The organism is Streptomyces sp. NPDC091272 (assembly GCF_044757485.1).
Lineage (GTDB): Bacteria > Actinomycetota > Actinomycetes > Streptomycetales > Streptomycetaceae > Streptomyces.
Map to the genome: position 1 here is coordinate 629,875 of NZ_JBIVVC010000002.1, position 57,111 is coordinate 686,985.

Here is a 57,111-nt window from a genome sequence, read left to right on the forward strand (position 1 = left end):
GCGGGCCGGCATCGCCGCCGCCGAGTACAGCCACGCGAACGAGTTCGTCGAGCTGCCCGAGGACCCGGCCTCCCTGGTGGTCGAGCAGGTCGAGCGGCTGCGGAACTCCACCGGTACGGAGCGCGTCGCCGCGCTGCGCCTGGAGCTCCAGGAGTGCATGGACGCCAACGTGATGGTGTTCCGCACCGAGCAGACGATCAAGACGGCCGTCGAGAAGATCGGCGAGCTGCGCGCCCGCTACAAGAACGTGTCCATCCAGGACAAGGGCAAGCGCTTCAACACGGACCTGCTGGAGGCCGTCGAGCTGGGCAACCTGCTCGACCTGGCCGAGGTCATGGCCGTGTCCGCGCTGGCGCGCAAGGAGTCCCGCGGCGGTCACTACCGCGAGGACTTCCCGACCCGCGACGACGTCAACTTCATGCGCCACACCATGGCGTACCGCGAGGTCGCGGCCGACGGCACCGAGTCGATCCGGCTCGACTACAAGCCGGTCGTCCAGACCCGCTACCAGCCGATGGAGCGTAAGTACTGATGGCTACCCCGATCATGGACAAGGTCGAGAAGGACGGCAAGGGCGCGCCCGAGCCCGGCTTCGCCGACACTCCGTACATCACGGTCACCTTCCGGATCCGCCGCTTCAACCCCGAGGTCTCGGAAGAGGCCGTGTGGCAGGACTTCGAGCTGGAGATCGACCCGAAGGAGCGTGTCCTCGACGCCCTTCACAAGATCAAGTGGGACCAGGACGGCACGCTGACGTTCCGCCGTTCCTGCGCGCACGGCATCTGCGGTTCGGACGCCATGCGGATCAACGGCAAGAACAGGCTCGCCTGCAAGACGCTGATCAAGGACATCAACCCGCAGAAGCCGATCACGGTCGAGGCCATCAAGGGCCTGACGGTCCTCAAGGACCTGATCGTGGACATGGACCCGTTCTTCCAGGCCTACCGCGACGTGATGCCCTTCCTGATCACCAAGGGCAACGAGCCGACCCGCGAGCGCCTGCAGACCGCCGAGGACCGCGAGCGCTTCGACGACACCACCAAGTGCATCCTGTGCGCCGCGTGCACGTCCTCGTGCCCGGTGTTCTGGAACGACGGCCAGTACTTCGGCCCGGCGGCGATCGTCAACGCGCACCGCTTCATCTTCGACAGCCGTGACGAGGGTGGCGAGCAGCGGCTCGAAATCCTCAACGACAAGGACGGTGTGTGGCGCTGCCGCACCACGTTCAACTGCACGGACGCCTGCCCGCGTGGCATCGAGGTCACCAAGGCGATCCAGGAAGTGAAGCGTGCGCTGATCACGCGCCGCTTCTGATCCCGCGCGGTCGCCGCAGCGAAGGAAGGGCCCCACCCCCGGTCTCCCGGGGGCGGGGCCCTTCCCGTGTCCCGTGTGCCTGCCGTGTCGCGTGTCGTGCCGTGCCGTGCCGCTCTACAGCCTGCCCAGCTCCCACAGCCGCCAGATGCCCGTGCCGTCCGAGAGGTACTCCACGCCGCCGACCTCGCCGTTGCTCAGCACGTAGTCCTTGGTCTGCCAGAGCGGTACCAGCGGGACGTCCTTCGCGACGATCTTCTGCAGCGCCTTGAAGTCGTCGACCGTGTTCTCCCGCGCGGAAGTGCTCTGGGTGCGGACGATCAGCTTCTCGATCTCCGGGTTGACGTAGGTGTTCGCGTTGCTGTTGTCCCGGCCGACGAGCGGCTGGCTGTAGTTGTCGGGGTCGGGGAAGTCGGCGACCCAGCCGATGTTGTACGCGTCGAACTGCCCGGCCTTGTAACCCGTCTGGAAGTCCTCCCACTCCTTCTTCTCGACGAGCTTCACCGCGAACAGGCCCGAGCCGTCCAGCTGCTTCTTCAGCTCCTCGGCCTCCGGCTTGGTGGCGCCGCCGGCCGCGTAGCCCAGGGTGAACGTCACCGGAACCTGCACGCCGGCGTTCTCCAGCTCCGCCTTCGCCTTCTCGACGCTGGGCCTGGAGGTGAGGTCGAAGAAGGGGGTGCCGTGGCCGACGATGCCCTTGGGGATGGCGTCGTAGAGCGGCTCGACGGTGTTGAAGTACACGTCGTGCGCCAGCTTCGGGCGGTCCACGAGGTACGAGGCTGCGCGGCGCACGGCGGCGTCGGCGAAGGGGGAGTTCTTGCGGACGTTGAAGACCATGTTGCGGATCTCGGTCGCGTCGACCTCGCTGACCCGTACGTTCTCGTCGCCGGGCTTCAGCTTGGAGAGCATCTCCGGCGGCAGCTGGCGGTGCGCGACGTCGAGCTCCTTGCCCTCCCACGCCTTCTCCAGGTCCTCGGAGGCCTCGTAGTAGTGCACGTCGACGGGCTTGCCGGTCTTCGGCACCGCGCCCTTGTAGGAGGGGTTCGGGGCCAGGCGGGCGAGCTTGCCCTTCTCGTAGGAGGTGATGACGTACGGGCCGGAGCCGTCGACCACCTCGTCCTCGCGCTCGCCCTGCGCCGGGTACTTCGCGCTGTCGACGATCGCGCCGGCGCCCGACGCCACCTTGAACGGGAAGGTGGCGTCACCGGTGTGGAGGTTGAAGGTGACCTGGTTCCCGTCGGCCCGGACCGACTTCAGCGAGGTGAAGAGGGAACGCGGCCCCTCGTCCGGCTTGTTGCGCAGGATGCGGTCGAAGCTGAACTTGACGTCCTGTGCGGTGATCTTCTTCCCGTTGGAGAAGACCAGGTCGTTCCTGAGCTCGCACTGGTAGGTCGTGAGCTTCTGCCCGACGAAGTGGCACTCCTTGGCCGCGTCCGGGGTGGGCTTGGCCGCACCGGTCTTGAGCGTCAGCAGGGACTGGAACACATTGCTGTACAGCGCCCAGGAACCGACGTCGTACGCCCAGGCCGGGTCCAGCGAGGACGCCTTGTCCGTGGTTCCGACGTTGATCGCGGCAACGTTGTCGCCGTCCGAGGGGAGGAGTTGCCACCCTCCGACTGCGGCGGCTGCCACTACTGCCGCCGTGACGACGACACGCAGGCGGATGGATCCCGTCGACCGCATATTGACTTGCTCTCCTCGCACTACCCCACCCAGGGGGCAGCCGGAAGATCCACACGCCCACCCCACGATTCGTTCACCTAATCACACGAATTAGGGCCACGGAAGGGGCAATTCTTTCGCAACGGGCACATGCGGCCCGGGTGGCGTGCACCCCGGACACACCTCGGATCCGGGCCCTCGCGGGCGGCGCCAGGGGCCGTGGCGAGGAACTGCGTTCAGCGCACGGCGAGTTGGACGACGGTGATGTCGGAGGGGGCTCCCACGCGGACCGGAGGGCCCCAGGCGCCAGCGCCGCGCGAGACGTAGAGCTGGGTGTCGCCGTAGCGTTCCAGCCCCGCGACGGTGGGGTTGGCGAGTTCGGCGACGAGGTTGCCCGGCCAGAGCTGGCCGCCGTGGGTGTGCCCGGAGAGCTGGAGACCGACGCCGTGCCGGACCGCTTCGTCGATCTGCACGGGCTGGTGGGCCAGGAGCACCGAGGCACGACTGCGGTCGCGGTCGCCCAGCGCCTTCGCGAAGTCGGGCCCCTGGCCGAACGCCTCGCCGCCGACGTCGTTGACCCCCGCGAGGTCGAAGCCTGCCATCTCGACGCGGGCGTTCTCCAGCGGGTGCAGGCCCAGTTCACGGACATGGGCGAGCCAGGGGGCGGCGCCCGCGTAGTACTCGTGGTTGCCGGTCACGAAGAAGCTGCCGTGCCGGGAGCGGAGGCCTGCCAGTGGCTCGGCGGCCCTGCCGAGGTCTTCGACGCTGCCGTCGACGAGGTCACCGACGACCGCCACCAGGTCGGGCTGGGTGGAGTTGATGGCGTCGACGATGCGCTCGGTGTGGGCGCGGCCGAGGATCGGCCCGAGGTGGATGTCGCTGACCACGGCGATACGGAAGCCCTGGGCCGCGCGGGGAAGCCCGGCCAGCGGCACGGTGACCCGCTTGACGCGCGGCCCGCCGAGCACGCCGTACGCGCCGTACCCCACGGTCGCGGTACCGGCCACGGCCGCGGCGGCGCCGACGGTACGGGAGATGAACAGCCGCCGGGACGGGCTCCCCGAAGGACTGCCCTGCTCGGGCGGGGCCGCCTGGAGCTCGGTGGCGGGCACGGCCCCGGCGCGGGACCCGCCCTCGGCGCCGCGGTCCGGTCCGGCCACGCCCTGCGCGCCGCCGTCCGGTCCCGCCACGCCCTGCGCGCCGCCGTCCGGTCCCGTCGCGTCTCGCGTTCCGGTTCGGCTTCGGCTCCACCGCATGAGCAGCGGGCGTACCGCCTCCCCCACCAGCAGCGCCAGCGTCACGTACAGCAGCAGCGCCAGCCAGAGGAAACCCGGCCAGGCGAGGACCTGTTGCAGCCAGAAGGGGGCGCCGATCCGGCCCGAGGTCGCCGCGCCGACCGACAGCAGCGGCAGGACCACGACGGCCACCGCTCCCGCCCGCCGCAGGCGCCGTCCCCGTACGGACGCCGTCGTGGTGTCGCGGACCAGCCGCACCCACACGTACCTGTGCACCCCGGCGAGCAGCGCGATCACGCACAGGACCACCAGGCCGGTCACCACCGCGGTCACAGTCGTCCCCTACGCCTTCTCGCGGCGCAGCGTCCGCACCGAACGGAACCCGATCACGCCGACAGCCGTCCCCAGGAGAAAGGACGTCACGGCGAGCAGCAGGTGCACCCAGAAGTAGGCGGTCGGGTCGCCGGCGTCGTCGAAGGCGAGCCCGCTTCCGTCCTTGATCAGGTTTTTGACGAAAGTGATCCAGATGAACCAGCTCCACACCCCGAAGGCGAGCAGGAACCAGGACACGGAGCGGTTGAGCTTCATGGGGCCAGTATCGCCGTCGGCCACCCTGCCGGGTCGGCGGGGTGCGGTGCGAGGCGGCGGGGCGGCGGCCCTTGGGCTGTACCGGCGGCTGTTGCGGCGGGTCACCCCCGCTATGGCCGCGAGCACAGACTCGCCCTGTACGTTCACGTCCGTGTCTGCCGTGAACAGGACCGCTCTCGCGGTCGCCTCCGCCGCCCTGCTGGTGCCCTCGATCCTCGTCGTACCGGCGGCCCACGCCGCCGGTCCTGACCCGAAGTCGGACGACAAGCCCAAGCCTCCCGCCGTGATGTCCTCGGTGGGCGGCGAGAAGCTGGGCGAGTCGGGGACGCAGGTGAATCTGCTGCCGGGAGCGCCCGTGCTGCCCAAGGAGCTGTCGGGGCGTTCGTGGATCGTCGCGGACGCGGAGAGCGGCGAGGTGCTGGCCTCGCACAACGCGCACTGGCGGCTCGCCCCCGCGTCCACCCTGAAGATGCTGTTCGCGGACACGGTGCTGCCGCGGCTGCCCAAGGAGCAGGTCTACAAGGTGCGCCCGGCCGACCTGGAGGGTCTGGGCGACGGCAGCAGCCTGGTGGGGGTCAAGGAGGACCTCGAATACAAGGTCCTCGACCTCTGGCGCGGGGTGTTCCTCAAGTCGGGCAACGACGCCGTGCACGTGCTGACGGCGATGAACGGCGGCCTGGGCAAGACCGTCGCCGACATGAACGCGCACGCGCGTGAGCTCCAGGCCGTCGACACCCATGTCGTCTCCCCCGACGGCTACGACTCACCCGGTCAGGTCAGCAGCGCGTACGACCTCACGCTGATCGCCCGCTCCGGCATGCAGAAGAAGGACTTCCGGGAGTACGCGGCGACCGCGCGTGCCAGGTTCCCCGGCGAGCAGCTGCCGGACGGCACGCGCGACACCTTCGAGATCCAGTCCACCAACCGGCTGATGACGGGGGCGGACGGGGTCAGCCCGTACCCGGGGATCGCGGGCGTCAAGAACGGCAACACCACGCATGCGGGGGCCACCTTCACGGGCATCGCGCAGCGCGGCGACAAGGTCCTTCTCGTCACGGTGATGAACCCGCAGTCGGACGAGAGCCAGGCGGTCTACCAGGAGACCGCCCGGCTGCTGGACTGGGGTTTCCTGGCGGCCGGGCGGGTGAAGCCGGTCGGGGAGCTGGTCGCGCCGCGTTCGGCGGACGGCGGGACGTCCAGGGGCGCGCCGCCGGTCGCGAAGGCCTCGAAGTCCGCGGCGGCGGCCCGGCAGGCCGCCGCGGACGACGGGTCCAGCGGGGCCGGTATCGCGCTCGCGGTGGCGGGCGGCCTGCTCGTGCTGCTGGCGGGTGCGGTGTTCCTGGTCAACCGGAAGTGGCCGGTGGCTGTGCTGTCGCGCCGCCGCCCGTAGCCGCGGGCCGGCCCTCGGCCTCCTCGCCGCTGCGGGCCGCCTCCCCGTTCGCGTGCGGCGCCGCGGTCCAGGCGGCGCAGCACAGCAGCAGCTTCGCCGTGAAGTTGATCCACAGCAGCAGGGCGACGGGCACGCCGAACGCCCCGTACATGCTCTTGGACGCGACGCCGCTCATGTAGCCGCCGAGCAGCATCTTGAGCAGTTCGAAGCCGACCGCGCCGATCAGCGCGGCGGTGATCAGCCGGTGCCGTTCGGGGTGCACGCCGGGCAGCAGCGTCAGCACGTACAGCAGGAGCAGGAAGTCGGCGGCGACGGCGACCAGCAGGGCGGCGATCCGCAGCAGGACGCCGCCGGCGCCGCCCTCGGGGATGTCGAGGGCGCGGGCGGTCCAGCCGACCGCCGTGGAGCCGACGGCGGATGCGGCCAGCGAGCCCAGGCCCGCGAGGCCGAGGCCGGCGAGGACGAGGGCGTCCTTGGCCTTGCGCAGGACCGGGTTCTCCTCGTCGGCGTCGTCCAGCTGCCACACGGTGCGCAGGCATTCGCGCATCGAGCCGACCCAGCCGATGCCGGTGAACAGGAGCAGCGCACCCGCGACGAGGCCGACGGTGCCCGCGTTGGCGATGAGCGCGTCGATGTCGAGCTGGTCGGAGATGCCGGGGATCTGCTCGGCGACCTTGTTCTTGATGTCGCCGACCTGCTCGTCGCTGAGCAGGGCCGCGCCGACCGCGGCGGCGACGGTGATCAGCGGGAAGAGCGCCAGGAAGCTGATGAAGGTGATCGCCGCGGCGAGCCTGCTCCACTTCGCCCGGTCGAGCGTCTCGTAGGTGCGCCAGGCGTGGGTGCCCATCAGCCGCACCACGAGCGGTCCGACGACCGGGAGTTTCTTCAGCCAGTCCATGTTCCTTGTGTACCTGCCTGCCCATTCGTACGGGTTCGCCCTGTCGGGCCGAATACCAGCGTGCGTGTACCCCAGAAACGCAGGCAGGTAGCGAGTGCCATGCCGATGACGGAGCCGGAGACGGTGTCGGCGTGCGGGGAGGTCAGGCCGAGGCCGTGGTGCGAGAACGCCAGGCAGAGCAACTGCACCAGTGCACCTGCCGCGTTGACGGCGAAGAAGACCCCGTAACGGCGCAGTCGCGTCAGCTGTGCGGCCTGGGCGGTCTCCGGGTGCGTACAGGTGTTCCGGTAGGTGCCGAGGGCGTTGCCCGCGTAGGCGACCGTGCAACCGGCGAGGAAGGAGACGGCTTTCGCGGTGAGCGGGTCCCAGCCGAGTGCGCCGCGCAGCTGGACGAAGAGGGCCAGGTCGACGAGGTAGGCGCAGCCGCCGACGGCGGCGAACGAGCTGACCTCCGACCAGTTCGGCCTGGCACTCCCGGCGGGCGCGCCGGCCGGGTCGGCGGACCCGCTCAGGGTCTTGGCGGGTGCGTTCACAGGTCGGCGACCGCCAGTCCGTACATCGCCATCCAGACGATCCCGATGAGCGCCAGGCCGCGGTCGCGCAGGACGACGTCCTCGGGGGCCCCGGCGGTGCCGCGGTCGGCGAAGACCGCGTACCGCAGGATTCCCGCGATGAAGGCGACCATGGACAGTTCGCGCCAGGGCAGCAGTCCGCCGTCGGTGGCGGCGCCGTGTTCCATGGCCCACAGGCAGTAGCCGAGTACGGAGACCCCGGCGGCGAGCTGCCAGACGAAGCGCAGGTAGCCGGTGGTGTACTCGCCGAGCAGGGCCCTGGTCCTGCCCTTGAGCGGGCTGTCGGCCAGCTGGACCGCCTCGGAGTAGCGCTTGGCGGAGACCATGAACAGCGCGCCGAAGCCGCTGGTGATCAGGAACCAGCGGGAGAGCGTGATGTCGAGCGCGACCCCGCCGATCATGGCGCGCATCAGGAAGCCGGCGGTGACGACGAGCAGGTCGAGGACCAGTACGTGCTTCAGACGCAGGCAGTACGCCATCTGCAGGACCACGTAGCCGGTGAGCAGGGTGGCCGTCATCGCGTTGCAGAGCAGGGCTGCGGCGGTCGGGGCGAGGACGGCGAGCAGGGCGCCGGTGGCGTACGCGACGGGTACGGGGACCTGTCCCGCGGCGACGGGGCGCAGGCACTTGGTGGGATGGGCCCGGTCGGCCTCGGCGTCGACGGCGTCGTTGATCAGGTAGACGGCCGCCGCTGCGGCGGTGAACAGTACGAACACCAGGGCCAGTTGGAGCGCCGAGCGGGTGGTGAACAGCTGTCCCGCGGCGGCCGGGGCGGCCACCACGAGACTGTTCTTGATCCACTGGCGCGGGCGGGCGGTGCGCAGCAGTCCCAGGGGGAGACCGAGCGGACGCAGGGTGCGGCGCTGCGGGGGCAGCGTGGCGGCGGCCGGGTCGCGCCGGTCCTGCTGCTTGTCCAGGAGCGGGATCACGATGCGGTCAGACACCGGGCGCCTCCCGCCTGCTGGGGGTCCGGGCGTGCGGGCCCTTGCTGCCGGACCCGGTGTGCGGCTCCCTGGCGCCGAGCCGGGCGTCCAGCCACGTGCCGCCGAGTGCCGCGGTGAGGCCGCCGAGCAGGGCCCCGGCGGCGACGTCGCTCGGGTAGTGGACGCCGGCGACGAGCCGGGACACGCACATCGCGGCGGCCAGCGGTGGTACGACCTGCCCGGCGAAGGGGCCGAGCGCGCCGAGGGCGACCGCCGCCGCCGCGGCCGACGTGGCGTGTGAGCTGGGGAAGGAGTGCCGGCCCAGGGTCTTCACCAGCGGCGCGTGCGCGGGCAGTCGCGGGCGCGGGCGGCGCACCACGTGCTTGACGACCGTGCTCGCCAGGTGCGCCGCACCGACCAGTGCCGTGCCGCGTAGCCAGGCGCCGCGTCTGTCGCCGTCGACGGCCGCCCCGAGGAGTCCGGCGGCGAGCCAGAGTGCGCCGTGCTCCCCGCTGAGGGAGAGGGCGCGGGCGGCGGCGGCCACCCGTGGGTCCGTGCCGCAGTCACGCATCGCGGACAGCAGGCGGTGGTCCACTTCTCGCATCCGTCATCCCCTGGGTTCGGCGTGCGTGGCCCGGCGGGGCGCACCTCAGGGGAGACTCTTATCGGTAAAACGCCAATATTCATGACATTTCGATATGACACTCAATCAACCACCCGTTCCGCCGAAACGTTGCTTGCTTGGACATAGCGGGACGCTTTCAGCGATACCGTCGCGCCCATGTCTGCCAACACGCCCGTGCCCGAGCACCCCGCGCTCTCCGCCGACGCCTTCGCCTCCGTGACCGGCTGGGGGCGTACCGCCCCGACGACCGCGCTGGTGGTCCGTCCCCGCACGTACGAGGAGGCGGCGGCGGCGGTACGCGGCTGCGGAGCGCGCGGCGGCATCGCCAGGGGGCTGGGCAGGGCGTACGGCGACGCGGCGCAGAACGCGGGCGGTTCGGTCCTCGACATGACGGGCCTGGACCGCATCCGCAGCATCGACGCGGAGTCCGGGCTCGTGGTGTGCGACGCGGGCGTGAGTCTGCACCGGCTGATGCAGGTGCTGCTGCCGCTTGGCTGGTTCGTGCCGGTGACGCCCGGGACGCGGTACGTCACGGTGGGCGGGGCGATCGGCGCCGACATCCACGGCAAGAACCACCATGTCTCGGGCGGCTTCTCGCGGCACGTCCGCGCGCTGCGGCTGCTGGGCGCCGACGGCGAGGTGCGGACGGTCGAGCCCGGCAGCGCCCTCTTCGACGCGACGGCCGGCGGCATGGGCCTGACCGGGGTGATCCTCTCGGCGACCGTCCAGCTGCTGCCCGTCGAGACCTCCCTGATGTCGGTGGACACGGAGCGGGCCAAGGACCTGGACGACCTGATGGCCCGGCTGACCTGCACCGATCAGCTCTACCGTTACTCCGTCGCCTGGATCGACCTGCTGGCCCGCGGCGCCTCGACGGGGCGCTCCGTGCTCACCCGCGGCGACCACGCCCCGCTGGACGTGCTGCCCGCGCGGGCACGCAGGCAGCCGCTGACGTTCCGTCCGGGACAGCTGCCCGGCGCGCCCTCCTTCGTGCCGGAGGGACTGCTGGGGCGCAGGTCGGTCGGCCTCTTCAACGAGCTCTGGTACCGCCGGGCGCCGCGCGCCCGGGTGGGCGAGCTGCAGAAGATCTCGACCTTCTTCCACCCGCTGGACGGCGTCCCGCACTGGAACCGGATCTACGGCCGCGGCGGCTTCGTCCAGTACCAGTTCGTCGTCCCGTACGGGCAGGAGGAGGCGCTGCGGCGGATCGTGGGCCGCATCTCGCGGCGCGGCTGCCCGTCCTTCCTGGCCGTCCTCAAGCGCTTCGGCGACCGGGATCCCGGCTGGCTCTCGTTCCCGGTGCCCGGCTGGACGCTCGCCCTGGACATCCCGGCGGGCCTGCCGGGCCTGGGCGCCTTCCTCGACGGGCTCGACGAGGAGGTGGCCGGCGCGGGCGGGCGGATCTACCTGGCCAAGGACTCGCGGGTGCGGCCCGAGACGCTCGCCGCGATGTACCCGAAGCTGGCCGACTTCCGCGCGCTGCGGGCCGAGCTCGACCCGCGCGGGGTCTTCACCTCGGACCTGTCCCGCCGCCTCGCACTCTGACCACCCACCTCTTCTCCAGGAGCACAGTCATGAAGGACGCCTTCGGCACCCCGCAGTCCCTGCTCGTCCTCGGCGGCACGTCCGAGATCGGGCTGGCCACCGCACGCCGGCTGGTGGCCCGCCGCACCCGCACGGTGTGGCTGGCCGGCCGCCCTTCGCCCGCCCTGGACGCCGCGGCCGCGCAGCTGCGCGGACTCGGCGCGGAGGTCCGCACGGTCGCCTTCGACGCGCTGGACAGCGCGTCCCACGAGGAGGCGCTCGGCAAGGTCTTCACCGAGGGCGATATCGACATGGTGCTGATGGCCTTCGGAGTGCTCGGCGACCAGTCCCACGACGAGGCCGAACCGATGGCGGCGGTACGGGTCGCCCAGACCAACTACACGGGCTCGGTCTCCGCGGGCCTGGTCTGCGCGAACGCCCTCCAGGGGCAGGGGCACGGCTCCCTGGTGGTCCTCTCCTCGGTCGCCGGCGAACGGGCCCGCCGCGCGAACTTCATCTACGGCTCCAGCAAGGCGGGGCTCGACGCCTTCACCCAGGGCCTGGGCGACGCGCTGCACGGCACGGGCGTGCACGTGATGGTCGTACGGCCCGGCTTCGTCCGGACGAAGATGACACGGGGGCTGGAGGAGGCACCGCTCGCGACGACGCCGCAGGCGGTCGCGGTGGCCATCGAGGCGGGTCTGCGCAGGCGGGCCGAGGTCGTCTGGGTGCCGGGCGCCCTGCGCGCCGTCATGTCGGCCCTGCGGCACGTCCCCCGCCCGCTCTTCCGCAGGCTCCCGGTCTGAGCTGCCCCGCCGCGCGGGGCGCCCGGTCTCCTCAGTGCAGCGCCGGCGCGTCGTGCGGCAGGCCCGGCCGCGGCAGGTCGCCCTCCGTGCCGCCGCCGAAGGCGTAGTCGCACAGCTTGCGCCAGACGCCGTCCGCGCCCTGTTCGTAGAGGGCGAAGGAGACGCAGGACCACTCGGCGGTGTACGTGGCGAGCTCCTCGTACGCCCGGTCCATGCCCTCCTCGGTGATCCCGTGGGCCACGGTCACGTGCGGGTGGTACGGGAACTGGAGCTCCCGCACCAGCGGGCCGGACGCGTCGCGCACCCGCTTCTGGAGCCAGGCGCACGCCGACGCGCCCTCGACGACCTTCACGAAGACGACCGGGGACAGCGGCCGGAAGGTCCCCGTGCCCGACAGCCGCATCGGGAACGGCTGGACCGAGTCGGCGAGCGCCGCCAGGTGGGCCTCCACCGCCGGCAGCGCCGCCGCGTCGATCTCCGTCGGCGGGAGCAGGGTGACGTGCGTAGGAATGCCGTGTGCGGCAGGGTCCCCGAAGGCCGCGCGCCGCTCCTGGAGCAGGCTGCCGTACGGCTCCGGGACCGCGATCGAAACGCCGAGCGTTACGGTCCCCACGTCGTTCTCCTCCGTCGTCGGTGCGGTGCGGTGCGGGTCGGTGAATGAAACTGTCGCAGTGCAGTGTGGCGCGCACAGGGGCCCCGGGGCCAGAGTCCAAGGTCCGCGGCCTGCGGAAGGGGCGTCCGCCCCCGCGCGCGCCGGGTGCCTCAGTGCTTGGCCGGCAGGAAACCGATCCTGTCGTAGGCCTGGGCGAGGGTCTCGGCGGCGACCGCGCGGGCCTTCTCCGCGCCCTTGGCGAGGATCGAGTCCAGCGTCTCGGGGTCGTCCAGGTACTCCTGGGTGCGGGTCCTGAACGGCGTCACGAACTCGACCATCTGCTCGGCGAGGTCCGTCTTCAGCGCGCCGTACATCTTGCCCTCGTAACTCCTCTCCAGCTCGGCGACCGGCGTGCCGGTGAGCGTGGAGGAGATCGACAGGAGGTTGGAGACGCCCGGCTTGCTGACCGGGTCGAAGCGGATGACGGTCTCGGTGTCGGTGACCGCGCTCCTGACCTTCTTCGCGGTGGCCTTCGGCTCGTCCAGGAGGTTGATGAGGCCCTTCGGCGTGGACGCCGACTTGCTCATCTTGATGCTCGGGTCCTGGAGGTCGTAGATCTTCGACGTCTCCTTGAGGATGTACGGCTCGGGGACGGTGAAGGTCTGGCCGAGCCGCGCGTTGAAGCGCTCCGCGAGGTCGCGGGTCAGTTCGATGTGCTGGCGCTGGTCCTCGCCGACCGGGACCTGGTTCGCCTGGTACAGCAGGATGTCGGCGACCTGGAGCACCGGGTAGGTGAAGAGGCCGACGGTGGTGCGGTCCGATCCCTGCTTCGCGGACTTGTCCTTGAACTGCGTCATCCGGGAGGCCTCGCCGAAGCCGGTGAGGCAGTTCATCACCCAGGCGAGCTGGGCGTGCTCGGGCACGTGGCTCTGCACGAAGAGGGTGCAGCGGTCCGGGTCGAGCCCGGCCGCGAGGAGCTGGGCGGCGGCGAGGCGGGTGTTGGCGCGCAGGTCCGCCGGGTCCTGGGGAATCGTGATGGCGTGCAGGTCCACGACCATGTAGAAGGCGTCGTGCGTCTCCTGCAGGTCCACCCACTGGCGCACGGCGCCGAGGTAGTTGCCGAGGTGGAACGAGCCTGCGGTGGGCTGGATGCCGGAGAGCACACGGGGTCGAGAGGCCATGTTCATCATTCTCTCAGGTGGCCGTCGTGTACTCGCCCCCGGTCGGCCCCGGCAGGTCGGCCGCGTCCCGCCGCAAGGTTTCCGGGCGGGCCCGGCTGCCGACGATAGGAAGGAGCACCGTTCGCACCTTTTGCCGGACGGTCCATCTCGTACCCCCCTGACGATCGGAGTTCCCGTGCCGACACCCGACGCCACGAACGCTGCGACCACCTCCGACGCGATCGCCTCCGTGGAGGCACACAGCGCGCACAACTACCACCCGCTGCCCGTCGTCGTCGCCGAGGCGCAGGGTGCCTGGATGACCGACGTCGAGGGGCGCCGCTTCCTCGACATGCTCGCCGGGTACTCGGCGCTCAACTTCGGGCACGGCAACCGCAGGCTGATCGAGGCGGCCAAGGCACAGCTGGACCGGGTGACGCTCACCTCGCGGGCCTTCCACCACGACCGGTTCGCCGCGTTCTGCGAGGAGCTGGCGGCACTGTGCGGCATGGAGATGGTGCTGCCGATGAACACCGGTGCGGAGGCCGTCGAGACGGCCGTGAAGACCGCCAGGAAGTGGGGTTACCGGGTCAAGGGCGTACCGGACGGGAGGGCCAGGATCGTCGTCGCCTCGGACAACTTCCACGGCCGTACCACCACGATCGTCAGCTTCTCCACGGATCCGGAGGCCCGCGCGGACTACGGCCCCTACACGCCGGGCTTCGACATCGTCCCGTACGGCGACCTGGCGGCCCTGGAGCGGGCGCTGAGCGACGACACCGTGGCGGTGCTGCTCGAACCGATCCAGGGCGAGGCGGGGGTGCTGGTGCCGCCGGCCGGGTACCTCGCCGGTGTGCGGGAGCTGACCCGCGCGCGGAACGTGCTGTTCGTCGCGGACGAGATCCAGTCGGGGCTCGGCAGGACGGGGCGGACCTTCGCCTGCGAGCACGAGGGCGTGGTGCCCGACGTGTACGTGCTGGGCAAGGCGCTCGGCGGCGGGGTGGTGCCGGTGTCGGCGGTGGTCTCGTCGGCCGAGGTGCTGGGGGTGTTCCGGCCGGGCGAGCACGGGTCGACGTTCGGCGGCAACCCGCTCGCCTGCGCGGTCGCGCTCGAAGTGATCGCGATGCTGCGCGGCGGCGAGTTCCAGCAGCGGGCCGCCGAGCTCGGCGACCATCTGCACCGCGAGCTGAACCTCCTCGTCGGCGAGGGCGCGGTGCGGGCGGTGCGCGGGCGCGGGCTGTGGGCCGGGGTCGACATCGACCCGGCGCTCGGCACCGGACGGCAGATCTCCGAGCGGCTGATGGAGAAGGGGGTGCTGGTGAAGGACACCCACGGCTCGACCGTCCGGCTCGCCCCGCCGCTGGTGATCAGCAAGGAGGACCTGGACTGGGGCCTCGACCAGCTCCGGGCCGTGCTGGCGGGCTAGCCGCGGTGGACGTCGCCGTGCCGGCGGGCCAGCCGCGGTGGACGTCGCCGTGCCGGCGGGCCGGGCGCGGCAGCCGTCAGAGTATGACGTGCGGCAGGAAGCGGGCGTACTCGTCGGTGACCAGGCCCGCGGACTCCCTGATGCCGAGCCCGGCCGCCTCGTCCTCGACGACCCAGGCACCGAGCACCGTGCGGTTGCCTTCGAAGTCGGGCAGCGGGGCCAACTCCTGGTAGCAGACCGCCTCTTCGGTCGGCGCGGGGGCCGGGGAGCCGGGCCCGTGGACGGTGACCCCGGCGCCCTCGCGGCCCAGCAGGGGCTTGGCGACGTAACCGGGCCCGTCCGGGGCGGCCAGCTCGCGGGGGCCGTCGAGGTAGGCGGCGAGCAGGTTGGGGTGGCCGGGGTAGAGCTCCCAGAGGATGGCGAGGAGCGCCTTGTTGGAGAGGAGCATCTTCCAGGCGGGCTCGATCCAGCAGGTGGTGCCGGTGCCGCCGCCGTTGTCGAGGGTGGACAGCACGTGCGGGCCGAAGCGGTCGGTGGCCAGCCACTCCCACGGGTAGAGCTTGAAGCAGCTGCGGATGAAGCGGAGCTTCTCGTCGACGAAGCGGCGGGAGAGCCGGTCCCAGCCGATCTGCTCGACGGATATCGCCTCGGTGCGGATACCGGCCTGTTCGGCGGTCTCCCGGAGGTAGGCGACCGTCATCAGGTCCTCGCCGAGTTCGTCGCCCTCGGAGTGCGCGAAGTGCAGCGGGCCGGGCGGCAGGAGGCGGGCCTGGCGCTTCCAGGCGTCGACGAGGCGTTCGTGGAGCGAGTTCCACTGGTCGGCGCCGGGAAAGAGCTCCTCCATCCAGAACCACTGCGGGCTGGCCGCCTCCACCAGGGAGGTCGGGGTGTCCGCGTTGTACTCCAGCATCTTGGCGGGGCCCCCGCCGTCGTAACGCAGGTCGAACCGGCCGTACAGGGACGGCAGTTCGGCGCGCCGCCGCCAGGACTCGGCTATCAGCCCCGCCAGCCTGGGGTCGGTGATGCCGAGGTCGGCGAAGCGGTCGTGGACCACGATGTGCTCGGCGGCGGCCAGGCACATGGTGTGCAGTTCCTCGACGACCTCTTCGAGGGCCTCCACCTCGGGCAGCGTGAAGGAGTAGTAGGCGCTCTCGTCCCAGTACGGGCGCAGGGTGTCGTCGGGATAGCGGGTCAGGGGGTAGATGACCCCCTGCTCCTCGACGATCCGCTGCCAGTCGGGGCGGGGCCGGGCCGTGTGGCGCTTCATCTGCTCTCGCTGCTCTCGGTGCCTGCGGTCGGTTCTGGCACCCGGCCGCGGCGCGCGTTCTGGTTCGAGGGGCCGGGCCTGGCCGGGTCTCAGCCGCCGCCGGAGCCCGAGCAGCCGAAGCCGCCGCGGTCCACGGCCTGCTTGTCGAAGCTGCCGCCGCTAACCTTCCGGTTGCTGCTCGTGCCGCCGTAGTAGTAGGCGCCGTGGTGGCCCGCGCTGCTGCCCCCGCCGTCGTCGTCGTCGCACTCGTAGTTGGGCAGCTCTTCCTGGGTGACCGGATCGACACACCGCTTGTCGGGTTCGTCACCGCAGGAGGTGAGGGTGAGGGCGAGCATCCCCATGCCGCCGAGCACCACCGTGCTGGACCTCAATTTGCGCCGTCGCGCTGCCATGCCCGGCCACTCCCCCGTGTCGCTGCACCGATTGCTCTGCCACCTCTGGACCGTCGACACATTAGAGGGACAAGCGGCCCTGAGGAACTTCCTGGCGCCAACTGACGGCAACTGGGGTGATTTGCCCGGTGGGGGAGAACCGAGAGGGATGGTTTATCCTTCATCTATGCGCGGGTGTTCCACCCGCCTCCCAGTACCGCCCCGGCCGGTCTCCCCCGTCCGGCCGGGGCTTCTGCGTCCACCGCCGCGCGGAGCGGTCCCCCCGTCGGAGCGCTGACCGGCCAGGAGCGGGTTGGCGCGGCCGGGTGATCCCCGGCGCCGGGCAGTGCCCGAGGGGATCGGGGCTCGTTGCAGACGGCGTGAACACCACTGCAAGCCCCTCCCACATACTGCCGACCTCGATCCGGTCCGGCCGAGGCGTCGCCGCGCAGCCGCCGCTCCCCGTGGTCGCCGCCTGCCGCACCGAGGGCACGACCCTCCAGATCGCCGTCCAGGGCGAGATCGACCACTTCACGGTCGCCCCGCTGAGCGCGCTGCTCGCCTCCGCCGCCGCCTTCGGCCACACCCGCCTCGTGGTCGACGCCTCCCGGGTCACCTTCTGCGACTCGGGTTTCGTCAACGCGCTGCTGGCCTGGCGGCGCGGCGGCCGTCGGCTGGAGCTGGCCGGCGCGTCCGCCGCGGTGGACCGCCTGCTCGCCGCGAGCCGGAGCGGCGCGCTGCTGGCCGGGACGGCCCGGGAGGTGACCCGCCGGGGCTGACGCGAAGGACATTCGAACAATCTCTTACGGAAGCGCCCTGATCAAGGCCGCCAGCGCGCCCGCCCAGGCGCTGTCGGTCGGGGTCGCGTAGCCCACCATCAGGCCGTCCTTTCCCCGGCCCGGCAGCTGCGGGTGCCGGAATTCCGACAGGCCCTGCACCGCGAGGCCCTGCCAGTGCGCCGCACGCATGACGGACTGCTCGGTGCCGGGCGGCAGCTCCAGGATGGCGTTCAGCCCCGCCGCGATGCCGCTGATCCGCACACCGGGCGCGCCCGCCGCGAGCGCGGCGACCAGCTCGTCGCGCCGCCGCCGGTAACGCAGCCGCATGGAGCGCACATGGCGGTCGTACGCGCCGGAGGCCATGAACTCCGCGAGGGTGAGCTGTTCCAGCGCGCTGGAGGTGTTGTCGTGCGGGGAGAGCTCACCGGTCAGCTCGTCCGGGAGCACCATCCACGAGAGCCGCAGCCCGGGGGCGAGCGCCTTGCTTGCCGTGCCGAGGTAGACGACCCGGTCCGGGTCGAGTCCCTGGAGGGCGCCGACCGGCTGACGGTCGTAGCGGAACTCGCCGTCGTAGTCGTCCTCCAGGATCAGGGCGCGGGTCCCACGCGCCCAGTCGACGGCCGCCGCCCGCCGGTCGGGGTGCAGGGCGGCGCCGGTCGGGAACTGGTGCGCGGCGGTGAGCAGCACCGCCCCGACGCCGCTCATCCCGGCCAACTCCCCGGTACGCGCGCCGAGTTCGTCCACCTCCAGCGGTGGAATGCGCAGCCCCGCTGCGGTGAAGCAGTCGCGGTGGTGGTCCAGCCCGTACGACTCGACGGCCACCGCCTTCACCGCCGGGGTGCGGCGGCGGAGCGCCCCGGCCAGGAAGGTCAGCGCGTTCACGTACCCGGAGCGGATCACGATGCGCTCCGGGTCGGCGTGCACGCCGCGGGCCCGTGCCAGGTACTCGGCGAGGACGGTGCGCAGTTCGATCCTGCCGCGCGGATCGCCGTACCCGAAGGCTTCGTTGGGGGCGGCGGCGAGTGCCTTGCGGGAGGCCTTGAGCCACTCGGTGCGGGGGAAGGTCGAGAGGTCGGGGGCGCCGGGCAGCAGGCTGTGGGCAGGTGCGGCACGGGCCCGGCGGCGGGGTGTCGCAGGCGTGCGGGGCTTTCGCGGGCCGGCCGCGTCCACCCGCTCGGCGACCCGGGTCCCGGAGCCCTGCCGGGCGGTGAGCCACCCCTCGGCCACCAGCTCGGCGTACGCGTCGGCGACGGTGTTGCGCGCCATGCCGAGGTCGGCGGCGAGGGTACGGGAGGACGGCAGCCGGGTGCCCGGGGCGAGCCGGCCGGTGCGGGCGGCCTCGCGCAGTGCGTCGCGCAGTCCTGCGCGCAGACTCGTTCCGCCGAGGTCCAGATGCAGGTCGCTGCCGGCCCCGGCGCTGATTCCCGCACTGATCCCCGCACTGATCCCCGCGCTGATCCCCGCGCTGATCTCCGCCTGGAAAGTGGCCCATGAATCTGTCACGGTAATGGACCATACCGGTGGGCCGCCGGGTGCGTAGCGTGGTGCACATGACGACGAACGAGAACAACACGGCCACCACCCCCTACGTCCCCGAGCACACCCCCCGTACCAACTGGTCCGAGCACGCTCCCGAGGTCTTCAAGGCCATGCTCCAGCTGGACAAGGCCGCCAGGAAGCACCTCGACCCGGTGATCGGGGAACTGGTGAAGATCCGCTCCTCGCAGATCAACCACTGCGCGTTCTGCCTGGACATGCACACCAAGGACGCCCTCGCGGCGGGCGAGAGCGTCGAGCGGATCGTCCAGCTCTCCGCGTGGGAGGAGTCGCAGCACTTCTACACGGCGAAGGAGATCGCCGCGATCGAGCTGACCGAGGCGATCACGGTCCTCACCGACGGATTCGTCCCGGACGAGGTGTTCGAGAAGGCGGCGAAGCACTTCGACGAGGTGGAGCTGGCGCACCTGATCGCGGCGATCAACACGATCAACGTGTGGAACAGGTTCGCCGTCTCGACCCGGATGGTGCCGGGGCACTACGTGGCGGGATCGCACTGACCCTTCCCGTCGGGGGCAGGCCGCGTCCCGGCGCTGCCCCCTCGGGCGGTCCCCTCACGGGAGCCAGCGCACCGGTGTCACCTCCCGGACGTGGATGAGCAGGTCGAACGCGTCGGCCGCGGAGGCGACGGCCAGATGGTGGTCGGCGTCGTGGGCGGGGTCGTAGACACCGCTGATGACACGGGCCCTGACCGGCCCGTCCCAGTTGTCGCGCACCTCGTCCTGCCGCAGGTCGAGCCAGTGGGCGGCCCGCGCCTGCTCCCCGTGCTCCGGCGCCTCGGCGAGCCGCGCGTCGAGCTGGCCCGCGGCCGGCTCGGGGACGCGGACGATGCCGAGGTCGCCGTGGTGGAAACCGATCGCCACGGACAGGTACCCGGCCTCGCCGTACGCCCGACGCAGCTCGCTGCCGACGGTGGGCGCGGGGGCCTGGCCGGGCAGGGTGCTGAAGGTGATCGGGGCGGCCGACGTGTGGGCGATGCCGTCCCAGTAGGCGATCCGCAGGCCGGTCTCGCGCTGGTGGGCGGCCACCACCTCCGCGGTGGCCGTTACGTCGCTGGAGAAGCTTCCGCTGCCGGCGACGCTGCGTTCGTGGAAGTCGACGATCAGCCGCATCCGCGCCAGCGCCCCGCCGTCCTTTCGCCCGCCGGGCAGCGCGCGGACCAGCGCGAGGGCGTCACGGGCGTGCTCGGCGAACGGACGGCCGGGGTGGGTGCCGTGCGCACGCTGCACGTGTTCGTCGGTGCGGTGGGCGGTCTTGATCGGTTCGAGGTGGGCGGCCACCTCCGCGAGCCTCTCCGGGGCCACCTCGCGGACCCGTTCCAGGACGGCGTCGTAGTCCGCGGTGGTGGCCTTCACGGGCTGTACGCCGAAGATCCGTACGGGGTCGCCGGGGTGCTCCTCGTTGTAGCCGCGCAGCCATTCCAGTGCGGCGACCGTCTCGGCGGAACGCCAGGGCTGCCAGGCGTCGGCGAGCGCGGACACGGCGTCGCCCTCGCCGAGCCGCACGTACCGGTCGAGCCGTTCGGCGACGCCGGCGCCGTCCTGCCAGGCGAGCGCCCGGAACCCGTGCCGCCGCACGAGCCGGCGGAAGATCTGGTCCCGGATCCCGAAGGTCTCGCGGGAGAACCGGGTGGACTCGCCGATCCCGACGACGGTCGCACCGCCGAGGCTGTCGGCGATCTGGTCGAGGGCGGAGTCGGGGAGCGGGAGCGACCCGGACGGCGCGGACGCGGAAGGGGCGGGCGCGGCGGGGGCAGGCGCGGCGGGGCCAGGTGTTGAAGGGGCGGACGCGGAAGGGGCAGGCGTGGAAGGGGCGGACGCGGAAGGGGCAGGGGTCGTGGTGGTGGAGCGCTGCTGTGTCATGCCGTTCACCCTGATACCCCAACTCCACTTGAGGTCAAGGCCCCGCGGCCCCGGAACGAGCCCGCGCCGGGGGCGGCGGACATCGTCCGTCGCCCCCGGCGCGTGGTGGGGAAGCCGTGTGCCGCCTACTTCGGCAACCACGCCTTCCACGTCGCCTCGTTGTCCGCGACCCACTTCTCCGCCGCCGCCTCCGGCGACATCTTCTGGTCCGCGATCATCAGCGACACCGCGTTCTGCTGCTCCGCGTTCCACTTGAAGTTCTTGAGGAACTGGGCCGCCTTGCCGCCCTTCTTCGCGAAGTCGGCGTTCATGTACTTCGCGAGGGGGGTGGTCGGGTACTCGCAGTCGATGGCCTCCGGGGCCTTCGCCGCGCACTCGTCGCTGTACTTGGGGAGCTTGACCTCGACCATCGGGACCTGCTCGAACAGCCACTGCGGCTTGTACCAGTAGGTGAGGAAGGGCTTCTTCTCCTTGGCGAACCGCTGGATCTGGGTGATCTGTGCGGCCTCGGAGCCCGAGAAGACCACCTGGTAGTTGAGCTTGAGGTTGTCGACCAGGGCCTTGTCGTTGGTGACGTACGACGGGGAGCCGTCCAGGAGCTGGCCCTTGCCGCCGCTCTCCGGGGTCTTGAACTGGTCCGCGTACTTGTTGAGGTTGCGCCAGTCGGTGACGTCCGGGTGCTTGTCCGCGAAGTACTTCGGGACCCACCAGCCGATGTGGCCGATCACGCCGACCTCGCCCGCCGGGACGATCGTCTTCTTGTCCTTGACGTAGCGGGCCTCCTGCTCGGGGTGGCCCCAGTCCTCCATGATCATGTCGACGCGGCCCTGGCTGAGCGCGTCCCAGGCGGGGACCTCGTCGACCTGGACGGTGTCGACGCGGTAGCCGAGCTCGCGTTCCAGGACGAGCTTGGCGACGGCGACGTCCGCCTGCGCGCCGACCCACGACTGGACGGAGAGCGTCACCGTCTTCGCGCCCTGGGCGTTGGCGTACGGGGACGCCTGCTGGGTCATGTCGGCGGCGCCGCAGCCGGTGAGGACGAGTGCGGACAGGCCGAGGGCCGCCGCCTTGAGTGTCGTACGGCGGTTCATCACACGTCCTCCTTGCGGGCGGCCCGCGAGGGCTGTGTCACCCGGTCGAGCATCAGGCCCAGGCACACGATCGCCGCGCCCGCCTTGAGGCCGGTGGCCAGGTCGCCCTGGGCGAGGCCGAAGACGACGTCGTAACCGAGTGCGCCACCGCCGACCAGGCCGCCGATGATGACGACGGCGAGGACCAGAACGACGCCCTGGTTGACGGCGAGCAGCAGCGAGGGCCTGGCGAGCGGCAGCTGGACCTGGCGGAGCTGCTGGCCGCTGGTGGCGCCGAGCGAGCGCGCCGATTCGAGCGCGGCCGGGCTGACCTGCTGGAGGCCCTGGGTGGTGATGCGTACGACGGCGGGCAGCGCGTAGACCACCGCTGCCGCTGCCGCCGGGGCGCGGCCGACGCCGAACAGGGCGACGACCGGGATCAGGTAGACGAACTGCGGCATCGTCTGCATCACGTCCAGCACCGGGCGCAGGATCCGCTCCAGGCGGCCCGAGCGGGAGGCGGCGATGCCGACGGCGAAACCGATGACCAGGGTCACGGCGACGGCCGCGAGGACCTGCGAGAGCGTGTCCATGGACGGCTTCCAGACGCCCAGGACACCGATCGCGGCCATGGCGAGCGTGGCGGTCAGGGCGGACTTCCAGGTGCCGATCACCCAGGCGAGGGCGGCGACCAGGAGCAGCACCGCGTACCAGGGCAGGGAGGTCAGGCCCGAGCGCACCGGGTCGAGGATCCACGAGGTGAAGTGGCCCGCCCAGTCGGCGGTGCCACCGACGACAGGCACCCCGGAGTACAGGTGGTCGGTCATCCAGCCGACGGCCTTGTTGACGGCGGGGGCGATCTCGACCGACCAGGAGGCGGGCCACAGGAGCGCGTCGGTGAGGCGGGTGACGACCGCCACCACGGCCACGACGGCCAGGCCGACGAGCGCCGGAACCCAGGAGCGGCCGTGTTCGCGGTCGCCCGATCCGGCGGCGGCGGTCACCCGGTCGAGCACGATCGCCATCAGGACGATGGGAAGGCCTGCGGCCAGTGCCTGGCCCACGTCGACCGAGGCCAGTGCCTGGTAGACGCGGTCGCCGAGGCCGGCGGCGCCGATGACGGACGCGATGACGGCCATGGACAGCGCCATCATGATCGTCTGGTTCAGGCCGAGCAGGAGCTGCTTCCTGGCCAGCGGGAGCCTGGCCGTGAGCAGGCGCTGGCGGGCGGTGGCGCCCAGGGACTCCACCGCTTCGAGCACCCCCTTGTCGGCGCCGCGCAGGCCGAGCGCGGTGAGCCTGGCCATCGGCGGGGCCGCGTACACGACGGTCGCCAGGACGGCGGCCGGGACACCGATGCCGAAGATCAGGACGACCGGGAGCAGGTACGCGAAAGCCGGGAGCACCTGCATCGTGTCCAGGACGGGGCGCAGGAACCGGAAGGTGCGGTCCGAGAGGCCGGCGGCGAGACCGAGCAGCCCGCCGAGCACCACGGACGCGGCGACGGCCACCGCCATCAACGCGAGCGTCTGCATGGTCGGCACCCACATGCCCAGCAGCCCGCAGGTGGCGAGCGCGGCGAGGGTGCCGACGGCGAGCTTCACGCCCGCCGCGCGCCAGGCGACCAGCGCGGCGAGGACGGTGGTGCCGGCCCAGCCGAGGGCGAGCAGGACCAGGTAGACGGCCCGGACGGACAGGACGACGGCGTTGGAGATGTGGCCGAAGAAGTACAGGAAGAGCGGGTGGCCGTCGCGGTTGTCGATGATCCAGTCGCTGACCTTGCCCAGGGGCTCGGTCACGTCGACGGTCAGCGCGCCCGGCCAGCTGCCGGACGCCCAGCGCGCGTGCGCGAGCGGTACGAGGATCACGGCGGCGACGAGGAGGGCGGCGAGCTTGAGGAGGGCGGGGCGGCGGGTGAGGGTGGCTCGCCAACCGCCCTCCTTTTCCAAGGAATTGGGCGCGACGGAGGTGGCGGTCATGCGGTCACCTCGCAGGCCGGGCAGGGGTGGGCCGGGGCCGGGGAGCGGAGCTCCGCGTGGGGGGCCGCCCCCTTGCCCGCCCGTTCCGCCCCCGGGGGGCGGCCCCGCCGCCCAAGGCGGCTCGGGCGGCGGGCCTCCAGGGGCGCGGGGAACTGCGCGTCCAGCCACGATGAACCCGCGGGATGTCGGAAGGTCGTACTCGCACACCTCATCAGACGCTCACCGCCACGGCCGGAGCTCCCGCTACCACGCCCAGCAGGCACGCCCGGTCGACCATGCCCAGCAGGCGACCGTCAGTCATCACGCGGGCGGTGGGCTCCCCGGTGCGGACCAGGGCCTCGATCGCTTCGGAGACAGGTGCTCCGGGCGCGATCGCCGGACCACCGGACTCCGCGTCGCCCGGCTCAGGGGCCCGCATCGCGGTGGCCACAGTGAGGACCTGCTCGCGCGGGACGTCACGGACGAAGTCACGCACGTAGTCGTCGGCCGGGGAGCCGACGATCTCCTCCGGGGTGCCGAGCTGGACGATCTCACCGTCGCGCATCAGCGCGATGCGGTCACCCAGGCGCAGCGCCTCGTTGAGGTCGTGCGTGATGAAGACCATCGTGCGGCCCTCCTCCTGGTGGAGGCGGATGACCTCTTCCTGCATGTCGCGCCGGATCAGCGGGTCGAGTGCGCTGAACGGCTCGTCGAAGAGCAGTACCTCGGGGTCGACGGCGAGTGCGCGGGCCAGGCCGACGCGCTGTTGCTGGCCGCCGGAGAGCTGGCCGGGGCGGCGGTCCTCCAGTCCGTCGAGGCCGACCTTGGCGACGACCTCGGCGGCCTTCGCGCGGCGCTCGGCCTTGCTCATGCCCTGCACCTCAAGGCCGTACGCGACGTTGTCGAGCACGGTGCGGTGCGGCAGCAGCCCGAAGTGCTGGAAGACCATGGCGGCGCGGTGCCGGCGCAGTTGGCGCAGGCGTGCCTTGTCCATGGAGAGGACGTCCTCGCCGTCGATGGCGAGGCTGCCCGAGGTCGGCTCGATGAGCCGGGTCAGGCAGCGCACCAGGGTCGACTTGCCGGACCCGGAAAGGCCCATGACGACGAAGACCTCGCCCTTGCGGACGTCGAAGGACACGTCGCGCACGGCGGCGGTGCAGCCGGTACGGGCACGCAGTTCGGCGACGGAAAGACCGGCGAGGTCCTTGTCCCCCGGGATCTTCTCCGCCTTGGGGCCGAAGACCTTCCAGAGGTTCCGCACGGAGAAGACGGGCTCGGAGCCGCCCGTGCCCTCGGGGCTCTCGGCGCTGTCCGTGCTTGCAGTGGTCGTCGTACTCATTACGCGGCACCTCCGGAATTGGTGGGTTTCTTCTGGAGCAGCTCTGCGCACTTCTCGCCGACCATCAGGACCCCGATCATCGGGTTGACGGCGGGCATGGTCGGGAAGACCGAGGCGTCCGCGATGCGGATTCCGTCGAGTCCCTTGATCCTCAAGTCAGGCGTGACGACGGACAGTTGGTCGTCGGCGGCACCCATCTTGCACGTACCCGCAGGGTGGTACACCGTGTGCGCGACCTTGCGTGCGTACTCGCTGATGTCCTCGTCGGACGTGACCTCGGGGCCGGGGCACACCTCGCGCTTCAGCCAGCCGGCCAGCGGGGCGGCCTTGGCGATCTCGCGGGCGAGCTTGATGCCGTCGACGAGGGTGCGGCCGTCGTGGTCGTCCTCGTCGGTGAAGTACCGGAAGTCGAGGGCGGGTTTCACGGCCGGGTCCGCGCTGGTGAGGTAGAGCCGGCCGCGGCTGCGCGGCTTGGGGATGTTCGGGGTCATCGACACGCCGTGCGCGGGGCGTTCGTAGCCGAGGCGCTCCGGGTTGTCGGTGAACGGTATTTGGTAGAAGTGGAACATCAGGTCGGGGCCCGCGTGCTGCGGGTCGCGCCGTACGAACAGACCGGCGTCGGAGTCCATCGCCGAGTTCTCGGGGATCGGCCCGTCCGTCTCCCAGACGATGACCGACTCGGGGTGGTCCAGCAGGTTCTCGCCGACGCCCGGCAGGTCGACGGCCACGGGTATGCCGAGCGCTTCGAGGTCGGCGGCCGGGCCTATGCCGGAGTGCATCAGCAGTCGCGGGGTGTCCACCGCGCCCGCGCAGACGAGGACTTCGCGGGTGGCGCGTACGAGGATCTCCTCGCCGTCCTTGGTACGGACGTGCACACCGCGGGCGCGGGCGCCCTCCAGCTCCAGCCGGTACGCCCAGGTCTCCAGCAGGAGGTGGAGGTTGGGGCGGTCCAGGAACGGGTGCAGGTACGCGACCGACGCGGACGAGCGCTTGTTGTTCTCCGGGTGGTACGCGAGGTCGAAGAAGCCGACGCCGTCGTCGAAGGGCTTCTTGTTGAAGCCCTCCACGCGCGGCACGCCGAGCGCGGTCTGCGCCGCGTCGACGAAGTCGCGGGCGATGGCGTTACGGTCCTTCTCGTCGACCGGGACGATGTTGTTGCGCAGCTTGGAGAAGTACGGGTCCATGGCCGCACTCCCCCAGCCTTCGGCGCCGCCCGCCTCCCACTCGTCCCAGTCGGACGGCAGGGGCTTGAACGCGATGAGGGTGTTGTGCGAGGAGCAGCCGCCGAGCACGCGGGCCCTGCTGTGCCGGATGTGGGAGTTGCCGCGGGGCTGCTCGGTGGTCGGGTAGTCGTAGTCGAGGTCACCGCCGAGCAGGCCCATCCAGCGGCGCAGGGTGAGGACGTCGGGGCGGTCGACGTCCGAGGGCCCGCCCTCGATGACGGCGACGGTGACGCCGGGGTCCTCGGTGAGACGGGACGCGATCACGGATCCGGCGGTGCCGCCGCCGATGACGACGTAGTCGTACTGGTGGGGGGTTTCGGGCATGGATGCTGACTCCTGTTCTGGAGGAGGGAAGGTGAAGGTGCGGGGCGTGAGTGAGGGGGGCGGGGAGCGGGGGGGCAGGGGGCGGGCGAGTGGCGGGTGGTCGCGGGGCGGGCCGGTCGCGGAGGACGTGGCGCTCCGCGCGAGGGCCCGCCCCCTTGCCCACCCGTCCCGCCCCCGGGGGGCGGCCCCGCTGCCCAAGGAGGCTGGGGTGTGGTGAGGGGGAGGTCCCGGGGGGGCAGGGGTACTGCGGGCCGGAGCTATCGGTGGGCCGGAACTATCCGGGGCCTAAGGGCTCCGGGGGCAGGCAGTTAGGGGCGCGGGGAACTGCGCGACCAGCCACGACGCACCGGCACGATGACCACCCGCCACACCCCGCAGGCCGGCCGCCCGGCTTGCGGCCGGGGGGCGCGCCCCGTGGGCCGCGCCCCGGCCGCAAGCCGCGCCCCCCGGCCCGCAAGCCGAAAGCACACCCCCAGCCCCCGCCAGGAACCCCCTAGCCCGAGAACCACCGCACCGCCGCCGGCGCCAGGTTCTGGTAGATGTGCTTGGACTCGCGGTACTCGGCCAGCCCCGCAGGTCCCAGCTCCCGGCCGATGCCGGACTTGCCGAAGCCGCCCCACTCCGCCTGCGGCAGGTAGGGGTGGAAGTCGTTGATCCAGACCGTGCCGTGCCGCAGCTTCGCGGCGACCCGGCGCGCGCGACCCGCGTCGGCGGACCAGACGCCGCCCGCGAGTCCGTACTCGGTGTCGTTGGCGAGGGTGATCGCCTCCGCCTCCGTCGTGAACGTCTCGACGGTGACGATCGGCCCGAAGGTCTCCTCCCGCACGACCCGCATCCCGCGGTGGCAGCCGTCGAGAACCGTCGGGCGGTAGAAGTAGCCCTCGTAGCCGGGGCCTTCGGGGCGCCTGCCGCCGGCCCGCAGGACCGCGCCCTCCTCCAGGGCGGCCGCGACGTAGTACTCCGTCTTCTCCAACTGCTGCGCGGAGACCAGCGGACCGCACTCGACGTCCTTCTCCGTGCCGCGACCGATGCGTATCTTCTCGGCGCGGCGCGCGAGTTCGGCGACGAAGCGCTCGCGGACGGACTCCTCGACGATGAGCCGCGAACCGGCCGAGCAGACCTGGCCGCTGTGGATGAACGCGGCGTTCAGCGCCTGGTCGACGGCGGTGTCGAAACCTTCCTCGGTCGCGCACGCGTCGGCGAAGACGACGTTGGGGTTCTTGCCGCCGAGTTCGAGGGCGACCTTCTTCACCGTCTCGGCGGCCGCCTGCATCACCTTCGTACCGCTGATCAGGCCGCCGGTGAAGGACACCAGGTCGACGTCGGGGTGCTCGGACATCCGGGCGCCGACGGAGACACCGGGCCCGGTGACCACGTTCGCCACACCCGCGGGCAGTCCCGCCTCGGCGAGCAGGCCGACCAGGGCGACGGTCGTCATGGGAGTGATCTCACTGGGCTTGATCACGAAGGTGTTGCCCGCGGCGAGCGCCGGGGCGATCTTCCAACTCGCCTGGAGCAGCGGGTAGTTCCACGGTGTGATCAGCGCGCACACGCCGACCGGCTCGTGCACGACGACGCTGTGGATCTCGGGGGAGCCCGCGTCGACGACCCGGCCGCCGCTCTCGTTCATCACGAGGTCCGCGAAGTAGCGGAAGGCGTCGGTGACGCAGTCGATGTCGACGCGGCCCTCCTCGACGGTCTTGCCCGCGTCCTGCGCCTCCAGCCGGCCCAGCTCCTCGCGGTCCCGCTGGAGCAGGTCGGCGACGCGGCGCAGGAGGGCGGCCCGGTCGGCGGTCGGGGTCAGCGGCCAGACGCCCTGCCCGCCCGCGAAGGCCTCGCTCGCGGCTGCGACGGCTGCGTCGACGTCCGCCGCGTCGCCCTCGGCGACCACGGCGAACGGCTTCGCGTCCGCGGGGTCGAGGACGTCGCGCGTGGCACCGGACATGGCTGCCCGCCACTCCCCGCCCACATGGATGGTCTTTTCAGCCGACACGTCGTTTACGCCTTCCGTTACCCGAGATGGTTCCGCCAGCAGAACTGGCGGCGGAACCCCTCCCCCGGCGCGCGCAAACCATGCCGCTTACGTAACCGAAAGTGCCATGAGTCACTTACATAGGAGACATAAGGCCTGATCGAGCCCGATATTCCCTCAGCGCGGCGGGGTCGCCGCAGCCTCCTTGGCGAGCGCGACGGCCTGGGCCAGGCTCAGTCCGGGCTCGGCCTTGCGCAGCGCCTTGATCGCGACGATCGAGTCCGCCTTGGGCTCGATGCCGGCCGCTTCGATACGTTCGCGGGCCCAGCGGCCGCGCAGCTCGGCGGGGTCGCGGGCGGGCGTGGCCTCGACGACCGCGAGGGCGCGGGCGAGGCCCGCCCGCTCGGCCTCGTCTGCGCCGTCCGCCGCCCGGCGCAGGGCGTCGAGGATCTCGGCGCGGTCACTCACCGCGACGACCTGCACTTCGGGCCTGCTGAAGAAGCCGGGCACGGGGACCTCCCAGGGGTTCGTACGTCCGTCCTGGCAGCCTGCACTCCGGCGCGTGCGGCGAACCCCGAATTGATCAACATCTGAGGTAGGTCCTACGGAATCTCCCCGCCCGGCGCGGTGAACTGGTCCAGGGCCGTGGCGAGCGGGCCGAGCTGCCGGGGCCAGTCGGCCTCGGGCCCCACGGCGAGGAACGCGTACTGCTTGCCGTTCGCGGCGCGGAACACCCACTCGACGGCCCGCAGCCGCTCTCCGGCCTGCCTGCTGTCGTACTCGTAGACCAGCTCCATCGCCTCGGCCTGCCCGGCCTCCGGCACCTCCCGCACCGAGATCTGCTCGAAGCCGGAGCTTCGGGCGTGGGACTGGGCGGTGATGTCCAGGAGTTCGCGTGAGCCGAGGTACTGCTCGGTGATCGGCCAGAACTGGAGGTAGTCGGTACCCGGCGCGTCCGGGTTCCGGTAGAAGACGCTCGCGCCGGTGTTGTCGCTCTCGCTCCAGCCCGACGGCACGGAGAAGGCCACGCCGCCGGGGCCGGTGACTTGCGCACCGGCGGAGGTGTCCGGCGCCGTCCGGCCGTCGGACGGCGTTGGCGCGCTGCCGGTGGGTGCGGAGGTGGGCCCTGGGGCGGGCGCGCCGGTGCTCCCCGGGACCGGCGGCGCTGGGGTGCTCCGTGCCGGCGCCGCCCCGTCGTCCCGCAGCGCGAGCCAGGTGCCGCCCGCACCGGCGACCAGGGCGAACGCGATCACGGCGACGTTGACGGGAGTAACCCACCGGCGCAGGCGGTCACCGGCGTGTCCCGGCGGGGGTGCGGGCACGGGATGCGCGACGCCCGGCGGGGGCGCGGGCACGGGATGCGTGACGCCCGGCGGGGGTGCGGGCACGGGACGCACGGCGCCCGGCGGTGGTGGGGGCGGGCCTGCGGGATCCGCGGCGCCCGGCGGTGGTGGGGGCGGGCCCGGCTCCCATTGCTGCGTCTCCCCGTTCCAGTGCCGTGCGACGCCCTCTTCCCCGTGCCTCATCGCTCAGGCCCCCGGCCCCTGCGGCAGCGCGGCGACGAGCTCGCTGACGGTCGTCCCCAGATTCGTCGCGGACGAGAACAACGCCAGCATGCTCTCGACGGGTGCGAACGCGGCCAGGAGCCGGCCGAGCCGGGAGGGGGTCGCAGCCCCGGTGGCGGTGATCTCGTTCTCGGTCTCGACGAGCTCGGCGTCCAGCACCTCCAACGGCGCTGTCCGGTTGAGCCGTTCCAGATCCGCCCGCAGCTCCCGTACCTCGATGAGGAGTTGCTGCTGTGCGGGGTCGGGCTCGCGGCCCGCGTAGTTGTTCGTGGTCGCGGAGGAGTGGGCGCCGAAGGTGAGCGCGCTGCCGGTCACCACCCCGAGACGCACGCTCTGCCCGGGAACGGCGGGGCTCCCGGAGCCACCAGGACTGCCGGGGATCCCGGAGCCACCGGGGCTCCCAATGCCACGACCGCTGCCCCCGCCACTCTCGCTCTCGCTGTCACTCTCGCTGCCGCCGCCGAGCTCAGTTCCTGCCATTGCCGTTCCCTCCCTGTGCGGGACCCGCGGGCCCCGTCGCCGTCGGGCTGTGTCCGCCCGGATTCCCGTGCTGCCCGGCCGTGTTGGTGGTGGCGGCGTGCGCGCCCGCCCCCACGCCCACCGCGCTGTTGGTCACGGACCCGATGACGACCCCGCCGTTGGACACGTTGATGACCTTCTGCTCGAACTCGCCGGTCTGCCAGCCGGCCGCGTGCAGCGCTTCCTTCACCCCGCCCGCGACCCGGTCCTGCATGCTCTTGAGGTACCGGCTGACGTCCATGTCCTGGAAGAGGGAGAAGTGCGGGGCCGCGCCCAGCTCCCGTACCGACAGGTCGGGACCGTCCCTCAGCTCCTCGTCGTCGCGGTCGGTGAGGAGCTGCCAGCCGCCGATCAGCCCGCGCACCAGCGTGACGAGCGCCCGTACCGGGGTGGCCGGGGTCGAGGCGAGCGCCCCCGCGATCCGTCCCGGCACCCCGCTGTCCAGGTACCGCCTGGCGGAGCGCTCCGCGACGCGGAACTGGCGTCGCACCGGCGAGAGCACGTGCGGGGCGATCTCCAGCATCAGCATCCCGCCCTGCGTGTGCACCCGGACGAAGACGGTGACCACGACCTCCTCGCCCCAGCCGCCGACCCGGATCCGCAGGAAGTGGCGCCGGGTCTCACCGCCCTCCTCGACCGCCGCCGCCAGGCTGCCCCGTACGAAGCCGGGGTCGCCCTGGGTCTGCGCGCACGGTGGGGCGTCGACTGCGGGCATGAACACGCACTCGTCGACGGAGAGTTCGCGCAGCCGGTCGCGGACCGCGTCGCCGTGCGCCGACGGTACGCGCAGGGCCTCCAGCAGGGGGCGGATGCGGTCCAGGATCATCCGGTTGTCGACGGTCTGCTGGACGGCGTCCTCGCGGGGCCGCAGCTCGACCGCGAGTTCCCAGGTCTGAACCGGCCGGCCGGCTCCGCAGAAGGGGTCAGCCACCCCGTACATGATCAGCGGCGACTCCTGCTCGACGGCGACCAGTTGCCGCATCCGCTGCGCGCGCTGCCCGGTGAATCCCTCCGCGTCCTCCGCCCGGTCCTGGGCGCGGTCCTGGAACCGGGCCGGCTTCAGCTCCTCGGCCAGGACATACGCGAACTGCCTGCGCCGGGCGCCCACCGCGAAGGCGAGCATCGCGAAGAACACCAGGGACAGCCAGGCGAGCCGGGGCGGCTGGTAGCCGTCGAGGAGGTCAAGTCCGCCAAGGGGGTCGACGAGCCAGCCGAACACGCTTCGGAAGGGTTCCAGGACGGCGTCGAGCCAGCTCTGCTCCCCGTCGGAGCCGGCCTCCGGGTCGGCTGTGGCCCGCGCGACGAGCCACAGCAGCACATAGCCGAACATGCCGCGTCCGTACCAGCGCACGAGCAGTGCCGGCACCCGGCGCGCCCACTCGGGCCGTCGGGCCGAGCCCCGGATCAGCGGGGCCAGCGCCAGCAGTACGCACGGCACGAGCAGCGCCAGGAACAGCCCCTCGGAAAGCGTCACCGCCAGTGCCCAGAGCGCCAGCATGCCTGCCGCCCAGACGAGTTCGAGCCGCCGTGCCCGCAGCGCGTGCGCCAGGACGCGCGCGGCGTCGAAACCGTACGAAGGGGCGGTCACCCGCTCCTCGTGGACGTACAGCTCCTCGATCACCTCTTCGCGGAACCGCCCGTCCCGGTAGACCCCCACACAGAGCAGCCGGCACGCCTCGCTCAGGGCGGGGTCGACCGGCGCCCTGCCCCCGGGGCGCGCGTGCCTGCCGTCGGACGGCTGGTGGGGGACGGTTGCCTGGGTCACGGGCGGTCCTCGTTCTCCGTGAACTCCCGGGCGCGCACAGCTGCTTCACGTACCGGGTGGGGCGTGTGGGATGCGCCAGCCTAGGTCGCGAACCACACCCTGATGGACCTCTTTGATCCTGATCGGCACCGAACGAGTGGTTTTGTGGTCATACGTACGAAGCGCCGGCGCGCGGCACGCGAAGAGCCCCCGGCGGTCGTGCTGCCGGGGGCTCCTTGCGTGCTTCGGGTCAGATCAGGCCGAGCTCGCGCACCGCGTCGCGCTCTTCCTTGAGTTCCTGGACCGACGCGTCGATGCGCGTGCGGGAGAAGTCGTTGATCTCCAGGCCCTGGACGATCTCGTACTTGCCGTCCGTGCAGGTGACCGGGAAGGACGAGATGAGGCCCTCGGGGACGCCGTAGGAGCCGTCCGAGGGGATGCCCATCGAGGTCCAGTCGCCGGCGGCCGTGCCGTTGACCCAGGTGTGCACGTGGTCGATGGCGGCGTTGGCGGCGGAGGCGGCCGAGGACGCGCCACGGGCCTCGATGATGGCGGCGCCGCGCTTGGCGACGGTCGGGATGAAGGTGTCGGCCAGCCATGCCTCGTCGTTGACGACCTCGGCGGCGTTCTTGCCGGCGACCTCGGCGTGGAAGATGTCCGGGTACTGGGTGGCCGAGTGGTTGCCCCAGATCGTGAGCTTCTTCAGCTCGGAGACCGGCGTGCCGGTCTTCTTCGAGAGCTGCGAGAGCGCGCGGTTGTGGTCCAGGCGGGTCATCGCGGTGAAGCGCTCGGCCGGTACGTCAGGGGCGGCGGCCTGCGCGATGAGCGCGTTGGTGTTGGCCGGGTTGCCGACGACGAGGACGCGGATGTCGTCCGCGGCGTTGTCGTTGATGGCCTTGCCCTGGGGCTTGAAGATGCCGCCGTTGGCGGAGAGCAGGTCGCCGCGCTCCATGCCCTTGGTACGGGGGCGGGCGCCGACGAGCAGCGCGACGTTGGCGCCGTCGAAGCCGACGTTCGGGTCGTCGGTGATCTCGATGCCCTGGAGCAGCGGGAAGGCGCAGTCGTCGAGCTCCATGGCGGTGCCCTCAGCGGCCTTCAGGCCCTGCGGGATCTCCAGGAGACGCAGCTTGACCGGCACGTCCTGGCCGAGCAGGTGACCGGAGGCGATGCGGAAGAGCAGCGCGTAGCCGATCTGTCCGGCCGCGCCGGTGACGGTGACATTCACGGGAGTGCGGGTCATGGCGATCTCCGTAAGACAAGCGAAGTGGCGGGGGTCCCTGCCCCTTGTGCGGGATATCTCGATATGGAGAGATGTCCGTCCGTCAGGCTATCGCGCCGGGGACGGGCCCGATCCCCGGGTCCGTGTGGGACGGCGCACACCACGGCGGGCGCCCCGCGGGTCCCGGGACTCCGCGCGACCCGGGCCCGGACACGCCGATGGCCGCCCGCGCAGAGGGAGGAGAAGCGCGAACGGCCGTCTCGGGCTGGCGTACACCCGTGGGGGGATAGCTTCCGTCTGCCCCGGAGGGCGGCGGACATTCCCGTGACTTGCTCCGTGTCTTGCGGAATTTCCGGCCGGTCACCCTGCGCCGGTCACTCCGGACACCTCAAATGCTTCGGTTACTCCGGACGCTTCACGTACTTCGGTCACTCCGGACGCTTCACGTACTTCGGTCACTCCGGGACCGTGCAGCCCTTCGTGCCGGACGCCAGCGTCGCGCAGGCCTTCGCCTCGTCCGCCGTGGCCGCCTCCACCATCTCGGTGTAGGCGTCCGTGTCGGCGCCGACGACACCGTTCTGCCCGGCCGCCGACGCGTCCGACGAGACGGTCACCTTGTCGCCGGAACCTGCGCCGGTGATTCGGGCCCAGGCCGCGCCGCAGGTCTTGCTGTAGCGGACCTCGATGTTCGCGACGCCGACCTTCCCGCGGGCGGTCGTGGTGGCGTACTCGCCGCCGCAGCCCATCGCCTCGGGGTCCTTGCCGTCGCACGCCTTGCCGTTGCACTTGACCCCGGCGGGGAGCTTCGGCGCGGGGGCGTCGGACTGCGTCGCGGCCGGCGTCCTGCCCGCCTCGGGCTCCTTGTCCTTGTCGTCCCCGCCGGTCAGCAGGACCGCGGCGACGATCACCAGCAGCGCACCGACGACACCCGCCAGGAACATCGTCAGCTTCCGCCGCTGGCGCTGACGGTCCGGCGCGGAGTCGTGCGACGGCTGATGCGGCGACGGGGGCGAGGCGGGGCGGCCGTGACCGCCGCCCGACCCCGCCGGGGCGGAAGCGGAACGTCCGGAGGAAGCCGGGGCCGGCGGGTTGTTGTAGCTCTGGCCCTGACTGAAACCGCGCTCGAAGTCGCTCGCGAAGTCCCGCTCGTGCTCGGGGCGGCCCGGCGCGGGACGGCCCGCTGCCGGAGCACCCGTCGCGGGACGGCCGGCCCCGGGGCGGGCAGGGGCGGACGCGCCCGGTCCGGTGCGCTGCGTCAGCTCGCTCGGGATCTTCAGGTTGGTGGTCATGTCGAACGCGTCGTTGCTCGCGGGCCTCGCGGCACGCCGCTGCTGACCGGTGTCGGTCAGCTCCGGATCCGCGCCCCGCGACGCCGCGCCGGGCCCGGAAGCGGAACCGGGACGCGAGGGCGCGGCGGCGGCGCTGCCCTGCTTGCGCGGCGCCTTCGCGTTCTTCCCCGCGGGCTGCCCGAACTCACCGAGCGCGGCGCGCGCCTGGGAGATCCGGATGGCCTCCATCGTCATGTCGTGGCGCATCTCGGAACGGCTCCAGGCGCGCTCCGCGAGTTCCCACATGGTGGTGAGGTGGACGGGGTTGGTCCCGGTCACCTCGGACAGCGCGACGACCGCACCCTTGGGCGCGAGCAGCCGTCCATTGAGATAGCGCTCCCAGGACGTCTTGCTGTACCCGGTGCGGTCCGCGACGGCCGCGACGCTCAGGCCGCTGCGGTCCACGAGCCTGCGCAGCTGGTTGGCGAACTCCCTGACCTGCGGGTCGAGTCCCTCCGGCAGCGCTTTCCAACGAGGCATTGCTTCCCCCTTGTCCCCCCGTACGTTCCTGATGTGCCCCGCGCTCTTTTTCCTGCCCCCTGCCCATTCCCCCTTCGGTCCCATGCCCTTGCGGAGCAGGCGTACCCAGAGGGAAGCGCGAAGCCAGGATCTCGGTTCCTGGAGCGGGAGCGCACGGGAGCAATTCGGACCCGCGGCGCACTCCGTTGCGCGCTCCCGTTCCGATCGCCCGTACCAGTGTCCCATCGTTGCTGTGTGCGGATTGCCGAGCCCTGGTCGTTCGGTCCGGCGGCACCGCAGCGCAAGACGGTGCCACACCCGGAATAGTTCCCTCCGGCCCCTTTCTGTGGCACGGCACACATCGGCCCGTCAGCGCACCAGGCGGACCGCCGACTCCAGGACCGGGAGATTCAGCCAGGGATCCGGCTGCGTCATCATCGCCAGCATCGTGATGGACAGGCCGAGAATCCCGTACGTCACGATGTCGGTGAAGCGTGAGCGGACGGCGAGCATGCCGACCGAGGGCAGCACCCAGCGCATGACCGCGCCCGCCAGCAGCGCGAGCCCGATCAGGACCGTGCCGAGCCGGAAACCGATGCTGAACGCGTCGACCGCGACCAGCACCAGTCCGAGTCCGGTCGCCGCCAGGACGGTGAGTAGCGGCCACTGCCTGGCGGGCGCGGGTGCGTCCCCGCCCGCCGCCCGGCCGCCGCCCTCGGGGCGGGCGGTGTCCCGGGTGAAGAGAGGGAAGCGACGGGTGGTGCGCACGGGGCCGTCGGGTCCGGGCGCACTGACCACCCCCTTGGCGACGGGCTCCCCGCTGGCGTCCACCGGGAGGGACGTCCCGAACTCGGGCTCCGGCGAGGGCTCCGGCTCGGGCGAGGGGGTGGGCACCGGCGAGGGGGTGGGCTCCGGCGAGGGCGAGGCGGTGGGCACCGGCGTCGGCGAGAGCTCCGGCTCGGGCGAGGCAGTGGGCTCCGGCTTCGGCGCGAGCTCGGGCCCGCGACCCCGCTCCCCCGAGGTCTCCGGCTCCCCCGAGGGCTCCGCCTCCTGCGCAGGGCCGCGCCCCGGCTCCGTGGTGACAGGCTTCACGTCCGCCTCCACGCCCGCGTCCGCCTCCGCGCCCGCGGCCGGCGCCCCGGCCCGTCCCTGCTGGGCGTCCCGCAGGTACGGCTCGGGGCCCGTGCCCGCGCCCGTACGGTCGTCCGCTGCCTTGCCGCCCATGGTGTCGCTCCCTCTTCCCTACGAATCCCGGCCGGATCGCCCGGTCAGCCCGCGTCGACGTCGGCCGCGCGCTCGGCGGCCTCAACGACGTTGACCAGGAGCTGGGCACGGGTCATCGGCCCCACCCCGCCGGGGTTGGGGGCGACCCAGCCCGCGATCTCGGCCACACCGGGGTGCACGTCGCCGACGATCTTGCCGTTCTCGTCACGGCTGACGCCGACGTCCAGGACGGCCGCACCGGGCTTGACGTCCTCGGGCTTGATCAGGTGCGGGACGCCGGCCGCGGCCACGATGATGTCGGCCTGGCGCAGGTGGGAGGAGAGGTCCCGGGTGCCGGTGTGGCACTGGGTGACGGTCGCGTTCTCGGACTTGCGGGTGAGGACCAGCGGCATCGGACGGCCGATGGTGATGCCGCGGCCGACGACGACCACGTGGGCGCCCGCGATCTCCACCCCGTGGTGGCGGAGCAGCTGCACGATGCCGTACGGGGTGCAGGGCAGCGGGCCCGGCTCGCCGATGACCAGGCGGCCCAGGCTCATCGGGTGCAGGCCGTCGGCGTCCTTGGCCGGGTCCATCAGTTCCAGGACGCGGTTGGTGTCGATGCCCTTGGGGAGCGGGAGTTGGACGATGTAGCCGGTGCAGGCGGGGTCCTCGTTGAGCTCCCGTACGACTGCCTCGATCTCCTCCTGGGAGGCGGTCCCGGGCAGTTCGCGCTGGAGCGAGGCGATGCCGACCTGGGCGCAGTCGCGGTGCTTGCCCGCGACGTACCACTTGCTGCCCGGGTCGTCGCCGACCAGCAGGGTGCCGAGCCCGGGAGTGATTCCCCGGCTCTTGAGGGCCGCCACGCGGCCGGTGAGTTCGGTCTTGATCGCGGCTGCGGTGGCCTTGCCGTCGAGAATCTGGGCAGTCATGACCCCATCCTCGCGGATGACGGGGGTGAGGTTCCACTTGGGCCGTTCCCGGCCGGACCGCGCTTTGTCACCGGCCGGAATCAAACGTTGCACCTTGACAACGCCTACTGAATCCGGCTGGACAAAAAGCCGACGGTAATACGACGATGTGGCGCGCAGTTCCGCGGCGGCGCAGGGGGGCACACCGCTCGTTACACGTAACTTCCTCCGCTCGGACCGCATCGTCCCCAGCACCACCAACGGAGGAATCGCACGTGAGCTTCGGCGACCCCAACAACCCGTACGGCCAGCCCCAGGGCCAGCCGCAGCAGCCCCCGCAGGGTCAGCCCGGTTACGGCTACCCGCAGCAGCCGCCGCAGGGCCAGCCCGGGTACGGCTACCCGCAGCAGGCCCCGCAGGGCGTGCCGCAGCAGGGCTACGGCTACCCGCAGCAGCCCGGCCAGATGCCCCCGGGCCCCGGTGGCACCCTTCAGGCCAACAACGGTTACATCAACGTCGCGGGTCTGGGCACCGTCGAACTCGCCACGATGGGACGCCGCTTGGGCGCGCGCCTGCTCGACGGCGTGGCGATCGGCATCGTCTACGGCATCTTCACCGCCATCGGCGTCGCGGGCATGTTCGGTGCCTCGAAGAGCGTCGACGAGTGCGGCACCTACATGGACCCGGGCTACGAGTCCTGCATCAACGACGCGAGCGCCGGCATCGTCGCCACGCTGTTCGCCGCGATGGCCGTCCTCTTCCTCATCACGCTGCTCTACGAATGGCTGATGGTCTCCATCTGGGGCGCGACCCTCGGCAAGATGGTCCTCGGTGTCAAGGTCGTCAAGGAGAACACCGGCCAGGCCCCCGGCCTCGGTGCGGGCTTCATCCGCTGGATCATTCCGATGGTCGGCGCTTTCCTCTGCTACATCGGCGCCATCCTGGTCTACCTCTCCCCGTTCTTCGACAACTCGGGCAAGCTCCAGGGCTGGCACGACCGCGCCGGCGGCACCATCGTCATCAAGAAGTAAACGCTCCGGCGCGCACTTCTTCCGAGGCCGTCAGTTCCCCACTCTTTCCGGGGAATTGGCGGCCTTACGCCTTTCTCGCGTACCGAATCTCTCCTTAATCTGGCGGAGGTTGGCAGGGGAGGGTGTGCAGCATGTACAGCATCATCGTGGTTCCCGCGCAATGTGCGGGTCCCGAGGGGCAGTTCAGACTCGCGCCTGGTGAGACCCTGCGCTTCGGCCGTACACCACCGCCGGACCCGGCCACCCGGCACCTCACCCTCCGGCACGACGGAATCTCCCGTACCGCGGGGGAGATCAGGGCGAGCGGCGCCTTCTGGACACTCAGCAACCTCAGCGCCCGGCAGACGTACGTGGTCGAGAACCCGGAGGGCGCCGGCGAGCACCTCAAGGTCGCACCCGGCAGGCTGGACGCCCCCGTGCCGTTCGAGTTCTCGCGGGTGGTACTGCCCGCCGCCGGAGAACTGCTCGGCTTCGAGGTGTGGGCGCCGCGCCACGACTACGTGTCGGGCGACTCCTCCCCTGAGGGCGCGCGCACCGCTCCTGCGTTCGCCCTGGACCGTACGAAGCGGTACTTCGCCGTCCTGGCGGCGCTGTGCGAGCCCCGGCTGCGCGGTGAGCCGCACGCGCCGCTGCCGACCACCGACCAGGTGGTGGAGCGGCTGCGGCCGGGCTGGCGCGCCGCGTCCCGTACCGCCGTGCAGTGGAACATCGACTACCTCGCGGTGAAGCTCCGCCTCAAGCAGCCCCCCGAAGCGGCGGACTGCGGGCCACGCCGCAACGGCAAGAAGGAGTCCCTGGTCTCGCTCGCGCTGCGCTTCGATCTCGTACGGGAATGCGATCTGGCGCTGCTGGAACGGGAGTTGGACCCGCGGTGAGCGCGCCGTTCGCCGTCCGGGTGCCGGCCGGTTACCGGGTCGGCTGCTGGCAGGTGCGTGAACCGCTCGCCGCCGGGGCGTTCGGCAGTGTGTACGCGGCCGTGCGGACGTCCGGGGCGCCGGCCGGGCTGCCCGCCGAGGCGGCGCTCAAGTTCCTGCCCACCGGCACCCGCACCCCGCGTCAGCTGAACCATCTGCGCGAGCTCTCCCAGCGTGAGCTGGCGATGCACCGCAAGCTGTCCCGGCCACGGCTGATCCGGATGTACGAGGCGCTGACGGTGGACGACCCGGCGCGGCCGGAGCTGGACGGCGCGACCGTCCTCGTACTGGAACGCGCGGAGGGCTCGCTGGACGCACTGCTCGCCAGGGAGCCGGTGCCCGCCGCGGGCCCGGTCCTCCTGGCGCAGGTCTGCGAGGGAATACACCAACTGCACCACGCGGGCTGGGTGCACGGTGACCTCAAGCCGGGCAACGTCCTGCTGATGGCGGACGGCACGGTCCGCCTCGGTGACTTCAACCTGGCCGCCGAGATGGACGGCACCCACGCCTACGCACCCGCCTTCGCCACCCCCGACTACACACCGCCCGAGCTGCTGTGGTCGGAGATCAGCGACCACGGGCGGCAGGTCAGACCGACCACGGACGTCTGGGCGTTCGGCGTGCTCGCCCATCTGGTGCTGACCGGGAAGGCGCCGCTGCCCGGCGGGGGCGGCAGCGGCGGCGGCCCGGCCGCCCGCTCGGAGGCCCTGCTGAGCTACGCGCGCGGGGACGCGGACCTGCACCTCGACCCCGGGCTCCCCGCACCGTGGCGCCCGATCGTCACCGACTGCCTGGCCCGTACGCACGAGGAACGCTCCGCGCACACCGCCGCCGCGCTCCTGCGCCGTATCGAGGCGGTGACCGACTCGTCGCCCTCGCCCAGGCTGCCCCGGCTGCGCCCCCGTTCGCGGCGTGCCGTGCGCACGCTGTGGGGGGCCGCGCTCGCGGTACTCCTGGCGGGAGCGTCACTGGGCTTCCTGGCTCTGCGCGGCGACGGGACGGTCCCGGCGGCGGAGTACGGGGCGGCGGAGCTGGCCACCGACAAGGACGTGCCGGTGGCGTACCGGAAGCTGATCGTCGACTCGGCGCACCAGTGCGGCGAGAAGGACGTCACGCCCGCGCAGATCGCGGCGATCCTGAAGGTGGAGAGCGACTTCGACCCCGATCTCTCCGACCCGGCCAACGACGAGTTCGGCATCGCCCGCTGGACGCCCCGGGTGGTGCGGTACTGGTTGCGCAGCAACGAACGCCCCGCGACCGGGAATCCGAAGCCGCCGTTCCCGCCGGAGCAGTCCATTCCGGCGCTGGGGCGCTATCTGTGCGCCATCACCCCGGAGCTGTGGCCCGGCCTGAACGTCTCCACCCAGGTCGCGGGCGCCCTCGCGCACCGGTCGTCAGCCCGCAGGGTCAACGAGTGGGGCGGAGCGCCGGCGAAGCTCCGCCCCCACGCGGACAAGGTCGCGCACTACCTCAAGGAGTACGCCGGGTCGGGCGGCCAGGCACCCTGAGTCTTCTGAGGTACCGGGGCGCGGGCCGCGGCGGGATGGTTCTGGTGTGCCGCCGAGAGCGGCGGCACGAGGACCAGCTCTCGTACCTCACAGGGGGATTCCATGCGCAGGACCCGTTCCACGTTCATCGCTTTCGGTGCCACGGTCGCGGGGGCCGCGGTACTGCTGGCGCCGGGCACCGCCCAGGCCGGCACCCCGGCCGAGGCAGCCCCGGCCGCCGCTTCCCGGTCCCTGGCCCAGCCGCATTCCCAGCCGCAGTCCCAGCCGCAGTCCCAGCCCCAGGTCCAGATCCAGGGGAAGTACTACTTCAACACCTGGCGCGACGCGTACAGCTACGCGTCCCCGACCACCGCCGCCGTCAAGAAGGGCGTCCTCTACGCGGGCAGCAACTACTTCTACTGCCAGGCGAAGGGCCAGCCGCACCAGGACGAGGCGAACAACAAGAACGACTGGTGGGCGAGGACCGACGACGACAAGGGCAACAAGAACGTCTGGGTGAGCGCCACCGCGTTCAGCAAGGGCGGCGACTGGGAGCCGATCCCGGGGCTGCCGCGCTGCTGACGGACCGCACCCGCACACCCGCACACCCGTACATGACGGAAGCCGTGCTCCTCGGGGGAGGGCACGGCTTCCGTCACACGTGCGGCGGGCACGGCGGCCGGGCACGAGCGGCCCGGCCGTCAGCGGTGTCAGTGGAAGAAGTGACGCGTACCGGTGAAGTACATGGTCGCGCCCGCCTTCTTCGCGGCCTCGACGACCAGCTCGTCACGTACCGAACCGCCCGGCTGGACCACGGCCTTGACGCCGGCCTCCAGCAGGATCTCCAGCCCGTCGGGGAACGGGAAGAAGGCGTCGGACGCGGCGTACGCGCCGCGGGCCCGCTCCTCGCCGGCCCGCTCCACGGCGAGCTTCGCGGAGTCGACGCGGTTGACCTGGCCCATGCCGACGCCGACGGATGCGCCGCCCTTGGCGAGCAGGATCGCGTTGGACTTCACGGCGCGCGAGGCCTTCCAGGCGAAGGCGAGCTCGGCCAGCTCCGCCTCGCCGAGCGCCTCTCCGGTGGCGAGCGTCCAGTTCCGCGGGTCGTCGCCGTCCGCCTGGAGGCGGTCGGTGACCTGGAGGAGCGCGCCGCCGTCGATCGGCTTGACCTCGACGCGGCCGGCCGGGGCGTCGGCACAGCGCAGCACGCGGATGTTCTTCTTGCCGGCGAGGATCTCGACGGCTCCGTCCTCGTAGGCCGGGGCGACGATGACCTCGGTGAAGATCTTCGCGACCTGCTCGGCCATGGCGACGGAGACCGGGCGGTTGACGGCGATCACGCCGCCGAAGGCCGAGAGCGGGTCGCAGTCGTGGGCCTTGCGGTGGGCCTCTGCCACGTCGTCCCCGACCGCGATGCCACACGGGTTGGCGTGCTTGATGATCGCGACGCAGGGCTCGGTGTGGTCGTAGGCGGCGCGGCGGGCGGCGTCCGTGTCGGTGAAGTTGTTGTAGCTCATCTCCTTGCCGTGCAGCTGCTCGGCCTCGGCGAGACCGCCGTTGCCGTTGACGTAGAGCGCGGCGCCCTGGTGCGGGTTCTCGCCGTACCGGAGCACGTTCTTACGGGTGTAGGTCTGCCCGATGAAGTCGGGAAAGCCGGAGTCGTCGGCGGCGGCGCCGTGCTCATCAGTGGCTCCGCCACGGGCTTCCGCGAACCAGCCCGCCACGGCCACGTCGTACGCGGCGGTGTGCTGGAAGGCCTCGCCGGCGAGGCGCGTGCGGGCGGTGAGGTCGAACCCGCCGTCCCGCACGGCGGCCAGGACGTCCGCGTACCGCGCCGGGCTGGTGACGACGGCGACCGACGGGTGGTTCTTGGCGGCGGCGCGAACCATCGAGGGGCCGCCGATGTCGATCTGCTCGACGCACTCGTCGGGCGACGCACCCGAGGCGACGGTCTGGCTGAACGGGTAGAGGTTGACGACCACCAGGTCGAAGGGCTGGATCTCCAGCTCGTCGAGCTGGCGGCGGTGGTCCTCAAGGCGCAGGTCGGCGAGGATGCCGGCGTGCACGCGCGGGTGCAGGGTCTTGACCCGGCCGTCCAGGCACTCGGGGAAGCCGGTGAGCTCCTCGACCTTGGTGACGGGCACCCCGGCGGCGGCGATCCTCGCGGCGGTGGAGCCGGTCGACACCAGCTCGACGCCCGCCGCGTGGAGGCCCTGGGCGAGCTCCTCAAGACCGGTCTTGTCGTAGACGCTGATCAGCGCGCGACGGATGGGCTTAAGCACCGTGCTCACGAATTCGTACCTTTCGTCCCTCTATGCGGTAGCCGTGTCGGGCCAGACGCCCCACGACCTCGACGAGCAGCGTGCGCTCGACTTCCTTGATCCGCTCATGGAGAGCGGATTCGTCGTCCTCATCGCGGACCTCGACCACGCCCTGGGCGATGATCGGGCCGGTGTCGACGCCGTCGTCGACGAAGTGGACCGTGCAACCGGTGACCTTCGCGCCGTACGCGAGGGCGTCACGGACGCCGTGGGCACCGGGAAAACTGGGCAGCAGAGCGGGGTGCGTGTTGACGCACCGGCCGCCGAACCGGGCGAGGAACTGCTCCCCCAGGATCTTCATGAACCCCGCGGACACCACGAGATCGGGCTCGTACGCGGCGATGGCCTCGGTCAGCGCCGCGTCCCACTCCTGCCGCGTCCCGTGGTCCTTCACCTTGCGGACGAAGGTGGGGATGCGGGCCCGCCCGGCCCGCTCCAGCCCGGCGATGGAGTCGCGATCGGCGCCGACCGCGACGATCTGTGCCCCGTAGCCGTCGTCCGCCGCGATGGCGTCGAGCAGCGCTTGGAGATTCGTACCAGAGCCCGAGACGAGGACCACCAGACGGGCGGGCCGCCCGTCGACGGGCGGGAGAACAGGCGGGAGAAGGGGTGCGGAGGGGGGCGGGGAGGCCACGGCGGGTCTCTTTCTCGCGGCTCGTGCGGTTTGTGTGGTCGTACGAACGAAGCACACCCCGCCGTACGGGGGACCCTACGAAGGCGCCGACCGCTCGCAACGATACCGGCACACCGGGCCGCCCCCACGGGACGGGTGCACGCGCGGAAGGTAGCGTCAGGGCAGGACTCCGCCCCGGCTCCGTACGGGGCCGACAACAGGTCGGCCACAGGCGCGGAATTCCACACGACATACGACCTTCCGCGCCGGAGGGTCCGAGGGGAAGACGTTCACCAGATGACGGACCGACGCCGCCGCGCGGCTCTCCTCCGCCGCCCGCTCCCACTGCTGCTGCCGCTCCCGGCCGACGGAGGGCCGGCGCGGGTGCCGCTGCCACTGCTGCGCGAACGCAAGGGCGGCGGGGACACGGAAGCGACCCCGGGCGCGGGAGGGGTCGGAGGCGGGGGCACGGGTGAGGGCTCGGATGCCGGCTCCGACGCGGGCCCGGAGAGCTCCGGCACCTCGGACCCCACGGGCACGTCCGGTGCCTCCGGTCCCTCCAGCACGTCCGGTGCCTCCAGCACGTCCGGTGCCTCCGGTGCCTCCAGCACGTCCGGTGCCTCCGGTGCCTCCGGTGATGACAACCCGTTCGCGGCGCCGCCGGAGGGTCGCCCGGACCAGCCCTGGACGCCGCGCAAGCCGGCGGGCGACAACGCCTCCGAACCCGACAACGCGGGTTCCGGCGGCGGCGGTTGGGGCAGCAGGTGGAGCGACCGCCAGCCCCCGGGACGCGGCAGCGGCTTCGGTGGCGCCGGTGGACCGGGCGACGCGAACGAGACCGGCCGCGGCCAGAAGGGCCCCGAGGGGGGCGAGGGCGGCGGTCCCGGCGCGGGCCTGCGCTGGGACCCGACGGACCCGGCACAGCGCCGCGCGAGGTACGCGCTGCTGGCGGGCATGTGGGCGTTCTTCTTCGCCCTGTTCACCCAGCGGGAGATCTCGCTGCTGCTGGGGGCGCTGGCCCTGTACTGGGGAATCAGCGCGCTGCGCAGCAAGCAGCCGAAGCCGGACGCGACGTCGGCCTTGACGGGCGGCCAGGCCAAGCCCGCGGCGGCCCCGGCCAACACCAGGCAGCAGACGACTGCTGCGGTGAGTGGTCTGGTGACGGCGGTACTGGCGCTGCTGATCGTGGCGACGACGTTCACGGTGCAACTGGTGTACCGGGATTACTACACGTGCGTCTCGGACTCCCTGACGAAGTCCGCCCAGGTGGCCTGCAACGATGAACTCCCGAAGTCGCTGGTTCCGGTGTTCGGGGTGAAGGAGTAGGGACGGGACCACGACGGTTGGACCACCTCAGCCCGTGCGGGCCACTTCAGCCCGTCCGGGCCACTTCAGCCCGTCCGGCGTTTGAGGACGCGCGGCGCAGCCGTGCACGGGCGCCGTCGGACCACCTCAGCCCGTCCGGCGTTTGAGGACGCGCGGCGCAGCCGTGCACCGGGCGTCCGGACCTACTTCAGCCCGTCCGGCGACTGAGGACGCGCAGCGTAGCCGTGCACGGGCGCCGTCGGACCACCTCAGCCCGTCCGGCGTTTGAGGACGCGCGGCGCAGCCGTGCACCGGGCACGGCCCGGGACGCCGGCCCCCACCGGCCTCCCGAGGTTCCCCCCGCCCCGCGGCCAGCGGTTTAGGGAAGGGGCGGGGAGGGGCACAGCCCGCCGCAGGCGCAAGCCCACCCGCACCTCACCTCTCCTCCCCTCCGTCCCCCTCCCCCAACTCCGCATCCCCGTCCGGCAGGACACCCCGCACCGGCGGAACAATCACCGCCGGAGGACCGTCCGCCCCACCGGGCAGAACCCCCACCGCAGCCGGCTGCGACAGTCCGGACGACGCCCCCGGCAACTGTGGCAACGGCGATGACTCCGCTGCATACGGCACCGGCCGCGCCGGCGACTGCGACTGCGACTGCGACGAACCCCCCGACCCCACCGTCGGCGCCCCCCAAGCCGCCTCCCTGAGCGCCGCCCGCCGCACCTCCCGGGCCCCGCTCTCATGCCACGCGGCCTGGGCCACACCCGACCCGGCCCCGTCCCGGACCGCCCCGCCCCGGGCCGCCCCACCCCGGGCACCCACACCCCGCGCACCCCCACCCCGGGTAGCCCGCTCTCGGACCACCTCCTCCCCCTCCTCGTCCCGCCACCCGCGGACCCACCAGATCGGTGACCTCTCCCGCACCCGCCACCCCCTCAGCAGCAAAGCCCCCGGCACCCCCACCCCGAGCAGCCACGCCAGCGCTCCCAGCCCCGCCCTCCACCACACGGGCCCGAACTCGGCCAGCCGTTCCGTGCCGAGGGGGCCGCCGGACGCCGCCGCCAGCAGGGCCGTCGCCACGGCACAGCCCAACGCCGCCAGTGCCGCCGTGCCCGCGGTTCTGCGCCGCCCCCACGCCTCTTCCCGTACGACGTACGCAGGTGCGGCCACCCGTACCGTGAACCAGGCGACCGTCAGCCCGGCGAGCAACGGGACGGCCACCACGGCCCAGTTGAGGGCCGTGCCCCGGCCCTGGCCCGGCATCGCGGCCAACAGCGGGAAGTGCGGCAGCACCGCGGGGCCCGCTCCCGTGAGCGGGGTCACCAGCGCGTCGGTACCCACCGCGAAGCCGGTGCCGATTCCGTACGAGGCGGCCCAGACGGCCGAGTTGGGGACCAGCGCCAGCGCCAGCAGCAGTACCGCCAACCGGCCCGACCACTCCCCCGCGAGCTGCAGGAACGACTCCTGCGCGAGGTCCGCGTGCCACACCAGTGAGGCCCCGACGGCCAGTGCCCCGCCACCCAGCAGAACCGCGGTTCCGGCGGCGGCCGCACGCGCCGCCGTGGTGAGCCGAGGGCGTACGAACTCACGCCGCACGCCCTCCGGAACCCAGCCGGGCAGCGGGCCGTGCGGTCGCCCGTACGCGGTCCACACCCCGGCGCCGGCGGCGAGAGCCACGACGACCGGCAGGTACAGCGCGACGCTCCAGGGCGTGGCGGGCAGCGGGCCCCCGGCCGCGTACAGGGTCGCCGCGCCTGCCACCGCGAGGTACCCGAGGGTCACGCCGCCGAAAGCGGCCCGGCCGGAGGGCGGGGTCCGCGGCTCGGCGCCGTCCTCGTCGCCGCCGTCCTCCACGGCGTCGCGCGCTGCCCGGTGCGCGAGCCAGAGCGGAAGCACGGCACACAGCATCGGGGTCAGCCCGACGGGCGCGGCGACACCGCTCAGCGTGTCGGACCGTACGAGGTCCGCGCCGTGCGCGAGCAGCCACAGCCCGGCGGCGACGCGCAGTGCGGCTCCGGCGCCGGCGTCCGGGTAGGGCGAGCTGATCCACAGCACCATGACGAGTACGGCGGACGCCGCGAGCCCCAGCCCGGCGGCCAGCCCACCGCGCACCAGGCACACGGCCAAGCCGGACGGCCGATTCCGCGCACCGACGGCCCCCATGGCGCCCACGGCCCCCGCGGCCCCTTCGGACTCCACGGACTCCACCGGCCCGGCAGCGCCGACACCCTCAGCAGCTCCGGGGCCCACCTGCGCCCCGGTCGCCCCGAGGACCCCGGCCGCCCCTGCGGCAGACCCGGCGCCGCCCTCGTACACAGCTTCGTACTCGACCTCGGACTCGCCCTCGGGCTCGTGCGGGTGGTCGGTCACTGGATTCGGGTTCACCCGGCCATGCTGCCCACGACACGCGCCAACTTCGCGTAACGGGGTAACAGCCGACGTGTCGCTCAATATACGTTTATGTACTTTTTCGACCGGTATACGACGACGGGAACCGCGGGGATCGCAGGAGTGACGGGGATCGCGGGAATCACGGAGGTGCTGCCATGAACCGCCGTACGAAGACCACGCCCCCTCCCTCACCCGCACCCACCCCCTCCCCCGCCACCCCCGGGCTGCCGCTCCCGAAGGATCGCCGCAGACTCCGCGAGGCGAAAGCACTGTCACAGAACCAGGTGGCGGCGATCGTCGGCGTGACGCGGGAGACGGTCCGTTCCTGGGAGACGGGCCGCACCAGCCCGCGGGGGCGTAAGCGTGAGGTCTACGCACGCCTGTTGGCCGGCATCGACGAGGAGATCGCCACCAGGGGCGAAGCCACCCCGGTTCGCACGGCGACACCCCACCCCCTGCTCCACGAACCGGCCGAACAGGCCGCACAGCCCCAACAGCCCCAACAGCCCCAACAGCCCGACTCGACCGCGCAAACGGAGCCGACCGACAGGGCCGCACAGACCGCACAGGCCGCACAGGCCGCACAGGCCGCACAAATCAAGCCGACCGCACCGGCCACACCGGCCACACACGCAAAGCCGACCGCCCCTGCCGACACCGCCGCCACCCCCACCGCCCCCACCGCCGCCGAGCTCGACGCCCTCGTGGCCGAGCCGTCCATCGGCCACGAGGCCACCCCCGCCCAGGCCTTCGACAGCCTCTACGCCCACACCGCCCCCTCCCTCGTCCGCCAGGCCTACCTGCTCACGGGCCGGCGCCGGCTCTCCCACGAGTCGGTGGAGCGCGCCTTCCACCTCGCCTGGCAACGCTGGCCCGAGGTGGCGACCGACCGCGATCCGGCGGGCTGGGTGCGCGCGGCGGCGTACGAGTACGCGATGTCCCCCTGGCACCGCCTGCGTCGCGGGCACAGACGCATCGACGCCCCGGGCGAGGGCACCGAGAAGGGCGGTCGGACCGGCACAACAGCCACCGACGGGGCAGCCGGCACCACCCCCCACCCCGCCGGCACCCAAGGCTCCGGGCCCGGCCACCGAGCCCTTCTCCACGCGCTCCTCGAACTCCCGCCTCCGTACCGCCGCACCCTCCTCCTCTACGACGGCCTCGGCCTGGACCTCCCCGAGACCGCCGCCGAGACCGAAGCCAGCACCCCCGCCGCCGCGAACCGCCTGGAGCACGCGCGTACCGTCGTCGCGCAGAGGCTCCCGGAACTGGCCGAGGTCCCCGCCCCCGCAGACCGGTCCGCCCTGCTGCAGGAACGTCTCGCCAACCTGGCCATGACCCAGCCGGCGGACAATCTGCCGCCGGGGGAGGCGGTCCGGAGGCGGAGCGAGCGCAGGACCCGCTTCTGGACCCGGGCGGCCATCGCGTTCACCACCCTGATCGTCGGCGCGACGGCGTTCACGCTCTCGACGGCCCCGACGCAGTACGAGGCGCCGCGTCCGCCGGGCGAACCGGTCGGCGGCGTACCGGCGCACAGTGGACCGCAGCGCCTGAGCGCGTACGACATGCAGCTGCGCGCCAGGCTCAACGCCGAACCCGAGAACGGCCCGCAGCGCCTGGTACCGCAGTCCCGCTGAACCGTACGGACATGCGGAAGGCCCGCACCCCTGGAGTTCGCCACTCCGGGGTGCGGGCCTTCCGCGCGAGCGTGTGCCCGACCGGCGCGAGCGCCGGCGTGCTGCTCGCTTTCAGCTGCCAGCTGTCAGCTGTGTACTGTCTGCTGTCAGCCCGCGAGGATCGCGCGCGCCAGCTTGGCGGTCTCGGTCGGCGTCTTGCCGACCTTGACGCCGGCGGCCTCAAGGGCCTCCTTCTTCGCCTGGGCGGTGCCCGACGAACCGGAGACGATCGCGCCCGCGTGACCCATCGTCTTGCCCTCGGGGGCGGTGAAGCCCGCGACGTAGCCGACGACCGGCTTGGTGACGTTCTTCGCGATGTAGTCGGCCGCGCGCTCCTCGGCGTCGCCGCCGATCTCGCCGATCATGACGATCAGGTCGGTGTCGGGGTCCGCCTCGAACGCGGCCAGCGCGTCGATGTGCGTCGTACCGATGACCGGGTCGCCACCGATGCCGACGGCCGTGGTGAAGCCGATGTCACGGAGCTCGTACATCATCTGGTACGTCAGCGTGCCGGACTTCGAGACCAGGCCGATGCGGCCCGGCTTCGTGATGTCGCCCGGGATGATGCCGGCGTTGGACTGGCCCGGGGTGATGAGGCCGGGGCAGTTCGGGCCGATGATGCGGGTCTTGTTGCCCTTGGCCGAGGCGTACGACCAGAAGGCGGCGGAGTCGTGCACCGCGATGCCCTCGGTGATGACGACGGCGAGGGGGATCTCGGCGTCGATCGCCTCGACGACGGCGGCCTTGGAGAAGGCCGGCGGCACGAAGAGGACGGACACGTCGGCGCCCGTCTTCTCCATGGCTTCCTTGACGGAGCCGAAGACCGGGACCTCTGTGCCGTCGAAGTCGACGGACGTGCCGGCCTTGCGCGGGTTCACGCCGCCGACGATGTTGGTGCCGTCGGCCAGCATGAGCTTGGTGTGCTTCATGCCCGTGGCACCGGTCATGCCCTGGACGATGACCTTGCTGTCCTTGGTGAGGAAGATAGCCATGGTGTTTGGAGTCCCTCTTCCTTACTTCGCAGCTGCGGCGAGCTCGGCGGCCTTGTCGGCCGCGCCGTCCATGGTGTCCACGCGCTGTACGAGCGGGTGGTTGGCGTCGGAGAGGATCTTGCGACCCAGCTCCGCGTTGTTGCCGTCGAGACGGACAACGAGGGGCTTGGTGACTTCCTCACCCTTCGACTTGAGCAGCTCCAGGGCCTGCACGATGCCGTTGGCGACCTCGTCACAGGCGGTGATGCCACCGAAGACGTTGACGAACACGGACTTGACGTCCGGGTCGCCGAGGATGATCTCCAGGCCGTTCGCCATGACCTCGGCGGAGGCGCCGCCACCGATGTCGAGGAAGTTGGCGGGCTTGACGTTGCCGTGGTTCTCACCGGCGTACGCGACCACGTCGAGGGTGCTCATGACGAGCCCCGCGCCGTTGCCGATGATGCCGACCTCGCCGTCCAGCTTGACGTAGTTGAGGTTCTTGGCCTTGGCGGCAGCCTCGAGCGGGTTGGCTGCGTCCTTGTCCTCAAGGGCCTCGTGGTCGGCCTGGCGGAAGTCGGCGTTCTCGTCGAGGGACACCTTTCCGTCCAGGGCGAGGATCCGGCCGTCCTTGGTCTTCACCAGCGGGTTGACCTCGACGAGGAGGGCGTCCTCGGCGACGAAGGTGTCCCACAGCGTCACCAGGACCTCGGCGACACCCTCGGCGACGTCGGCCGGGAACTTCGCCTGGGCGACGATCTCGCGGGCCTTCTCGATGGTGACGCCGTCGTTGGCGTTGACCGGGACCTTCGCGAGGTCCTCGGGGCTGTTGGCCGCGACCTCCTCGATGTCCATGCCGCCCTGCACCGAGGCCATGGCCAGGAAGGTGCGGTTGGTGCGGTCGAGGAGGTACGAGACGTAGTACTCGGCCTCGATCTCCGGGGACAGCTCGGCGATCATCACCTTGTGGACCGTGTGGCCCTTGATGTCCATGCCGAGGATGTCCGTCGCACGGGCGACGGCCTCGTCCGGGTTCGCGGCGAGCTTCACGCCGCCGGCCTTGCCACGGCCGCCGACCTTCACCTGAGCCTTGACGACGGACTTGCCGCCCATCTCCTCAGTGGCCTTGCGCGCCGCCTCAGGCGTGTCAATGACTTCACCGGCCAGCACCGGTACACCGTGCTTGGCGAAGAGGTCCCTCGCCTGGTACTCGAACAGGTCCACGCGCGTCCGTCCCTTTTCTGAAGATCGCGGGTTCTGGTGATCGCGTTGCGTTCAATGCGATGGGCGTGCCGCGAAGGCAACGTGACGGCGCTGTCACAAGGGAGGCGTACACGGTGTCCGGTACGCGGCATGTCCGTCTCGCAGGTTATCCCCGCCGGACGTGGGTCCCTAAATCGCAGGTCACACCTGAGCGGTGATACCTGTCACAGAGTGCCACGCAGAGCCATGATCGGTGTCACGCAGTGTCCGAACACGTCCGCTCCCGTCCGATCGCGCCGGGTTCAGGCGGCGTCCGGTACCGGGATCGGACGCTTTTCGATCGCGGCGGCCATGACCTCGGGAAAGAGGTCGGGGGTACAGGCGAAGGCGGGCGTGCCGAGGGCGGCGAGGGCGGCCGCGTGCTCCCGGTCGTAGGCCGGGGCTCCTTCGTCCGACAGCGCGAGCAGCGTGACGAACTGGACCCCGGAGGCCTTCATCGCGGCGACCCGCTTCAGCATCTCGTTGCGGATGCCTCCTTCGTACAGGTCGCTGATCAGCACGACGACCGTGTCGGCGGGCCGCGATATCTGGGACTGGCAGTAGGCCAGCGCCCGGTTGATGTCGGTGCCGCCGCCGAGCTGGGTGCCGAACAGCACGTCGACCGGGTCGTCCAGCTGGTCGGTGAGGTCGACGACCGCGGTGTCGAACACGACGAGTCTGGTCTCGATCGACCGCATCGAGGCGAGTACCGCGCCGAACACCGACGCGTAGACCACGGACGCCGCCATCGACCCCGACTGGTCGATGCAGAGGACGACCTCCTTCTTGACCGCCTGGGACGCCCTGCCGTAACCGATCAGCCGTTCCGGCACGATCGTGCCGTGCTCGGGGAGGTAGTTCTTCAGGTTGGCGCGAATAGTGCGGTCCCAGTCGATGTCGCGGTGCCGGGGCCTGTTGACCCGGGCGCTGCGGTCGAGAGCTCCGGTGAGCGTGGCCCTGGTACGGGTGGCGAGGCGCCTCTCCAGGTCCTCGACCACCTTGCGCACCAAGGCCCGCGCGGTCTCCTTGGTGGACTCGGGCATCGCCTTGTTCAGCGAGAGGAGGGTGCCGACCAGGTGGACGTCCGCCTCGACCGCCTCCAGCATCTCCGGCTCCAGGAGCAGCGCGGACAGGCCCAGCCGGTCGATCGCGTCGCGCTGCATGACCTGGACGACGGAGCTGGGGAAGTACGTCCTGATGTCCCCGAGCCAGCGGGCGACGGCCGGCGCGGAGGCGCCGAGTCCGGCGGACCGGTCACCGCCGCGCCCGGTGCGGGAGGCTCCGGTGCCGCCGTAGAGGGCGGTGAGGGCGCCGTCCATCGCGGCGTCCTGCCCGGTGAGTGAGCGGCCCGTGCCGTCGGCCGCGTCCCCGCCGAGCACCATGCGCCAGCGCCGCAGCCGCTCGTCGACCGCCGGGTCGGTACTGCCGGTGGTGGACGTCATGAGGTGATGGCTCCCGTCGGGTCGGCCTGGTGGTCTGTGTGCGGGTTGGCCCGTGGGTCGGCCTGGTGGTCGGTCTGCGGGTTGGCCGGGTGATCGGCCTGGTGGTGCGGTCGGTCGGTGCCGAGCAGCAGGCGCAGCACGGGCAGTACGGCGTCGGCGCGCTCCTCGTCCAGTACGGGGCCGAAGCCTGGCGGGCCCGCGGCCTCCCCCGCGCCCGATCCGTGGCCGGCGCCCGCCGGTGCGGGTCCGCGCCTGATCAGTTCGCCGAGGGTGCGGCGGACGCCCGGTTCGTACGCCGAGAACGTGCGCCGCAGCAGCGGCAGCACATCGGTGAACGCGTCCGGTGACACCGCGGTGAGCCAGCTGTCGACGAGGCCGAGGAGGCGTTCGTCGTGGATCAGGAGCATGCCCGAGCCGGCTGCTCCTCCGACGAAGCCCTCGATCCAGGCCGCGGCGTCGGCGGGCGGGGTGCCCGGTGAGAGGGCGAGCCCCATGAGCCGGGCCGCGTCCTCCTCGTCGAGCCGTCCGTCGTCGAGGAGGAGACGGACGGCCCGGCCGCGGACGACACCGGCGACGGTGTCCCGGTCGGCGAGGCGGCGAAGCACCGAGGCCCAGCGGACGCGCAGGTCGTGCCCCCGGCCGTCGCCGCCCGAGGGTTCGCCCGCGGGTTCGAGGAGGCCGATCGCGCCGTGGACCTCGTCGACGTGGGCGCGCATCTCGGCGGCGCCGTCCGCGTCGAGGCCCGTGCAGGCGGGCGGCAGGCCGACACATATCCGTTCGGCGAGGCCCGCCGCGACCTCCGCGAGTCCGGCGGTGCCGGTGCCGCGCACATCGCCGTAGCGCAGGGTGCGGGCGAGGGCGGGCAGCGCCTGCGCGAGGTGACCGACGTCGCTGTCCAGGGCGGCGCGGTCCGCGAGGGCACGCATCACCACCGGGAGCGCGCCGGACAGTTCGGCGAGCAGGCACTGCTCGGCGAGCGCGGTGATGTCGGCGAGGGCGGTCGCCGAGCCGGCCCTGGACTCCGCCTTCGCGGTGGCCGCGGTGAGGACGGTGGTGCCCCACACCCCGGCCTCGGCGACGCGCACGGACAACTCCGGCTCCCAGCACAGCCGCCAGCTCTCCCGGAAGGTGCCGGTGCTGCCCCGGGAAACGGCCGCCTCGCCCCAGCCGACGTCGAGCAGGCGCAGCCGGTGCAGGAGACGGCTGCGGTCGGCGTCGGTGTCCTTGCGCAGGTCGAGTTCCAGCTCGCGCTCCGTGGCCTCCGGTTTGAGGCGCAGGGCGCGCTGACGGCGGGTGAGGTCGCGTTGCAGCGGTACGGCGGGCGCGGAGTCCGGAACCTCGCCGAGCACATCGCCGACGATCAGCTTGTCGTGCACCAGCGAGAGCGGCACGTCGGAGCCCTCGCACATCACCGCCCTGATCGCGTCGGTCGTCTCGGAGAGCCCCGCCAGCGGCCGGCCGCGCATCACGGCGAGGGTCTCGGCGAGCCGGACGGCCTCGATGACGTGGGCGGAGGAGACAAAACGGTCCTCGTCGCGCAGCAGTCCTGCGACCTTGGTCATCCAGCGCACGACCGGCCGGTCCTTCGCCCCGAAGAGGTGCCCGTACCAGCCGGGCGAGTCGATACCCGCCCCGTACCCGCTGCGGCGGGCGAGGCGGCGGTGGGTCCAGGGCACCCAGGTCAGCTCGGCCTTGACCTTGGGCAGCCCCTTGAGGAGGGCCCGGTCGGCGGCGAGGGTCGGCGGCTTCCCCGCCAGCGCGGGAACGTGCCAGGCACCGCAGACCACGGCGGTCTCGTCCCCGAACTCCTTCCTCGCCGCGCGCAGTTGCAACCGCATGTGGGCCTCCCGCACGAGGTCCCGGCGGTGCCCTCCGTGCCCGTACTCCTGGCGCAGTGCCCCCATGGCCTCGGCGACGGCATCGAAGGGGGCGAGTGCGTCGCCTTCCCGGGCGCCGCGGTGCTCGACGACGTCCTCCCACCAGCGCTCCGGGTCGTCGTACCCGGCGGCCTCGGCAAGGACGGCGAGCGGATCCACCGCGAGGTCCGCGGCGTTGGGGACCTCGCCGCTGGGGTCCACGGCGTTGGGGACCTCGCCGCTGAGGTCCACGGCGTTGGGGACCTCGCCGCTGAGGTCCACGGCATTGGGGTCCACGGCGTTGGGGACCTCTTCGCCGCGGTCGCCGGTGTTGGGGTCCGCGCCCGGGGCCTCGCCGCCGGGGATCTCGCCGCCGGGAGCCGCGGTGTTGGGGTCCGCGTTCGGGACCTCCCCGCCGGGGCCCGCCGTGTGGGGCCGTGCGGCGTTCGGGGCCTCGTCGCCATGGCACCCTGCCGAGCCGGGCTCCTCGCGGGTCGCGAGCGAGTGGGCGGCCGGGAGGTCGATGAAGCGGACCGGCACCTCGTGTGCCAGCGCCCAGCGGATGGCCACCCACTCCGGCGAGAACTCGGCCAGCGGCCAGAACGACGCCCGGCCCGGGTCGTCCACCACGTGCCCGAGGAGGGCGACCGGCGGTCGCATCTGCGGGTCGGCGGCGAGCGGCAGCAACGCGTCCGCCTCCGGCGGCCCTTCGACCAGGACGACACGCGGCCGGGTGGCGTCGAGCGCGTCCCGCACCGCGCGTGCCGAGCCGGGCCCGTGGTGGCGGACCCCCAGCAGCCAGGGGCCGGGCGGCACCGAACCGCTTCGGCCCGCCCCGTCCCGCTCGGTGGTGTGCGGGCCGGGCCGCCCCGGGGGTTGCACGGTGGCGGCTGCCACAGCCGCGACGGTCGTCACGCGGTCACCTCGCGGCAGGCACGGTAGAAGTCCTTCCAGCCGTCCCGCTCGCGGACGACCGTCTCCAGGTACTCCTGCCAGATCACCCGGTCCGCCGCCGGGTCACGGACGACCGCGCCGAGGATGCCCGCGGCGACGTCACCGGACCGCAGCACCCCGTCACCGAAGTGGGCGGCCAGGGCGAGCCCGTTGGTGACGACGGAGATCGCCTCGGCCGTGGACAGCGTGCCGGACGGGGACTTGAGTTTCGTCCGCCCGTCGGCGGTGACTCCCGAGCGCAGCTCGCGGAAGACCGTGACGACGCGGCGGATCTCGTCGATGGCGTCGCCGCCGCCCGGCAGGTCGAGGGAGCGGCCCAGCTGCTCGACCCGACGCGACACGATGTCGACCTCGTCCTGCGGGGTCGCGGGAAGCGGCAGCACCACCGTGTTGAACCGGCGGCGCAGCGCGCTGGAGAGGTCGTTGACCCCGCGGTCGCGGTCGTTGGCGGTGGCGATCAGGTTGAAGCCGGAGACGGCCTGGCACTCCTGGCCCAGCTCGGGGACGGGCAGCGTCTTCTCCGACAGGATCGTGATCAGGGAGTCCTGCACGTCCGCCGGTATGCGGGTCAGCTCCTCGACCCGGGCGGTCATGCCCTCGGTCATGGCCCGCATGACGGGGCTCGGCACCAGGGCGTCGCGGCTGGGGCCGTGGGCAAGAAGCTGTGCGTAGTTCCACCCGTACCTGATGGCCTCCTCGGGCGTGCCGGCCGTGCCTTGTACGAGGAGGGTGGAGTCGCCGCTGACCGCGGCGGCCAGGTGCTCGGAGACCCAGGTCTTGGCGGTGCCCGGCACGCCGAGCAGCAGCAGGGCGCGGTCGGTGGCGAGCGTGCTGACGGCGACCTCGACGATGCGGCGCGGACCCACGTACTTCGGGGTGATCAGCGTGCCGTCGGGCAGGCTGCCGCCGAGCAGATAGGTGGCCACGGCCCACGGCGAGAGCCGCCAGCGGGCGGGCCGCGGCCGGTCGTCGGCCGCGGCGAGCGCCTTCAGCTCCTCGGCGAACGCGTCCTCGGCGTGCGGGCGAAGGGCCTCGGAGGCGTCCGCCGCACCGGTCTCGGAGATGTGGGCGGTGTCGGTTGCAGGCGTGGTCATGGAATCCCCCTCCAGATTTCCCGGATGTGGTTCCACCGTGCACCATGCCACTGACAATCAAGCCGCGCCGCAGGTCAGACCCCAATTGGTGGACCCGCGGCGCGACTTCGCCGTCACCTCTCCAGGGGGGCCATGGCGATGCAGCCGCCGCTCGCGGCCGCCACACCCTTGGCCTCCTTGAGCACCTTGCCCTGGTAGCTGACCTTGCAGGTGACGTCGGGGTCGGCCTTGAGCACGTCGACCATGTTCGGCATGACGGACGGCGGCGTCGCGCCGTTCAGCGTGACCGTCTTCTTCCACGGGAGTACGGGCTTCTTGTCCTTCGCCGTCGCGGCCGCGGGGTCCGTACCCGAACCGGCGGTGTAGTCGATGGTCTCGACGTCCTTGCCGGTGACCTCGTACGTCACCTCGTAGGGCTTGTCGAGCAGT

At 72.1% G+C, this 57,111-nt stretch carries 49 protein-coding genes (2 of these 49 cut by a window edge); 14 read left to right on the top strand and 35 right to left on the bottom strand.

The features are described 5' to 3' along the window. Together sdhA and ACIQM4_RS07630 are read left to right on the top strand one after the other, a co-directional pair. Positions 1-532 carry the 3' portion of a succinate dehydrogenase flavoprotein subunit gene (gene sdhA, locus ACIQM4_RS07625; RefSeq protein WP_401587384.1) on the top strand. 1,229 nt of this gene lie to the left of the window's left edge, so only the last 532 of its 1,761 coding nucleotides appear in the window; its start codon lies beyond the left edge, outside the window; its stop codon occupies positions 530-532. Further along, on the top strand, positions 532-1,314 hold the full coding sequence (locus ACIQM4_RS07630) for a succinate dehydrogenase iron-sulfur subunit (protein WP_401587387.1): 783 nt from the start codon (positions 532-534) through the stop codon (positions 1,312-1,314). The genes sdhA and ACIQM4_RS07630 overlap by 1 nt, the downstream gene beginning before the upstream one ends. A gap of 114 nt (positions 1,315-1,428) precedes the next feature. Here the strand turns inward: ACIQM4_RS07630 and ACIQM4_RS07635 are convergent, their stop codons facing one another. From ACIQM4_RS07635 to ACIQM4_RS07645, 3 genes are all read right to left on the bottom strand, one after another. Then, a complete protein-coding gene (locus ACIQM4_RS07635; RefSeq protein ID WP_401587390.1) occupies positions 1,429-2,994 on the bottom strand; it encodes an ABC transporter substrate-binding protein in 1,566 nt (521 codons plus the stop codon). A 215-nt stretch (positions 2,995-3,209) separates the two neighbouring features. Continuing rightward, positions 3,210-4,532: a metallophosphoesterase gene (locus tag ACIQM4_RS07640; RefSeq protein WP_401588204.1), complete on the bottom strand. Its 1,323-nt coding sequence runs from the start codon at positions 4,530-4,532 to the stop codon at positions 3,210-3,212. Positions 4,533-4,550: 18 nt separating this feature from the next. Continuing rightward, on the bottom strand, positions 4,551-4,796 hold the full coding sequence (locus ACIQM4_RS07645; protein WP_401587393.1) for an SCO4848 family membrane protein: 246 nt from the start codon (positions 4,794-4,796) through the stop codon (positions 4,551-4,553). 151 nt (positions 4,797-4,947) lie between these two features. Here ACIQM4_RS07645 and ACIQM4_RS07650 point away from each other — a divergent pair, with 151 nt between their 5' ends. Further along, positions 4,948-6,186: a D-alanyl-D-alanine carboxypeptidase family protein gene (locus ACIQM4_RS07650; RefSeq protein WP_401587396.1), complete on the top strand. Its 1,239-nt coding sequence runs from the start codon at positions 4,948-4,950 to the stop codon at positions 6,184-6,186. Here ACIQM4_RS07650 and ACIQM4_RS07655 read toward each other — a convergent pair. The 4 genes from ACIQM4_RS07655 to ACIQM4_RS07670 form a co-directional block, all read right to left on the bottom strand. Then, positions 6,140-7,084 (bottom strand): YihY/virulence factor BrkB family protein, encoded by a 945-nt coding sequence (locus ACIQM4_RS07655; protein ID WP_401587399.1) that lies wholly within the window; start codon positions 7,082-7,084, stop codon positions 6,140-6,142. The genes ACIQM4_RS07650 and ACIQM4_RS07655 overlap by 47 nt on opposite strands. Next, a complete protein-coding gene (locus ACIQM4_RS07660; protein WP_401588207.1) occupies positions 7,072-7,596 on the bottom strand; it encodes a GtrA family protein in 525 nt (174 codons plus the stop codon). Before ACIQM4_RS07660 ends, ACIQM4_RS07655 begins: the two co-directional genes overlap by 13 nt. A 17-nt stretch (positions 7,597-7,613) precedes the next feature. Then, positions 7,614-8,531, bottom strand: a complete 918-nt coding sequence (locus tag ACIQM4_RS07665) for a decaprenyl-phosphate phosphoribosyltransferase (RefSeq protein WP_401588210.1) — start codon at positions 8,529-8,531, stop codon at positions 7,614-7,616. A 61-nt stretch (positions 8,532-8,592) separates the two neighbouring features. After that, positions 8,593-9,183 carry a phosphatase PAP2 family protein gene (locus ACIQM4_RS07670; protein WP_401587402.1) on the bottom strand — a complete coding sequence of 197 codons (591 nt, stop codon included), beginning with the start codon at positions 9,181-9,183 and terminating at the stop codon, positions 8,593-8,595. A 177-nt stretch (positions 9,184-9,360) separates the two neighbouring features. On the opposite strand from ACIQM4_RS07670, the gene ACIQM4_RS07675 reads away from it, so the two are divergent. Next, positions 9,361-10,749: an FAD-binding protein gene (locus tag ACIQM4_RS07675; RefSeq protein WP_401587405.1), complete on the top strand. Its 1,389-nt coding sequence runs from the start codon at positions 9,361-9,363 to the stop codon at positions 10,747-10,749. 29 nt (positions 10,750-10,778) lie between these two features. Then, on the top strand, positions 10,779-11,534 hold the full coding sequence (locus ACIQM4_RS07680; protein ID WP_401587407.1) for a decaprenylphospho-beta-D-erythro-pentofuranosid-2-ulose 2-reductase: 756 nt from the start codon (positions 10,779-10,781) through the stop codon (positions 11,532-11,534). A gap of 31 nt (positions 11,535-11,565) precedes the next feature. Here ACIQM4_RS07680 and ACIQM4_RS07685 read toward each other — a convergent pair whose 3' ends face one another. Both ACIQM4_RS07685 and trpS read right to left on the bottom strand, forming a co-directional pair. Next, positions 11,566-12,147, bottom strand: a complete 582-nt coding sequence (locus ACIQM4_RS07685; RefSeq protein ID WP_401587410.1) for a 2'-5' RNA ligase family protein — start codon at positions 12,145-12,147, stop codon at positions 11,566-11,568. 149 nt (positions 12,148-12,296) lie between these two features. Next, entirely contained in the window at positions 12,297-13,307 is a 1,011-nt protein-coding gene (gene trpS / locus ACIQM4_RS07690; protein ID WP_401587413.1) for a tryptophan--tRNA ligase, read from the bottom strand. A 175-nt stretch (positions 13,308-13,482) separates the two neighbouring features. Here trpS and rocD point away from each other — a divergent pair, with 175 nt between their 5' ends. Beyond that, positions 13,483-14,712, top strand: a complete 1,230-nt coding sequence (gene rocD / locus ACIQM4_RS07695) for an ornithine--oxo-acid transaminase (protein WP_401587415.1) — start codon at positions 13,483-13,485, stop codon at positions 14,710-14,712. A 76-nt stretch (positions 14,713-14,788) separates the two neighbouring features. On the opposite strand, the gene ACIQM4_RS07700 is transcribed toward rocD, so the two are convergent. Then, a complete protein-coding gene (locus ACIQM4_RS07700) occupies positions 14,789-15,979 on the bottom strand; it encodes a glutathionylspermidine synthase family protein (RefSeq protein WP_401587418.1) in 1,191 nt (396 codons plus the stop codon). Between the two features lie 89 nt (positions 15,980-16,068). Continuing rightward, complete coding sequence (locus ACIQM4_RS07705) at positions 16,069-16,371, bottom strand: hypothetical protein (RefSeq protein WP_401587420.1); 303 nt, start codon at positions 16,369-16,371, stop codon at positions 16,069-16,071. 359 nt (positions 16,372-16,730) lie between these two features. Here ACIQM4_RS07705 and ACIQM4_RS07710 point away from each other — a divergent pair, with 359 nt between their 5' ends. Next, positions 16,731-17,129, top strand: coding sequence for an STAS domain-containing protein (locus ACIQM4_RS07710; protein WP_401587423.1), 399 nt, complete (start codon positions 16,731-16,733; stop codon positions 17,127-17,129). A gap of 24 nt (positions 17,130-17,153) precedes the next feature. Here ACIQM4_RS07710 and ACIQM4_RS07715 read toward each other — a convergent pair whose 3' ends face one another. Next, positions 17,154-18,632, bottom strand: a complete 1,479-nt coding sequence (locus ACIQM4_RS07715) for a PLP-dependent aminotransferase family protein (RefSeq protein WP_401587426.1) — start codon at positions 18,630-18,632, stop codon at positions 17,154-17,156. Between the two features lie 47 nt (positions 18,633-18,679). On the opposite strand from ACIQM4_RS07715, the gene ACIQM4_RS07720 reads away from it, so the two are divergent. Next, positions 18,680-19,186: a carboxymuconolactone decarboxylase family protein gene (locus ACIQM4_RS07720; RefSeq protein WP_401587429.1), complete on the top strand. Its 507-nt coding sequence runs from the start codon at positions 18,680-18,682 to the stop codon at positions 19,184-19,186. 54 nt (positions 19,187-19,240) lie between these two features. Here the strand turns inward: ACIQM4_RS07720 and ACIQM4_RS07725 are convergent, their stop codons facing one another. From ACIQM4_RS07725 to ACIQM4_RS07790, 14 genes are all read right to left on the bottom strand, one after another. Further along, a complete protein-coding gene (locus ACIQM4_RS07725; protein WP_401587431.1) occupies positions 19,241-20,548 on the bottom strand; it encodes an erythromycin esterase family protein in 1,308 nt (435 codons plus the stop codon). Between the two features lie 125 nt (positions 20,549-20,673). After that, entirely contained in the window at positions 20,674-21,639 is a 966-nt protein-coding gene (locus ACIQM4_RS07730) for a glycine betaine ABC transporter substrate-binding protein (RefSeq protein WP_401587434.1), read from the bottom strand. Next, on the bottom strand, positions 21,639-23,597 hold the full coding sequence (locus tag ACIQM4_RS07735; RefSeq protein WP_401587437.1) for an ABC transporter permease: 1,959 nt from the start codon (positions 23,595-23,597) through the stop codon (positions 21,639-21,641). Before ACIQM4_RS07735 ends, ACIQM4_RS07730 begins: the two co-directional genes overlap by 1 nt. Before the next feature lie 211 nt (positions 23,598-23,808). Next, positions 23,809-24,915, bottom strand: a complete 1,107-nt coding sequence (locus tag ACIQM4_RS07740) for a glycine betaine/L-proline ABC transporter ATP-binding protein (RefSeq protein WP_401587440.1) — start codon at positions 24,913-24,915, stop codon at positions 23,809-23,811. Continuing rightward, positions 24,915-26,462, bottom strand: a complete 1,548-nt coding sequence (locus tag ACIQM4_RS07745; protein WP_401587443.1) for a GMC family oxidoreductase — start codon at positions 26,460-26,462, stop codon at positions 24,915-24,917. The genes ACIQM4_RS07740 and ACIQM4_RS07745 overlap by 1 nt, the downstream gene beginning before the upstream one ends. Before the next feature lie 493 nt (positions 26,463-26,955). After that, positions 26,956-28,407 (bottom strand): aldehyde dehydrogenase family protein, encoded by a 1,452-nt coding sequence (locus ACIQM4_RS07750; RefSeq protein ID WP_401588212.1) that lies wholly within the window; start codon positions 28,405-28,407, stop codon positions 26,956-26,958. A gap of 204 nt (positions 28,408-28,611) precedes the next feature. Next, a complete protein-coding gene (locus ACIQM4_RS07755; protein ID WP_401587446.1) occupies positions 28,612-28,944 on the bottom strand; it encodes a hypothetical protein in 333 nt (110 codons plus the stop codon). A gap of 92 nt (positions 28,945-29,036) precedes the next feature. Then, positions 29,037-29,822, bottom strand: coding sequence for a hypothetical protein (locus tag ACIQM4_RS07760; protein ID WP_401587449.1), 786 nt, complete (start codon positions 29,820-29,822; stop codon positions 29,037-29,039). A 141-nt stretch (positions 29,823-29,963) separates the two neighbouring features. Further along, complete coding sequence (locus ACIQM4_RS07765; protein WP_401587452.1) at positions 29,964-30,479, bottom strand: hypothetical protein; 516 nt, start codon at positions 30,477-30,479, stop codon at positions 29,964-29,966. After that, on the bottom strand, positions 30,466-32,283 hold the full coding sequence (locus ACIQM4_RS07770; RefSeq protein WP_401587454.1) for a hypothetical protein: 1,818 nt from the start codon (positions 32,281-32,283) through the stop codon (positions 30,466-30,468). Before ACIQM4_RS07770 ends, ACIQM4_RS07765 begins: the two co-directional genes overlap by 14 nt. Positions 32,284-32,512: 229 nt before the next feature. Continuing rightward, entirely contained in the window at positions 32,513-33,502 is a 990-nt protein-coding gene (locus tag ACIQM4_RS07775; protein WP_401587456.1) for a malate dehydrogenase, read from the bottom strand. A 434-nt stretch (positions 33,503-33,936) separates the two neighbouring features. Further along, the gene (locus ACIQM4_RS07780; RefSeq protein ID WP_401587458.1) at positions 33,937-35,289 is read right to left on the bottom strand and encodes a DUF2690 domain-containing protein; all 1,353 of its coding nucleotides are present in this window, start codon (positions 35,287-35,289) and stop codon (positions 33,937-33,939) included. Positions 35,290-35,637: 348 nt separating this feature from the next. Beyond that, positions 35,638-36,492, bottom strand: coding sequence for a DUF3017 domain-containing protein (locus tag ACIQM4_RS07785; protein WP_401587460.1), 855 nt, complete (start codon positions 36,490-36,492; stop codon positions 35,638-35,640). 44 nt (positions 36,493-36,536) lie between these two features. After that, positions 36,537-37,403: a bifunctional methylenetetrahydrofolate dehydrogenase/methenyltetrahydrofolate cyclohydrolase gene (locus ACIQM4_RS07790; protein WP_401587463.1), complete on the bottom strand. Its 867-nt coding sequence runs from the start codon at positions 37,401-37,403 to the stop codon at positions 36,537-36,539. 254 nt (positions 37,404-37,657) lie between these two features. Between ACIQM4_RS07790 and ACIQM4_RS07795 the strand changes: the two genes are divergently transcribed. From ACIQM4_RS07795 to ACIQM4_RS07810, 4 genes are all read left to right on the top strand, one after another. Continuing rightward, positions 37,658-38,413 carry an RDD family protein gene (locus tag ACIQM4_RS07795; RefSeq protein WP_401587465.1) on the top strand — a complete coding sequence of 252 codons (756 nt, stop codon included), beginning with the start codon at positions 37,658-37,660 and terminating at the stop codon, positions 38,411-38,413. 131 nt (positions 38,414-38,544) lie between these two features. Continuing rightward, positions 38,545-39,288 (top strand): FHA domain-containing protein, encoded by a 744-nt coding sequence (locus ACIQM4_RS07800; protein WP_401587468.1) that lies wholly within the window; start codon positions 38,545-38,547, stop codon positions 39,286-39,288. Further along, a complete protein-coding gene (locus tag ACIQM4_RS07805) occupies positions 39,285-40,835 on the top strand; it encodes a protein kinase (RefSeq protein ID WP_401587471.1) in 1,551 nt (516 codons plus the stop codon). Before ACIQM4_RS07800 ends, ACIQM4_RS07805 begins: the two co-directional genes overlap by 4 nt. A gap of 102 nt (positions 40,836-40,937) precedes the next feature. Next, entirely contained in the window at positions 40,938-41,396 is a 459-nt protein-coding gene (locus ACIQM4_RS07810; protein ID WP_401587474.1) for a hypothetical protein, read from the top strand. A 128-nt stretch (positions 41,397-41,524) separates the two neighbouring features. Here the strand turns inward: ACIQM4_RS07810 and purH are convergent, their stop codons facing one another. Beyond that, a complete protein-coding gene (gene purH / locus ACIQM4_RS07815; protein WP_401587477.1) occupies positions 41,525-43,105 on the bottom strand; it encodes a bifunctional phosphoribosylaminoimidazolecarboxamide formyltransferase/IMP cyclohydrolase in 1,581 nt (526 codons plus the stop codon). After that, the gene (gene purN, locus ACIQM4_RS07820) at positions 43,089-43,769 is read right to left on the bottom strand and encodes a phosphoribosylglycinamide formyltransferase (RefSeq protein ID WP_401587480.1); all 681 of its coding nucleotides are present in this window, start codon (positions 43,767-43,769) and stop codon (positions 43,089-43,091) included. Before purN ends, purH begins: the two co-directional genes overlap by 17 nt. A 276-nt stretch (positions 43,770-44,045) precedes the next feature. Here purN and ACIQM4_RS07825 point away from each other — a divergent pair, with 276 nt between their 5' ends. Beyond that, positions 44,046-45,074 (top strand): hypothetical protein, encoded by a 1,029-nt coding sequence (locus tag ACIQM4_RS07825; RefSeq protein WP_401587482.1) that lies wholly within the window; start codon positions 44,046-44,048, stop codon positions 45,072-45,074. Between the two features lie 414 nt (positions 45,075-45,488). On the opposite strand, the gene ACIQM4_RS07830 is transcribed toward ACIQM4_RS07825, so the two are convergent. Further along, entirely contained in the window at positions 45,489-47,441 is a 1,953-nt protein-coding gene (locus ACIQM4_RS07830; protein ID WP_401587485.1) for a DUF6350 family protein, read from the bottom strand. A 161-nt stretch (positions 47,442-47,602) separates the two neighbouring features. On the opposite strand from ACIQM4_RS07830, the gene ACIQM4_RS07835 reads away from it, so the two are divergent. Then, positions 47,603-49,084, top strand: coding sequence for a sigma factor-like helix-turn-helix DNA-binding protein (locus ACIQM4_RS07835; protein ID WP_401587487.1), 1,482 nt, complete (start codon positions 47,603-47,605; stop codon positions 49,082-49,084). Positions 49,085-49,230: 146 nt separating this feature from the next. On the opposite strand, the gene sucD is transcribed toward ACIQM4_RS07835, so the two are convergent. From sucD to ACIQM4_RS07865, 6 genes are all read right to left on the bottom strand, one after another. Next, on the bottom strand, positions 49,231-50,115 hold the full coding sequence (sucD, locus tag ACIQM4_RS07840; RefSeq protein ID WP_401587490.1) for a succinate--CoA ligase subunit alpha: 885 nt from the start codon (positions 50,113-50,115) through the stop codon (positions 49,231-49,233). A gap of 21 nt (positions 50,116-50,136) precedes the next feature. Then, the gene (gene sucC / locus ACIQM4_RS07845) at positions 50,137-51,318 is read right to left on the bottom strand and encodes an ADP-forming succinate--CoA ligase subunit beta (RefSeq protein ID WP_401587493.1); all 1,182 of its coding nucleotides are present in this window, start codon (positions 51,316-51,318) and stop codon (positions 50,137-50,139) included. 281 nt (positions 51,319-51,599) lie between these two features. After that, on the bottom strand, positions 51,600-52,778 hold the full coding sequence (locus ACIQM4_RS07850) for a vWA domain-containing protein (RefSeq protein ID WP_401587496.1): 1,179 nt from the start codon (positions 52,776-52,778) through the stop codon (positions 51,600-51,602). After that, positions 52,775-55,450: a DUF5682 family protein gene (locus ACIQM4_RS07855; protein ID WP_401588215.1), complete on the bottom strand. Its 2,676-nt coding sequence runs from the start codon at positions 55,448-55,450 to the stop codon at positions 52,775-52,777. The genes ACIQM4_RS07850 and ACIQM4_RS07855 overlap by 4 nt, the downstream gene beginning before the upstream one ends. Before the next feature lie 95 nt (positions 55,451-55,545). Further along, positions 55,546-56,682: an AAA family ATPase gene (locus tag ACIQM4_RS07860; protein WP_401587498.1), complete on the bottom strand. Its 1,137-nt coding sequence runs from the start codon at positions 56,680-56,682 to the stop codon at positions 55,546-55,548. A 113-nt stretch (positions 56,683-56,795) separates the two neighbouring features. Continuing rightward, positions 56,796-57,111: the 3' portion of an MmpS family transport accessory protein gene (locus tag ACIQM4_RS07865; RefSeq protein ID WP_401587501.1), read on the bottom strand. The gene runs 134 nt beyond the window's last position; the window shows 316 of its 450 coding nt (coding positions 135-450); the start codon falls outside the window, past its right edge; its stop codon occupies positions 56,796-56,798.

What these genes read in the sequence shown, in the direction of transcription:
- ACIQM4_RS07630 (WP_401587387.1), top strand. Translation starts at nt 532, where the DNA reads ATGGCTACCCCGATCATGGACAAGGTCGAGAAGGACGGCAAGGGCGCG.
- ACIQM4_RS07635 (WP_401587390.1), bottom strand. Translation starts at nt 2,994, where the DNA reads ATGCGGTCGACGGGATCCATCCGCCTGCGTGTCGTCGTCACGGCGGCA.
- ACIQM4_RS07645 (WP_401587393.1), bottom strand. Translation starts at nt 4,796, where the DNA reads ATGAAGCTCAACCGCTCCGTGTCCTGGTTCCTGCTCGCCTTCGGGGTG.
- ACIQM4_RS07655 (WP_401587399.1), bottom strand. Translation starts at nt 7,084, where the DNA reads ATGGACTGGCTGAAGAAACTCCCGGTCGTCGGACCGCTCGTGGTGCGG.
- ACIQM4_RS07670 (WP_401587402.1), bottom strand. Translation starts at nt 9,183, where the DNA reads ATGCGAGAAGTGGACCACCGCCTGCTGTCCGCGATGCGTGACTGCGGC.
- ACIQM4_RS07675 (WP_401587405.1), top strand. Translation starts at nt 9,361, where the DNA reads ATGTCTGCCAACACGCCCGTGCCCGAGCACCCCGCGCTCTCCGCCGAC.
- ACIQM4_RS07680 (WP_401587407.1), top strand. Translation starts at nt 10,779, where the DNA reads ATGAAGGACGCCTTCGGCACCCCGCAGTCCCTGCTCGTCCTCGGCGGC.
- trpS (WP_401587413.1), bottom strand. Translation starts at nt 13,307, where the DNA reads ATGGCCTCTCGACCCCGTGTGCTCTCCGGCATCCAGCCCACCGCAGGC.
- ACIQM4_RS07700 (WP_401587418.1), bottom strand. Translation starts at nt 15,979, where the DNA reads ATGAAGCGCCACACGGCCCGGCCCCGCCCCGACTGGCAGCGGATCGTC.
- ACIQM4_RS07705 (WP_401587420.1), bottom strand. Translation starts at nt 16,371, where the DNA reads ATGGCAGCGCGACGGCGCAAATTGAGGTCCAGCACGGTGGTGCTCGGC.
- ACIQM4_RS07720 (WP_401587429.1), top strand. Translation starts at nt 18,680, where the DNA reads ATGACGACGAACGAGAACAACACGGCCACCACCCCCTACGTCCCCGAG.
- ACIQM4_RS07725 (WP_401587431.1), bottom strand. Translation starts at nt 20,548, where the DNA reads ATGACACAGCAGCGCTCCACCACCACGACCCCTGCCCCTTCCGCGTCC.
- ACIQM4_RS07730 (WP_401587434.1), bottom strand. Translation starts at nt 21,639, where the DNA reads ATGAACCGCCGTACGACACTCAAGGCGGCGGCCCTCGGCCTGTCCGCA.
- ACIQM4_RS07735 (WP_401587437.1), bottom strand. Translation starts at nt 23,597, where the DNA reads ATGACCGCCACCTCCGTCGCGCCCAATTCCTTGGAAAAGGAGGGCGGT.
- ACIQM4_RS07740 (WP_401587440.1), bottom strand. Translation starts at nt 24,915, where the DNA reads ATGAGTACGACGACCACTGCAAGCACGGACAGCGCCGAGAGCCCCGAG.
- ACIQM4_RS07745 (WP_401587443.1), bottom strand. Translation starts at nt 26,462, where the DNA reads ATGCCCGAAACCCCCCACCAGTACGACTACGTCGTCATCGGCGGCGGC.
- ACIQM4_RS07750 (WP_401588212.1), bottom strand. Translation starts at nt 28,407, where the DNA reads ATGTCCGGTGCCACGCGCGACGTCCTCGACCCCGCGGACGCGAAGCCG.
- ACIQM4_RS07765 (WP_401587452.1), bottom strand. Translation starts at nt 30,479, where the DNA reads ATGGCAGGAACTGAGCTCGGCGGCGGCAGCGAGAGTGACAGCGAGAGC.
- ACIQM4_RS07775 (WP_401587456.1), bottom strand. Translation starts at nt 33,502, where the DNA reads ATGACCCGCACTCCCGTGAATGTCACCGTCACCGGCGCGGCCGGACAG.
- ACIQM4_RS07780 (WP_401587458.1), bottom strand. Translation starts at nt 35,289, where the DNA reads ATGCCTCGTTGGAAAGCGCTGCCGGAGGGACTCGACCCGCAGGTCAGG.
- ACIQM4_RS07785 (WP_401587460.1), bottom strand. Translation starts at nt 36,492, where the DNA reads ATGGGCGGCAAGGCAGCGGACGACCGTACGGGCGCGGGCACGGGCCCC.
- ACIQM4_RS07790 (WP_401587463.1), bottom strand. Translation starts at nt 37,403, where the DNA reads ATGACTGCCCAGATTCTCGACGGCAAGGCCACCGCAGCCGCGATCAAG.
- ACIQM4_RS07800 (WP_401587468.1), top strand. Translation starts at nt 38,545, where the DNA reads ATGTACAGCATCATCGTGGTTCCCGCGCAATGTGCGGGTCCCGAGGGG.
- ACIQM4_RS07810 (WP_401587474.1), top strand. Translation starts at nt 40,938, where the DNA reads ATGCGCAGGACCCGTTCCACGTTCATCGCTTTCGGTGCCACGGTCGCG.
- ACIQM4_RS07825 (WP_401587482.1), top strand. Translation starts at nt 44,046, where the DNA reads ATGACGGACCGACGCCGCCGCGCGGCTCTCCTCCGCCGCCCGCTCCCA.
- ACIQM4_RS07835 (WP_401587487.1), top strand. Translation starts at nt 47,603, where the DNA reads ATGAACCGCCGTACGAAGACCACGCCCCCTCCCTCACCCGCACCCACC.
- sucD (WP_401587490.1), bottom strand. Translation starts at nt 50,115, where the DNA reads ATGGCTATCTTCCTCACCAAGGACAGCAAGGTCATCGTCCAGGGCATG.
- ACIQM4_RS07850 (WP_401587496.1), bottom strand. Translation starts at nt 52,778, where the DNA reads ATGACGTCCACCACCGGCAGTACCGACCCGGCGGTCGACGAGCGGCTG.
- ACIQM4_RS07860 (WP_401587498.1), bottom strand. Translation starts at nt 56,682, where the DNA reads ATGACCACGCCTGCAACCGACACCGCCCACATCTCCGAGACCGGTGCG.